The sequence below is a fragment of the Providencia sp. genome, assembly GCF_040396775.1.
Lineage (GTDB): Bacteria > Pseudomonadota > Gammaproteobacteria > Enterobacterales > Enterobacteriaceae > Providencia.
On record NZ_JBEBNT010000004.1, the window covers coordinates 173,014 to 230,684 of the forward strand.

Sequence of the window (57,671 nt, forward strand, 5' to 3'; positions counted from 1 at the left end):
CATCTGCAAAAAACTTCACTTGCTCCTCTTCCCACACGGCATCAAGGGCTTGAGGCGTGTCATCCCGCGCTTCTGATGCCACTTTTTCGCTAAGCTGCTCAGTGGCAATTTCGCTATTGGATAGCTCGAGTAATATTTCAAACAAGCTCGCAAAGCGGCTTTCACGCTGTTTTAATCGCTCCCCTAATAATGCTAAGATTGGCGCGATATCGTGCAAGCCCCCCACGGTTTCTTGTTGTGGTAAAACAGTGAGATACTCCAAGTAAATGGGCAAATGGTCGGGCAGCTCTTTGCAATCAATTTGCAGGCCATGTTGCTGGTATTGCCCCATTAAATCGACCATCGCTTGGCCGCGGTCGCGCGATTCCCCATGAACATGTTCGAATAACAGTAACGATGTCGCGCGTCCTCTATCAAATAGCTCACAATATTGCGCCTGCATATCCAGCAAGTTTTCATTGAGATATTCACGCACAAACATCATCAGTTGAACCGCGCGAGTCACGGGTAATTCATCCGCCTGCTCTAACGCTTCGATTAACTCATCACGGTGCTGCCAAAGTGTCTCTGAAGGGTACTCTAACAGCCGAGAAATCACTCTTAACGTCATCATAGTGTATTCTCCTGAGTCGTTTTTGGTGTCACATCAATGGCATCAATACGTCTGCTATTAAACAGGTTGGTTTTGCTATCGCTACCATGGCAGCCATCACCAAAACTAAAGCCACAGGCTTTGGCTTCAGGGAACGCTTCACGCGCTAATTCACGGTGGCTGGATGGGATTACAAAACGGTCTTCATAGTTAGCAATTGCCAAGTAACGGTACATTTCTTGGGCTTGCGCTTCCGTTAACCCCACTTGCTCTAACGCACTGGTATCACACTGGTTTTCTACAGTTTCAGCACGTTTATAATGGCGCATCGCTAGCATGCGTTTTAGCGCTAACAGCACAGGTTCCGTATCCCCAGCGGTTAATAAATTAGCGAGGTACTGCACTGGAATACGCAAGCTTTCCACATCAGGTAATACGCCATTGTTCGCCAATAAACCCGAATCAGCGACAGATTGAATTGGTGACAAAGGTGGCACATACCACACCATCGGTAATGTGCGATATTCAGGGTGCAGTGGCAGCGCTAGCTTCCACTCCATCGCCATTTTATACACTGGCGATTTCTGGGCAGCGTCGATCACACTTAATGGGATCCCCTGTTTTTGCGCTTCTTCAATCACTTTAGGGTCGTGTGGATCAAGGAATACATCGAGCTGGCTTTGGTACAGATCCGTCTCTTTTTCCACACTCGCCGCCGATTCAATTTTATCGGCATCATACAGCAACACACCTAAATAACGGATACGCCCAACACAGGTTTCCGAGCAAACTGTTGGCATGCCGGATTCAATACGTGGGTAACAGAAAATACATTTTTCTGACTTGCCGCTTTTCCAATTAAAGTAGATTTTTTTGTACGGGCACCCTGTTAAACACATGCGCCAGCCACGGCATTTATCTTGGTCAATCAGGACAATACCGTCTTCAGAGCGTTTGTAAATCGCACCACTTGGGCACGTTGCAACACACGCGGGGTTCAAACAATGTTCACACAGGCGAGGCAAATACATCATGAATGTATTTTCAAATTGCCCATACATCTCTTTTTGGATGTGCTCAAAGTTTTTATCTGCGGCACGCTTAGCAAATTCGCCACCGAGGTCATCTTCCCAGTTAGGCCCCATTTTCACGTTGCTCATCCGTTCGCCTGTGATCAACGACCGTGGACGCGCAGTTGGCACATGTTTGCCTTCTTTGGCATTTTTTAAATGGCCATAGTCATAATTAAATGGCTCATAATAATCATCCAAGGCAGGTACATCAGGGTTAGCAAAGATTTTAGACAGTACGCCGACTTTGTTCCCCATGCGTGGAACTAGCTTGCCTTTAATGGTGCGGATCCAACCGCCCTTCCATTTTTCCTGATCTTCCCAGTGATGGGGGTAGCCGATACCCGGTTTGGTTTCGACGTTATTAAACCATGCATATTCAACACCTTCGCGACTGGTCCAAACATTTTTACAGGTCACTGAACATGTGTGGCAACCAATACATTTATCGAGGTTTAACACCATGCCGACTTGAGAACGAATTTTCATTATGCTTTCTCCTTTCCGCTCAGGGTCTGCTGATAGGCATCGTTTTCCCCATCCAGCCAGTCGACCTGTTTCATTTTGCGAACAACCACAAACTCATCACGGTTAGAACCCACGGTTCCGTAGTAATTGAAGCTATAGGCCAGATGGGCATAGCCGCCAATCATATGGGTTGGTTTCGGGCAAACACGCGTTACTGAGTTATGGATCCCCCCTCGCTGCGCCGTAATTTCTGACCCTGGCAAATTGATCAACCGTTCTTGCGCGTGGTACATCATGATCATGCCATCAGGGATCCGTTGGCTGACGATCGCTTTTGCCGTCAATGCCCCATTACTGTTAAACGCTTCAACCCAATCGTTATCTTCAATACCTAACTCGCGGGCATCATCCTCACTTAACCAAACCACAGGGCCACCACGGCCGAGCGTCAACATCAATAAGTTGTCACTATAAGTGGAGTGAATACCCCATTTTTGGTGTGGCGTCAGGAAATTCAGCGCTTTTTCAGGGTAACCGTTGGATTTTTTACCCATTAATGGCTGAGCCGCACGCGTATCAATTGGCGGGCGATATACCACAAGGCTTTCACCGAAGGCACGCATCCATTCATGGTCTTGATATAACTGTTGACGCCCACTGAGCGTACGCCAAGGGATCATCTCGTGAACGTTGGTATAACAAGCGTTGTAAGAGACATGTTCATCTTCTAAACCTGACCACGTTGGGCTGGAAATGATCTTACGTGGTTGTGCCACAATATCGCGGAAGCGAATTTTCTCATCTTCTTTGTAGCGGGCTAAATGCGTATGGTCGCGCCCTGTGACTTTGCTTAGCGCATCCCACGCTTTCACTGCCACTTGCCCATTGGTTTCAGGGGCTAAGGTTAAAATCACCTCGGCAGCATCAATGGCAGTGTCAATTTTAGGGCGGCCTGCATTGGCACCCTCTGGCTGGGTTTTGTTCAGTTTTTTCAGGAAATCAACTTCATCTTGCGTATTCCAACTGATGCCTTTCCCGCCGTTCCCTAATTGGTCCATTAATGGGCCAAGGGAGGTAAAACGCGCGTAGGTATTGGGGTAGTCACGTTCAACACAAATAATATGTGGCGCCGTTTTTCCGGGGATCAGCTCACACTCGCCTTTTTTCCAATCTCTCACATCAAAAGGCTGTGCCATTTCCGCTTTACTATCATGCTGGATCGGCAGTGTGACGACATCAGTTTCTTTGCCGAGGTGACCGACACTGACAGCGGAGAAGGCTTTGGCAATACCTTTGTAGATTTCCCAATCACTTTTCGATTCCCAAGCAGGGTCAACCGCAGCGGATAACGGGTGAATAAACGGATGCATATCCGAGGTATTCATATCGTCTTTTTCATACCAAGTGGCGGTCGGTAAAATAACGTCCGAGAACAAGCAAGTGCTCGACATCCTGAAATCGAGAGTCACCACTAAGTCCACTTTCCCTTGTGCCTCTGTATCTTGCCATTCTACTTCTTCAGGTTTGACGCCACCTTGTTGGCCTAAGTCTTTGCCTTGAATACCATTTTCAGTACCCAATAGATATTTCAATAAATATTCATGGCCTTTCCCTGCGGAACCCAATAAGTTTGAACGCCAAATAAACAGGTTACGTGGGAAGTTTTGTGGATCATCTGGCTGTTCTGCCGCAAAACGAATATTGCCGTCTTTCAATTGCTTAACGGTGTAATCCACTGGGGAAAGCCCTGCATCTTGTGCTTGTTTAGCAATATTGATTGGGTTGACGCTTAACTGCGGTGCTGATGGTAACCAGCCCATTCTTTCTGCACGCACGTTCATGTCCACTAAACTGCCGCTGAATGCTTTTTTATCGGCTAAAGGTGAGAGTAACTCTTCCGTCCCGACCGTTTCATAACGCCATTGGCTTGAATGGTTATAGAAGAATGATGTGCTGTTCATATGGCGTGGTGGACGCTGCCAATCAAGACCAAAAGCCAGTGGTGTCCAGCCTGTTTGTGGGCGCAGTTTTTCTTGTCCAACATAGTGTGACCAGCCGCCGCCACTTTGACCCACACAGCCGCAGAAAATCAGCATGTTGATAATGGCGCGGTAAGTCATGTCCATATGGTACCAGTGGTTGATACCTGCCCCGACAATCACCATCGCACGGCCGTGGGTTTTCTCTGCGGTATCCGCAAATTCACGGGCGATACGAATGATATTTTGACGGCTTACCCCAGTGACTTTTTCAGCCCATGCAGGGGAATACGCTTTCATATCATCGTAATCAACAGCACAGTTTTCATCACCGAAACCACGGTCAATGCCGTAGTTAGCAAGCATCAAATCATACACGCTAGTAACCAGTGACTCGCTGCCATCGGCAAGCTGAATACGTTTCGCGGGTAATTTGTGCAGTAAGACGTCTTTCAGTTCAACGCTTTGGAAATGTTCGCTTTCTAAGCCGCCAAAGTATGGGAAGCCAACCTCAACAAATTCATCGTGCGTGTCTGCAAGGCTAAGTTGCATTTTGACCTCGTGCGCATCTTGCCCAGCACGCGGTTCTAAGTTCCACTTTTGGCTGTCATCCCAACGGAATCCCATCGAACCTTGAGGTGCACACAGTGCTCCGGTTTCTTCATCAATCGCGATAGTTTTCCATTCGGCATTTTTCTCTTCGCCTAAAGAATCAACGAGATCTGAAGCACGCAGCATACGCCCAGCAACATAACTGCCGTTTTCATGCTTATCGAGCATTACCAACATCGGCATATCGGTGTAGGTACGAACATATTCACGGAAATATTCTGCTTCACGTTTGACGTGGAACTCATTGAGGATGACATGCCCCATCGCCATCGCCATCGCACTGTCTGTCCCTTGTTTTGGGTTCAACCAATGGTCGCAGAATTTGGTGATTTCTGCGTAATCTGGCGTGACTGCAACCGTTTTTGTTCCTTTATAGCGGACTTCAGCAAAGAAGTGAGCATCTGGCGTACGGGTTTGCGGGACGTTCGAGCCCCAAGCAATAATGTAGGATGAGTTATACCAGTCCGCGGATTCAGGCACGTCCGTTTGCTCGCCCCACGTCATTGGGGATGCGGGTGGTAAGTCGCAGTACCAATCGTAGAAGCTCAGGCAAGCACCACCAATGAGGGATAAGTAACGGGCGCCTGATGCATAAGACACCATCGACATCGCTGGGATTGGTGAAAAGCCAACAATGCGGTCAGGGCCAAATTCTTTAATCGTCGCCACGTTAGCAGCTGCAATTAACTCGTTCACTTCCTGCCAACTGGAGCGCACAAAACCACCGCGACCACGGGCTTGTTTGTAACTCTGTGCTTTTTCTGGGTCACTAATGATGGATAACCACGCCGCGACAGGGTCTTGGTGCTCCGCTTTTGCATCGCGCCATAATTTCAGTAAACGCTTACGCATCATCGGGTATTTCACGCGATTTGCGCTGTATAAATACCATGAATAACTGGCACCACGCGGGCAGCCACGTGGTTCGTGGTCAGGTAAATCTGGGCGAGTGCGTGGGTAGTCTGTTTGTTGTGTTTCCCACGTCACAAGGCCATTTTTGACGTAGATTTTCCAGCTACATGAACCGGTACAGTTAACACCGTGAGTAGAACGCACGACTTTATCGTGCTGCCAGCGGCTGCGGTAACCATCTTCCCAATCACGGTTAACATTGAGCTCTTGCCCATGACCGCCTGCGAAGGTATCACCCAGTTGCTTAAAATAACGAAATCTGTCTAAAAACTTGCTCATTCGGATTGCCTCCAAAGAGACGGCGACCGCCGCCGTACATTGCTTAAAAAGGGTTTTTATTGCTTGTTATTATTTGTGAGTACGCCCGTAGACTAGCCACGTGATAAACACACAAGAGAGATAAAACACAAAGAATACTTTCATGGCATCAGCGGGCGAGCCCGTCAGGGTTAAAGACGTCCCAAAGGCTTTTGGAATAAAAAAGCCACCAATTGCACCAATGGCAGAGATAAACCCGAGTGCTGCCGCACTTTCTGTTACTGCTTCTTTTTGTGCTTCTTGCTCTGAAGCACCTCTTAATAAAGCTTTGTCCATGGTTAATTTACGAAAAACCACAGCGATCATCTGGAATGTGGAGCCACTGCCTAACCCTGCCGTTAAGAACAGCACCATAAACACGCCATAAAACGCGCCGAAGGAGCCGCCTTGGCCGTTTTCTGGCAAGGTGAAGAACAGCAAACCTGAAAAAATGGCCATGGCGATAAAGTTAAGGAACGTCACTTTGACGCCGCCAAAACGGTCAGACAGCATGCCACCGAGTGGGCGTGCTAATGCGCCAAGGAATGGGCCAAAGAAGGCAAATTTCAAGATGACAATATCGGGGAACTGGGTTTTCGACAGCATGGCAAAGCCCGCGGAAAAACCGATAAATGAACCAAATGTTGAGAGGTATAACAGGCTTAAAATCCACAAATGTCCACGTTTCAAAACAGGAAGCTGCTGTTTTAACGAGGCTTTATTTGCTGCCAAATCGTTCATGCCAAACCACGCCATCACCGTAAAGAACAGCAAGAATGGCACCCAAACCCACGCTGCATTTTCCAACCACAGCACTGAGCCATCAGGTTGAACTGCTCCTGTTCCCCCTGCAAAAGCAAACACACCTACGCCGACAATAAACGGTGCGACTAACTGCATTACGCTAACGCCTAGATTGCCTAAACCGCCATTTAAGCCCAGCGCGCCACCTTGACGAGCTTTCGGGAAAAAGAAACTGATATTCGCCATGCTCGACGCAAAGTTTGCTCCCGCAAAGCCACAAAGCAGGGAAATAATCACAAAGATTTGGTATGGCGTTGTTGGGTCTTGAATCGCATACCCCAGCCAAATACACGGAATAATCAAAAATACGGTGCTAATTGCCGTCCAACGACGACCACCAAAGATAGGAATAACAAAAGAATAAGGCACACGTAATAATGCGCCTGAAACAGAAGGCAGTGCGGTTAATAAAAATAATTGATCAGTGGTAAAATTAAAACCCACTTTATTTAAATTAACGGCAACCGCACTAAATAACATCCATACACAGAATGCGAGCAACAAACACGGAATCGAAATCCACAAATTGCGCTTAGCAATTCGCTGGCCTGTTTGCTGCCAAAATTGGCTTTCTTCAGGCCGCCAATCCTGAATAACGCCTTTTGGCTGTGCAGCAGTATGATTAACACTCTCTCGTTGAGACATAACTCACCCCGATAAATACGATTTTCTGAACGCAGTGTGTGGCGAATAAGCCGGCGTGAAGCTGATCTAAATCAAGGGAGATTTAAATCAAATTTGGCGCAAAAATCAGACTGCCCACCAGGGGGGTATTAGGGGTATTTTTATTTAAAATATTGAATATAAAGAAATAATATCATCTATTAAAAACATTTATTGGTAAGAATTTTAGCAAAAATACTCAGTGAGATATTAGGGAGTAATACCGAAGTGGCATATTCAATTTTGCCTAATAGAGGAACAATAATAGCGTTATAAAAAATATTGAATAATGATGCAATAGAATTAAGGATTATGTATGCCAACTGCGAACCGTCGATTTTCAATCATTAACCAAGTTATTGGCTTAATGTTATTGATTGCCGTACTCGGTATTATTGGCATGACAATTTCCAACCAAATGATTATTAGTGTGCAAGGGAACGCTCACGCAATAAATAAATCAGGGTCGCTAAGAATGCAAAGTTATCATTTGCTTTCATTAACACCACTCAATACCTATTCAGATGTTTATCTGAATGAACTTGAACGTGATTTATTAAGTCCTGAATTAACCCAAGTGGTCGAAATTGAAAATTTAACGAATCTATTTAGCGAGCTTCACCAATATTGGCTAAACGATTTAAGACCTGCGCTAGCAAAAGCGACTTCCCCCAATGATGCACGTTTTGAAGTTATCACTTTTGTTAATAAAATCGATGAGTTAGTAAAAAGTATCGACGAAAAAACAGAACGTAAAATGACCTATGTTGCCATGACACAAATGGTGTTTATCGGCCTCGTGTCTTTATTATTACTCTTCACCATTTGCCATTTTAGGAGAAAAATTTATTACCCTTGGCTAAAATTGTTAAATATGGTGAATGCGATCAGTCATCGGGATTTTAGCCAACGTTATCCGACGTATAAAAAACACGATGAGCTTAGCGCTCTTGGGCAAACATTAAACCAAATGTCTGACGAATTAGCGCAAAGTTATCACCAATTAGAATCTCGCGTCGAAGAAAAAACGGCAGACTTACAGAATAAAAACAAAGTATTGCTGTACCTGTATCAATCAAATCGCACCTTGCATTCCATCGACCCACTGGCGGTACGACTGGAAAAAGTCTTGGTGGAGCTGCAAAACCTAACCCCTCTTAAAAATATTAGCTTGCGGCTATATGAAGAAAATAACGATACCTATTTTCATGACATCCACTGTGGTGAATTTCCAGTCCCTGAAACCGTGGAACATCCAACAGTGTTATCGTGGGATATCTCTGATAATTTACACCGCTATGGGGTTATTCTAGCCGAGCTCCCAATAGATAGGCCTTTATCCGATGAGCAAAATAATTTAGTGCTAATGTTGGTCAAACAAATCACTGGCATGTTAGCAATGGCGCACCAATTAGAGCAACAACAACAATTGCTGATTATGGACGAGCGTTCGGCAATAGCCAGAGAACTCCATGACTCTATTGCCCAATCGTTATCATGTTTAAAAATGCAAATTAGCTACCTGCAAATGCAGCCAGAATCATTGCCCAATAAACAACAAGATTTACTCAATGAAATGCGCAATGAAATTAATTCGGCTTATAGCCAATTACGTGAATTATTAACCACCTTTAGGTTAAAACTCACTGAACCGGGTTTATTACCCTCTTTGGAAAGTACTATCAGTGAATTTAGCCAACGTGTTGGCTTTGAAATAAACTTAGATTACCAACTGCCAGCAAAAAGTATTTCGCCTCACCAAGCAATTCATATCATACAGATAATCCGAGAAGCCTTGAGCAATATTCTCAAGCACGCCAATGCAAATTGGTCGCAAGTTTCGTTATTCGAAAATTCAGGCGTTATCACCGTCACCATTGAAGATAATGGTGAAGGTATTCAACCTCAGCCCACAAAAAATAACCATTATGGGCTGATTATCATGAGGGAAAGGGCTCTGAGCTTAAACGGGGAGTACCAAATTGCACCTCGCATTCAGGGGGGAACGACAGTCAGTGTCACATTCCCTCTCGCTGTGGCTTAATTAAATTGGAGTTACTTGTTGATGGAAAGCAAAAATATCACGACTGGGCAATCCACTATTTTACTCATTGATGATCATCCGATGCTGCGTAACGGCGTTAAACAGCTGATCAGCTTAGAACCAACATTGCAGGTGATAGGGGAAGCTGATAATGGCGAAACAGGCATTAGACTCGCCGAAGAATATGACCCCGATTTAATCCTATTAGATTTAAATATGCCAGGAATGAATGGGTTTGAAGTTCTCAGTAATTTGCGCAGCCGCGAACTTTCTGGCCGCATTATTTTATTCACCGTCTCTAACTATGGTGAAGATTTAATTAATGCGCTAAAGCACGGTGCTGATGGCTATTTATTAAAGGATATGGAACCCGAAAAACTGATTGTTGCATTGAAAGAAGCCGCCAGTGGTAAAATGGTAGTCAGCCCAACGTTAGCCTCTGTTTTGGCCGAATCATTAAGAGATAACCGCGCATCGACGGATCATAATTTAACAGCACTCACTCCAAGAGAAACCCATATATTAGATTTAATCTCACAGGGTTTATCCAATAAGCAAATTGCTAATAAATTAACTATTACGGAAAGTACCGTTAAAGTACATGTGAAGCATTTACTGAAAAAACTCAATTTAAAATCGCGTGTTGAAGCTGCGATTTGGGTTTTACAGCAAAAGTAACCTACCGACTTATTAGGTTAATGCATCTAGCCATGGCTGCTGTTTTGGGTAACGTCGACGGTAGCCATGCATTGCCACGGACAATTGAATTAAATCAGTAAATTTTGTCGGGTCGAGCCCCGTTTGCTTTTTGATTTGTTGTAACCGATAACTTAGCGTGTTGCGGTGGATGCCAAGCTGCAAAGCGGTATTCCCTATTTCACCATTTTGCGATAAAAACAGCTCTAACGTTTCTAACAAGCTTTCCCCTGAGTCATGCAATAAAATCTTGTTGCAAATATCCAAAAAGAAATTAAATAAGTAACTGTTTTCTAACTCATTAAACAAACAAAATGAGGCCATTTCTTTAAATAAAAAAACCTGTTTCTCAGGGACGGTTTGGCGACCAACATCAATCACTGAGCGCGCAAAATGCACTGCATCACGCACATGTTCTTCGCTATCTGCTTGCACGCCAACACCAATATAATACTGGCTCAGTTGGCTATCTAAAATAAAATGTAAATTAGGGATAAACGATTCATTTTGATAATGTTTTGAGGGAAATAACATCAACACTTCACGACTATTGAGCAAGAGCACATCACTTTTTTCCATCGCCGATAATTCGGTAATAATGGTATCTAGAATTTCAGGGCGATATTGAATAGCTTCAATATTAATAATCACTGGAATAGTCGGTAGCGAAAACGAAAAACCAGAATTATGCAGCTTTAATAATGCACTTCGCCCCTGAATGGGCGTATCGCTTTCAATAAACTGTACAAATAACATATCCCGCAAACGGTGCTGCCAATTAATACTACGGCGTTCAATCTCTTGCTTAATCAATAGTTCTGCGGTGAGAATGGCGAGCTCTGCATAACGCTGAATAACCACAGGGTCGCCGCTAACACCAATCACTAACTCCACCTTGTCTGCCACAATAATCGGGTGGTTAATCCCCGGTGCAACATTGGAATATGCGCGCGCTTCATTTTCATTGTAGATGGTGATCCGTTTGCCGCAGCGGATCACCTCCACTGCGGCTTCATGAGTTTCACCAATACGTTTTTTTTCACCTGAGGCGATAATCACGCCCTGACTGTTAATCACATTGACGTTGTGATGGATTATCCCCATTGCACGCGTGACAATATCATTGGCTAATTTTTCAGTCAGTAGCATGTTACCGCCTCATCTTATTGTTTTACAAACTTTTTTTGGCTTGATAATACCGTTCTTAGCAAGTTTTCAGCGGTATCCGCCAAGTAGCGTTCTCCGTTAACCATCGCTTGCTCTAAAGAGACAGGGCCAGGGCATAGTGACCACATCGCGGTGATACCGTGTTGGTACAAGATTCGGCTATCTTCGCTGTATCCACCGCATAAGGCGATTGTAGGCACACCATAACGACTTGCCATGCGGGCAACACCGACAGGTGCTTTACCGTTAGCACTTTGACTGTCCATTCGCCCTTCACCAACCACCACTAAATCTGCTTGTTGTATATAAGCTTCTGCCCCCAATAACCCCAGCACAAGGTCGATACCTTTTTCGAGCTTAGCATTCACGAACCAACGCAGCCCAGCACCTAGCCCTCCAGCCGCCCCACTTCCCGCCTCAGCTGAGACGTCTTTCCCTAACGTGTTCGACATTAATTGGGCATAGTGCACCATACCCGCTTCCAACAGGTCGAGCATTGCACTATCAGCACCTTTTTGTGGGCCATAGATATACGTTGCCCCATTCTTACCCAGCAACGGATTTTCTACATCACAAGATACGTTAAATTCAACAGCCGCTGCACGAGGGTCAAACTTATCCAACCCAATTTTTGCGATATTAATGAGATCCTCACCATTTATTGGCGAGCTCATTAATTGATGATTTTTATCGTAAAATTGAGCACCTAGTGCTTGCGCAAAGCCCGCCCCGCCATCGTTTGTTGCACTTCCGCCAATACCAATAATAATGCGGTTGCACCCCAAATCGAGGGCGTATTTAACCATTTCCCCCAAGCCGTATGTTGAGGCTTTTTCGGCATGGCGAAATTCAGATTTGACGAGCTCTAAACCGCTGCATTGAGCCATTTCAATAAAGGCGGTTTTTCCTTCCAACACTAACAACCGCGCATCAACTTTGCTGCCATAGGGCCCAGTACACGTCAATATGTAAGGCGTTACACCAGATAAAATCGGACTATGCTCCAGTGACTCCAACAGGCCTTCTCCGCCATCAGATATCGGCAATAATGTCATATCCAAATCGGAGGATACACGCTTGAAACCCTCAGCAACTGCTTGGCATGCAAGCTGTGCTGAGCAACTTCCTTTAAAGGAATCAAGTGCGATAACAATTTTCATGTAGACTTTCCTATTGTAAATGCCAATGTTGGGTTATTTCGCTTGTACCGATGCTGGTGCGTCCACTTTCTCACTGTTGCTCATACCGTTGGTGTTCACCCGAGAAGCAATCAACGTCCCGATAACGAGTAAGCCAACACCAAACCATAATCCAGAGGTGGCTGTACCTGTATAATCTTCAAAGAACCCTAAAATAAATGGCCCCAAGAAACCGCCAAACAACCCTAAACAATTCAGTAATGCCAAACTTCCTGCCAGCATACTACCACTCATATAAGTCGGTGGGAGTGAGAAAATAATGGATTGCACCACGAAGAACATAAAGGCAGTTAAGCAAAAACCAATTAACCCAACCACTGGACCACCTAGAGCACCTATTACCAGACCGACAGCCATCACCGCATACCCTGAAACTAAGATACGGGATGAACGACGAGGCGTATTGGCTTTTCTTGCCACAAAAATACCGCCAATGGCCGCTGAAATCCAAGGAATTGCCGTTAATAAACCAATTTGAATTGGTGTTAATTTGCCGTATTCACCAATGATAGTCGGTAAGAAATAACTCAAGCCGTATACTGAGAATTGGTGAGTAAAATAAATCGCAACAATCATCATAAATGCTTTGTTTTTAAACGCTGCTTTTAATGAGAATTTGTTATTGCTGACGCTGATACTATTTTGGTCTTGTTCGTGCTTATATTTAATATAATTCCGATCGTCTTCATCTAACCATTTTGCGTCTTCGGGTTTATTTGGTAAAACAAACCAAACAACAAATGCAAGAATAACCGCAGGTAAGCCTTCAATCACAAACATCCACTGCCAACCATGGAAGCCTAATAAGCCATCCATACTTAACAATAAACCACTTAATGGCGCACCAATAATATTGGCGAGACACACACCCAATAAGAATAACCCCGTCGCTTTAGCCCGTTCCTCTTGGCTAAACCAGTAGGTCATATACAGGATCACCCCTGGATATAAACCCGCTTCTGCCGCCCCTAATAATAAGCGCAGTACATAAAAAGACGTTGGCCCTGTGACGAATGCCATCGCGGCCGATAAAAGCCCCCACGTGATCATGATCCGTGTGATCCAAAAACGCGCACCGACTTTTTCCATGATCAGGTTACTTGGGATCTCAAGAATTGAATAAGTCAGGAAAAATAACCCCGCACCAATCCCGAATGCGGTTGCAGATAATCCGAGGTCAATCGACATCGCATTTTTTGCCATACCAATATTGGTACGGTCAATAAAGCTAATAATATAAGCCAAAATCAATAACGGCATCAGGTTGCGATATATCTTTGCGTTGGTCTTTTTACCCTGTGCCGCATAATCTAACTTTGCATTTGTAGAAAACATAGATAAGATCCTCATGTTGCAGTGAAACAGGTTCGGTGCTTCATAACGTTACCAATACCTGTTGTTATTACCTCAGCAACAGCCCGACGCCCCACGTCGGGCTTTTTGCTTGCAGTATTTCTTATTCTCTTTCGAACAACATTGATATCCCTTGACCACCGCCGATACACATCGTCACTAACCCTGTAGCAACCTGACGGCGTTCCATTTCGTACATTAACTTAACCGGTAGAATTGCCCCACTAGCCCCAACTGGGTGACCCAATGCAATCGCACCGCCATTCACATTGACCCGTGAGCTGTCTAATGACAAATCATTCATAACAGCTATCGCTTGAGCAGCAAAAGCTTCATTTAACTCAATCAAGTCAATGTCTTTGACATCCATCTTCAATTTTTCCATCAAGCGGCGTGTCGCGGGTGCAGGACCAAACCCCATAATCGCAGCTTCACAGCCTGCTACCGCCCAATCCACCACTTTCATTCGTGGTTTCAGCCCACGTTTTTCGGCCTCTTCGCGGCGCATCATCACCAATGCCGCTGCACCATCATTGATCCCTGACGAGTTCGCTGCGGTAATCACACCATCGGCTTTAAATGCAGGGCGCAATTTCGCGAGTTTTTCTCTTGGTGTGTCCCGAGGGTGTTCATCCGTATCAAAAATACGCGTCCCTTTGCGCCCTTCTTGAATTTCAATCGGCAGAATTTCATTTTTAAAATAACCCGCTTCGATAGCTTTCAATGCTTTTTGCTGGCTATCCCATGCAAAGTCATCCATTTCTTCGCGGGAAATATTAAATTGCTCCGCAACATTTTCCGCCGTCATCCCGTTGTGATACGGGCCTTCAGGCCAAGTTAAAATCGATGTCAGCCCATCTTCTAAAACATCATTGCCCATACGGTAGCCATAACGCGCTTTACGCAAGTAGTACGGCAACATGGTCATATTTTCGGTTCCACATGCCACAACCACATCCGACTGCCCTGTTTGCAGCAGCATCATGCCATCTGCCAGCGCTTGTAGCCCCGAGCCACATTGGCGGTTAACGGAGTAAGCCGTTGTTTCTTTTGGTAAACCTGCACGTAATTGACAGATCCGTGCAATAAAACCGCTTTCTGCTATTTGCCCCACGTTTCCGACGATCACTTCGTCCACATCTTCTGGCGCGATCCCTGCACGTTTTACGGCTTCGCGGATCACTTCAGCCCCTAAATCGTGTTGGTGCGTGTTCGCAAAACTGCCACCCATGGTACCAATCGCCGTTCTTACACCGCTAACAATCACAATATCATTTGCGTTTTTCATTCTGTTCTCCTACAGCACCATGCCGCCGCCAACGTTAATCACTTCGCCATTGATATAGCGCGCTTTGTCTGACGCCAAGAACGCCACACATTGCCCAACGTCTCGTGGATCACCTGCAAAACCTGCTGGGATTTTGCTGATCATGATGTCCCACACTTTTTCAGGCACACCACGGGTCATATCAGTATCAATAAACCCAGGGCAGATAGCATTGACGGTGACGCCTTTACGCGCCAATTCGCGACAAGCCGTTTTCGTTAAGCCGATAACCCCTGCTTTTGAGGCCGCATAGTTAGCTTGTCCCACATTCCCTAACCAGCTCGCTGAAGAGATATTCACAATACGGCCGCTGCCTTGCTCGCGCATCAGTTTGGCTGCTTCTTGCATGCAGTTAAACGTACCTTTCAAGTTAATGTCGATAACCTTATCCCAGTCATCGTCACTGAGTTTATGTAACATGCCATCACGGTTGATCCCTGCGTTATTCACAATCACATCAATGCCGCCAAAGTGTTCTTTGGCTTGGGCAAACAACGCGTTGACTTGTTCGCGTTTGGAAATATCACACGGGATAAACACGGCTTCAAAACCTTGGTCCTGTAACTGTTTTGCGCTTTCTTCGCCAGAGGACATGGAGAGGTCAGAAATCACGACTTTGGCACCTTCTTCTGCCAGCACTTGTGCGATAGCAAAACCAATACCTCTTGCAGAACCTGTGACGATGGCAACTTTGTCTTTGACTAACATAAATAAATCCTTCTTTAATATTGAAACTATAAATACGAAACCAGACCAAAAGGGGCTTCTTCAAATAATGAAGACGACATCACTTTCAAATCAGGGGAGATTTCTGGTACGAAATCCATATGGGCAAGAATGTCACGCTCAAGGTCAATACCCGGGGCGATTTCAACCAACACAGGCACTTTTCCACCCAAGGTAAATACCGCGCGTTCCGTGACAAAATGCATGGTTTGGTTAATCTGGCGTGCCACATCTGCGTTCCAAGAAATCTGCCTAACGTTGTCCACCAACTTGCGGATATCTCCTTCACGGATAATCTTTAACTGCCCATTTTCACAGCGAATATCTAACCCTTTAGCGGTAAATGTTGAGCAAAAAACCACGTGACGCGCATTCTGTGTGATATCAATAAACCCACCTGCTCCCGGGCAGATATTGCCAAGTAAAGTGGCATTCACATGGCCGCTGGTATCCATTTCCCCTGCGCCCATATAGGTGATATCTACCCCCGCCCCGTTGTAGTACAGCATTTGGTCTTGGTGGCTGATCATCGCGGACAGGTTGCGGCCAATACCGAAATCAATCCCACCCGCTTGTACACCGCCCCAAATACCCGACTCCACTGTGATATCAACGCGTTTGGTGGCCTCTTCTTCTTGAATAATTGAACCGATGACATCATTCGGGATCCCTGTCCCTAAATTAATCACACAGTTTTCAGTGAGGTAACGACAAGCGATACGCCCAATCAACTTGCGAATATCGAGCGGTAATGGTGTGGTTTGCTGTACAGGCGTGCGAATGTCACCACACAGTGTTGGGTCAAAGAACCAACTTGAAGACTGGCGGTGGTCTTCTTCTGGGTTATCGCAAATCACAATGTGGTCAATAAAACTGGCAGGAACAGTAACGCGTTTCGGGTGCAAAGTGCCTTCTTCCACGCAATATTTCACCTGAGCAATGACTTTCCCACCAAAGCGTTTTGCCGCTAAAACCGCATGCAACACTTCCAACGACATGGCCTCTTCATCGGTGGTCAAATTGCCTTTGCTGTCTGCATGCGTTCCGCGGATCACCACAACATCCAGTGGAATTTCGGGGTACCACAGCCAGTCTTCCCCTTTGAAATTCACTTTTTCGACTAACGGTGGCAGCGCTAGCGTTTTCGCATTCATACGACCGCCTTCGAGGTCAGGGTCAATAAATGTCCCTAAACCGACTTTGGATAAACGACCGGGAAGGCCCGCCGCCATCGCACCATATAAATGCACCATTTGGCCTTGTGGTAAGCAGTAAGCTTCAACCTCATTGTCATTAATCATTTGCATCCAGCGCGGGGCTAACCCCCAATGAGAGCCAATAATGCGTTTCACCATACCTTGGTGAGCAAAATGTTGATTACCGCGAATACGGTTACATTGCCCCGCGGCATGCACTAGCGTTAATTGTTTCGGTGAACCTTCAGATAAAAAACGCTGTTCAATGGCAGACAAAATAGATTCTGCTGCGCTGGTTAATGTCATTCCCACAGTACAAATTGTATCGCCATCATTAATTAATTCAGCGGCTTTTTGTTTAGAGATAAACTTATTATTCATGATAAAACCTACCTAAAGGCTAATATTTCATAGCCCTTTATTTGATGAATTAAAAACGAATTAGCTGTTAGCTATTTAAAGAGTAATATCGTTGTTTTAAATCTTTCTTACTTATTTTTCCATTCCATGTTCTTGGAAAATTACGGGTAAACATAATTTTCACAGGAACTTTATAATTCGGCACACGTTCTTTTAGCCATTCCATAATTTCTTTACTGGTTAAGCAAACTTGGCTTTCTGGAATAATAAATGCGATAGGTTCTTCACCATAAATCGGGCTTTCGATTGGGATCACTGCGACTTCATTCACACCGGGGTAATTAGAAATTAGATCTTCCACCTCAATGGAATAAATTTTTTCACCACCTCGGTTAATCATATCTTTAATTCTGTCTTGAATATAAAGAAAGCCATCGTCATCCAGATAACCGATATCCCCAGTAAAAAACCATCCATCCTGAAATGAAGTCGCATTCGCAGGGCTATCAGGCCAATAATGCTGGATCACAACATCCCCTTTGACCCAGATATTGCCCGTTTTATTGGCTGGTTTTTCTTCACCTTTTTCGCTTCTAATCGCTACTTTTAGCCCCGGAATTGGTGTCCCTGAACTGGCTTTTTTGGGACTATTTCGAATATCGTCTAAATATACCGTTGCAGGGGATGATGTTTCTGTTAAACCATATATCGAATGAATAGATGTTTTAGAAAAAATATATGAGAGCTCTTTAATGGTTCCTTCATTTAAATGCCCCGCACCACAAGCAATCATTTTTAATGAATTAAATCTTTCTAGATTAATGCTTTTATTTTCTTTTATTTTTTGGATTAATAAAATAAAGACTGTTGGTGAACCATGTAAAAAAGTAATTTTTTCTTTTGCTATAGTAGAAATCATTTCTTTAGCATTAAATTTTTTATGCAGGAAAATCGTTCCACCAATATGAATAAATAAGGCCAAAATAGCAGATAGCCCAGTAATATGGTAAATCGGAACCGCTAATATTGTTTTATCATTTTCAGTCAGTTTTAACGTTTGTTGGTAGGCGCTAATGGCTGACAATATATTTTTATGCGTAATGACCGCGCCTTTTGGTGCACCCGTTGTACCTGAGGTGAAAATAATGACGGCAGGGTCCTCTTCACTAACCTGATTAACAAACATCATTTCATCTGCCAGTGCTAATGCTTTCCACTGGGAAAGGCTCACCCCTTTCGCACTTAATGCGCCCAACCACGGCTGGTAGCTATCATCCCAAAAAATGGCATCGGCATTAATTCGTGCAAGGTGTTCTTTACCTTCAAACTCCTTCATTTTGGTGCTTAACGGAATAACCTGAATACCCAGCCCCACCGCTGCATAAAATAGCTGGCAGAATTCAATGGTATTTCCCCACCCCAAAATAATACGGTCACCTTTTTGTAGTTGCAGGGTCGATGTTAGCCAAAACATCGTTTGGTTGACCTTCACCAATAACTGGTGATAACTCCAATTTTGCTCTTCAAAAACAATGGCCACAGCATCAGGCTGTGTGTTTGCCCTGTTTAGTAGGCTTTGATAAATATTTGAATTTGACGCAAGCATGGGCACACTCCAACCAACGGGTATCTCTTATTGGTATTCAATGTATAAAATGCCCCTTATGAAATTAGTGCCAATGTTCACATATTGTTCACATCCTTTTTTGAATTGAGTTAGTTATTTGCACAACCCATTTGTTAAATATTTTTTGCTTAAGTGTCATATAAACGTGCTATTTTGATTTCAACGATAAATATTTACCTTTAGTTACCAACTTAATGTTTAAGATATAGATACCTAAGGACAATTCTTTAATTAATGATTGTGCGTATTAACAACCCTCCCATAGCCTCTCCAATTGGATTTTATGCAAAGATAACCCCAACTCTGTTTAAGTGTGTATTTCATCCACTCTGTGCCGTTCAGATCTTGAACAGATCAAAAACCGATAAAAAAGGTGGCGAATTGACGGCGAATTGCTACAGTGGAAGCGTTAATAATGGGATTATTGAAGCAGATCCTTCAACACGATTAAGGAGATAATCAATGGCAGATACACCGTATATTCCACCCAAAGTATGGCAATGGCAGCAAGGTAATGGCGGCAAGTTTGCCAATATCAACCGCCCCGTTTCTGGTGCAACACACGAAAAAGAACTCCCGATTGGTAAGCACCCACTACAGCTTTATTCACTGGGCACCCCTAACGGCCAAAAAGTGACGATTATGCTTGAGGAGCTGTTAGCGCTGGGTATTAAAGAAGCGGAATATGATGCTTGGTTGATTAATATTGGCGAAGGTGACCAGTTTGGGTCTGGCTTTGTGGGTATCAACCCGAACTCGAAAATCCCAGCATTGGTCGACAGAAGCGGTAAAGACCCCATTCGCGTGTTCGAGTCAGGTTCGATTCTCACTTATTTAGCAGAAAAATTTTCTGCCTTTTTACCAACTACCCAGCCTGAACGCGCTGAAACGTTATCTTGGCTGTTTTGGCAAATGGGCTCAGCCCCTTTTGCGGGAGGCGGCTTCGGGCATTTTTACGCCTATGCCCCTGAAAAATACGAATACCCAATCAACCGATTTGCCATGGAAACCAAGCGCCAGCTTGATGTGTTGGACAAACGCTTAGCAGACAATAAATACGTGGCAGGTGATAATTACACCATCGCCGATATGGCCATTTGGCCGTGGTATGGTGCTTTAGTCAAAGGCTGGCTGTATGACGCCGCTGAGTTTTTATCAGTGCATGAGTACAAAAATGTCATTCGCTGGGCGGATGAAGTGTATGCACGCCCTGCGGTACAACGCGGTCGCCGCGTCAATCGCTTACAAGGCGACCCCGCACAACAAGTGCGCGAACGCCACGACGCGAGTGATATAAGCTAGTCGGTATCATCAAGGTGGCATAATGCCACCTTGAATTCTTTGACACTATTCTCTGCTATAACGCCCCTGCACCCATTGTGCGCACAGCATCAAGCTTAAACTGATCAACACGGCAATGCAGGCCATCGCCATACCACTGCCGATGGAGCCTTGCTCAAACTGCCGCCAGACAAAGATAGATACCGTCTGCATTCCTGCGGGGGCGAGCAACAGTGACGAAACAAGCTCCCTCGATGCCACGGCAAACACTAGCATCATCGCTGCCAGTAAACTGGGTAAAACCAATGGGAACAGCACCAAACGTAATGTCGTTATTGCAGATGCGCCGTGTACTCGCGCGGCATCCGCTAAACTACCACCAATTTGAGTGAGCGCTGCGTTGCAATAGCGAACAGGGTATGGCAACAATAAACAACTGTAAGCAAGCAGTAAAATGCCCCAAGTATGGTATGGCGTAACAGGCCAAAATGGCTGGTTCCACGCTAAAATCATCCCTACCGCAATCACGATCCCCGGAATGGAAATAGGTAATAAAGACAAGGCATCAATGATAACGGCCCCACGAATACGTTGAGAAACTACCAGCCACGCAGATAAAAAGCCTAAAACGCCCGTCAATACCGCTGTTGCACTCGCTAATGACACGCTGGTTAATAATGCCCCTAGCGCTTCTGCTTGGGAGTCTACCAAGCCAGAAAAATGCCTTAGCGTTAAATTATCCCATGCTAAACCGCCTGAAACCGTCGATGAAAATGCCGTACCAAACATGGCCAATAGCGGCATCCCGACAGCTAAAAAGCTCACCACCGCAAATACCCCGACAACAGGCCAACGCCATACCCCTAGGGAACGCGTCACCAACGCCGCGGCTTTCCCTGTCGTCGTTGCCACATTTTTCCCCGAAACAATCGAGCGTTGTAAGGTATAAGCAAAAATTGCCACACTCGCCAAAATCAGTGATAACGACGCTGCACCGGGCAAATCAATCGGCCAATCCGCTAAACGCTGTTCAATATCGGTTGTGAGTACGCGGATCCCATTCGGTGCACCGATGGCAGCGGGAATACCATATTCTTCAATCGCTAAGGTAAACACGAGCAATAAACCAGCCGCTATGGAGGGCAATGATAACGGAAGGGTCACACGGAAAAAGGCCTGCCAAGGTGGCGCCCCATGCACCCTCGCCACATCAGCAAGGCGGTTACCATTCGCTGCCATACTGCGTGAGACCGCAAAATATAGCACTGGAAATAAATTCAGCGCCATAATTCCCATCATTCCCCCTAAGGAAAATATTACGCTTCCAGGGCTAACCCCAAATAGCTGTTGGGAATACCCATTTGGCTGCAATGTCAGCATCCATGATAAGCCTGCAATATAAGGCGGGATCAAAAATGGGATCAGAAAAAGTAAGTCCCAAACCTTGGCAAATGGAAGGTTAAATAAGCCACGTAAAGCCCCCAAAGGAATCGCTATCACTGCACTGATAAGTGCAACGCCGACGCCGAGCAATAACGTATTTTGTAATAACTCGGGTAGTTCTGGCTCATTGAAAAGATGAATAATCGGTTCAAACGGTTGGGAAAACAGCCCTTGCCCTAGTTGTGGAAACAGCGCCTGTAACACAATAAAACACAGTGGGATAACCACTAAAATAACTAGCGCAATCACCACTATTAAAGGGAGAAAACGAATTTTTATCATTAGAAACAACACTCCTGCTGGGTAAGAGGCCTACCCAGCGGTTTGCTAATTATTGCCGAGAAAACTAACGGAACAAGGCGCTTAAACGCGAGAGAACATCGCTACGCTCAGCGCTGTCTGTTGGCGCTTCTGGCAATAATGTGAGTGTTGAGAAATCAGGGCGTTTCCCCGCAATATCTGCACGGGCAGGCATCAGCCATGCATTGGCAACGATTTCCTGGCCTTCAGGTGATAATACATAGTCAATAAACGCTTTCGCTTCATCAGGCTGTTTACTGCTTTTTAAAATCATCATTGGGCGCGGAGCTATTGCGGTGCCACTACTTGGGAAAATGACCTCAATGGATTCACCATTGGCGATGCTACCATAAGCCACGTAATCCACCGCACCAAACACCGCGGCTTTAGCCCCTTGTAAGACTGGGGTTAACGCCTGCGCATTTGGCCCCGAAATCACCATACCATTGGCTTTTAAATCAGCAAAAAGCGCCCACGCTGCCTCTTTTTTTGCGTTCTGTAATCCTAAAACTAAATCCAACGATGCCCCTGATAATGCAGGGTCTGGCATCGTCACCTTATCTTTAAATGCAGGCTGCGCTAAATCTTGCCAATCCGTTGGTTTTGGCGTGCCACTTTTGCTGTTCCACACAATACCGAGGGCTGAAATCCCTTGGGCGACATAATAAGGCGTTTTAAAACGCGCGGGGACTTGCTGTACATTTGGGCTTTCATAAGGCAGCAGCCAGCCTTTTTGTTGTAAATCAACCGCGGTATCCCATGAAGCGGAAATCAACACATCCGCTCGTGGATTAGCTTGTTCAGCCTCAAGCCTTGCCATCACTTTACCCGTTGTGGCTTGGAATACATCCACTTTCGTGCCTGTTTGTTTTTCAAACCCTGCAGCCAGTTGCTTAGCCATCGCGCCAGGCCCTGCTGTATAGACGGTAATGGCTTGAGTTGAAACAGAAAACAATGCACAGGAAAGGCCAAGACTCATGGTAATACCCTTTAGTGAAAAAACGTGTTTTGCGGTTAACTTTTGCATGGAATTTTCTCTCTTCATAAGGTCGTCAAACGGTCAATTTTGCCATTTCGCATATGGGCGATTTGGTGTGCTAACGTATTGGCTTCAGCGGGATCGTGAGTGACATACACCGCAGTAATTTCCAGTGTTCTCAGTAATTGCGCCATTTCCTCACAAAGGGATTGGCGCAGTGCGATATCGAGGTTGGAAAGGGGTTCATCGAATAACAAAATTTCAGGTTCAGCGATAATGGCTCGAGCGAGTGCGACCCGCTGTTGCTGCCCACCGGATAAGTCCGCAGGTTTTCGTTTGGCAAAATCTATTAACCCAACACGCTCAAGTGCTTGAGTCACGCGAGCTTCAATCTGTTGCCCTGCAACGCCCCGCATTCTCAAGGGAAACGCGACATTCTGCGCAACGGTCATGTGCGGCCATAAGGCATAATCTTGAAATACCATGCCGAGGTTGCGTTTCTCTGGAGGAACGAGGTGATGGGCGCTTGCGACAATATTACCCGCAAATTGGATAGTGCCATCAGTGGGTTGTAATAAACCCGCCAGCAGCTTGAGCAAGGTACTTTTACCGCAGCCAGATGGCCCCAGCAGCGCTAAAACCGTGCCTTTTTCTACCGTTAAGTCGATGCCATTAAGGACATACTGTTGTGAAAAAGCCTGTGATAAATTTTGTATTGCGATCATGGGTAAGTCACCAGCCGTTTGCCTGAAAGGCGAAATAGCCGAGCACTCACTCGATGAAGAGAGAGCATGTTGCATCATCTTGGTATCCTCTTTGGGATTTAATCGTTGCCGATGATGCTACGGGGGGAATACGTCAGATTGATGAAGGTTTTATGAATGGAAAATGACAAGCGAATAAATTAACTTAATATTTAAATATTAATTTAACAAATATAAAACATTCAATTTGATTGAAATCACAGATTTAAACTTATTATTTAATAAAAAAATTAAATCTAAAATTTATTCCCTAAATATCATCTAAAAATAACATAAATTGACGCATTAACGATGCGTGCAATCACATAAAAGCACCTTTATTGAAAACAAATCAACAATCGACCACCCTATTGATGAATGCTTTTTAAATGGATTCTATTCTGTACTCACTGTTGCTATGCTTGCTACACCATAAAAACAAACCAAAAAAATCAATCAATTACAGGTTAATAAAATAATTTATTTGCCATGGGATTTATTTTCTTTTTTTAGCTAATTAATTCACATCCATAAAATTTAAATTATAAAAATTTTATTATTAATTTTTATAGGTACTCCAATTAATTTTAATTAAAATGAGGTTCACCTAATATGTCCAGTAAAGAAAAAGACAATATTTTATTAGATTCCGAATATGAACATGTTCCCGTCCCCCTCGAACACCGAAAAAGTTTTGCCTCAGTTTCTGCTGTTTGGTACAGCTTCCCTTTAGTATTAACCAGTGCGGTTATTGGTGGCGTTGTCACTGCTATGTTAGGGTTTAAAATGGGCGTTACCGCTATTTTAGTGGGTAACTTATTATTGTGTTTGGTGATTGGCTCATTGAGTTATTTAGCAGGGAAAACAGGGGAAAACTTCGCTATCTCCGCAAAAAGAACCTTTGGACAGCGCGGCTATATCGCGGTTTCAGGTTTGCTTGCCACCGTTGTTATCGGCTGGTTTGCATTAATGGTTGGCCTCACTGGTGATACGATGTTTCGCTCATTTGGGCAGGACTTATTACTCATGACTTTGTTAGGCGGAGTGCTGTATGTTGGCGCGACGTTTATTGGCATTAAAGCCCTCGCCATTTTGGGGTACATCGCAGCACCAATGTATTTGATTTTAGGGCTAATTGCCGTTTATATCGCCATGAAAAGCGGTTCATCAGATATTATTAACTACCAACCGCTGGCAGGGGCTGGGGCATTATCTTTTGGTGTCGCGGTTACCATGATTTTCTCCACTTTTACTGATTCTGGCACCATGACCGCTGACTTTACCCGTTGGGCAAAAAACGGTAAACAAGGCTTTCTCGCGGCATTTACCGCCTTCCCCATTTCCAAGTTTTTCGCAGAAGTGATCGGCGCAATTATTGTGGCAACAGGCGTGGTCATGCACCCTGAAGTGACGGGGGGTGATTTCATCACGATTTTGGCAAATTCAAGCCCGCTGCTTTCTGTGCTCGCGATTATTTTTGTGTTTGTTAACTTGGGCGTGGGTTGTACTCACTGTTTATACAATGGTGCAGTGGGTTGGTCTCATATTACCAAAGGTAAAATGAGAACCTTAACCATTATTCTGGGTGTCATTGGGATCATTGTTGCAGTGACTGGAATTTGGAATGCTTTCCAAACATGGTTGAATTTACTGGGTTTAATTGTGCCGCCAATCGCTGCCATTATTATCATGGATCAGTTAGTACTCAAGCGTAAACATGATAAAGAAAAAAATTGGCAACCCTTAGCATTCGTTTCTTGGATACTCGCCTCTGGCATTGCATTAATCGTGAATGCTTACGCACCTGAACTTTCTGTGGTGGTAGCTGGGTTAGTTTCTTCCTCTGTTATCTACTTTATTGGTCATCAATTTTCAAAATAATGTCTAATGTTTGGGGGGGTATTTGCTCCCTCAATTTCTTTTTTCATTTCAATTTCATTCCGTCTCCTCTTTCTAAGACGTCCTTCAAAAAACCATAACTACATGAATATTAATATCTTTTATTGATTAGATTGTTTTCATCTAACTCATCCCTATCTTTTATTTGACATTCATCACATTTCTAATTACTTTAGCGGTATAGACGTCTAGATATCCATTTTTGGATCTATGATATAACCAATTCATCCAAGGGGATCAGCGTGATAACACTCAAGAATGTCAGCAAGATCTACAGCCGCAATAAAAAACAGACCGTGGCGGTTGATAACATCAACCTCAATATTGCCGCTGGGGACATTTTTGGCATCATCGGTTATAGCGGGGCGGGCAAAAGTAGCCTCATCCGTTTGCTTAATCGGTTAGAAGACACCACCAGTGGTGAAGTGATTGTTGGGCAACATAATATTACCCACAGTGATGAGAAAGCAGTTTTGAAAATACGCCAATCTATTGGCATGATTTTTCAGCACTTTAATTTGCTGTGGTCACGTACAGTGCGGGAAAACATTGAGTTTCCATTACAGATTTCAGGGTTCGATAAAAAGAAACGTAAGGCACGTGTTGATGAATTAATGGCATTGGTTGAGCTAACAGATAAAGCTGATGAATACCCATCCATGCTCAGTGGTGGGCAAAAACAACGGGTGGGTATCGCACGCGCCCTTGCCAACAATCCCGATGTTTTATTATGTGATGAAGCAACGTCTGCGTTAGACCCAAAAACGACGCAAACTATTTTGCAATTATTAGCGCGTATTAACCGCGAGTTGAATATCACTATCGTATTAATTACTCACGAAATGCAGGTCGTCAAGAGTATCTGCAATAAAGTGGCGGTCATTGATAAAGGCCGTATTGTTGAGGAAGAGTTGGTCAGCCAAGTATTTCATAACCCACAACATGCAATTACACGGCAGTTTTTATCACAAAGTGAGATTGCGACAGATAACCAAGAGGATTTAAAAACAATATTGGCTGATGGCCCAATTATTCGCGTCGTTTTAGATGAAGAAAAGCAAAGTCACTATTTACTGTATGACCTAATTTCGCAATTTAATGAGCCGATTAAATTGGTAAAAGGTGCCTTTAACCAAGGCGCTGGCTTTTTATATCTGCAATTTTTACCTGAAACTGAAAAATTAACGGATGCCGTTGAGTATCTTAAAAATAAAAGAAATATCGTTGTTGAGGTGATTTAGTCATGGATGAAATACAGCGCTGGGTTAGTGGCTATTTACCCTATTTAAAATTACATGTTTTGGGCATTGAAACCCTCAACACGTTATATATGACATTAGTCTCTGGTGCGTTATCTGGCATCTTGGGGATTTTAATTGGTACCTTTTTATTTTTAACTGCGCAAGAAGGTAAAAAAGAAAATATTGCGGTTTACCGTACGCTTTCTTTTATTGTGAATATCTTCCGTGCTGTTCCGTTTATTATTTTAATCATTTTATTATTCCCTGTGACCAAATGGATCGTCGGCACTATTTTAGGGATTAATGCTGCGCTTCCCGCCTTGGTAATTTCAGCAAGCGCTTTCTATGCAAGGTTAGTTGAAATTGCCTTACGTGAGGTAGATAAAGGGGTTATCGAAGCCAGCCAATCCATGGGGGCAAAACTGCACACTTTGATTTTTAATGTGTTGATACCCGAATCGTCCCCTGCTTTGATCTCTGGTTTAACGGTCACGCTGATTTCATTAGTGGGTGGTACCGCTGTGGCGGGCGCGATAGGTGCAGGCGGGTTAGGAAATCTGGCCTATTTAGAAGGCTTCCAACGTAGTCATATGGATGTCGTTTGGGTCGCTACATTAGTGATTTTAGCCATTGTTTTATGTATTCAAGTTATAGGAGACACCCTAGTTCGGTGGATTGATAAACGTTAATAACATCAACCTAGGCCAACAAATTATTAATTTTATCTACACTCAGCTAATTAGGAATAACAATATGAAATTATCATTATTAACGCGTTTCGGGGCATTATTAATTACCAGTTTAGCACTCACTGCTTGCCAACCAGACCAACAAGAAAAAAGCAATAAATTAACGATTGGGGCATCTTCAACACCCCATGCGGAAATATTAGAATTCGTCAAACCGCAACTCGAAAAAGACGGGATTAATTTAGATATCCGTGTGTTTAATGATTACATTATTCCAAACCAAGCACTGGCAGACAAAGAACTGGATGCAAACTTTTTCCAGCATGTGCCATATTTAAATAAAACATTAGCAGACCACCCTGATTGGAAACTCGTGTCTGTTGGGGCTGTGCATATGCACCCATACCGTTTTTTCTCGCAAAAACACAAAAGCCTGCAAGACTTGCCTAATGGGGCAAAAGTACTGAGCAGCAATAATATTTCCCAACATGGTCATATTCTAAAACTGTACCAAGATGAAGGTTTAATTAAGTTACGCAGTGGTATTGACCCTGATGATGCAACCATTGACGATATTGTTGAAAACCCACGAAATTTACAATTTTTATTTACCTATGATGCGCCATTAATGCCGCAAATTTATAAAAATGGCGAGGCAGATGTCGCCTCAATTGATAGCCATTTTGCGATTAATGCAGGTTTGGATTTAACGAAAGACGTCATTTACAGTGAACCTGCGGCTAACAGCAAATTTGCTAACGTGGTGGTGACACGTGAAGATAACCAAAATGACCCGCGAATTACAAAACTGATGGCTGCACTGAAAAGTGATGAAACGAAGAAATTTATTTTAGATAATTATAAGGGTGAGGCAGTACCCGTTCCTTAATTCCCCTACTCTATTGATTAAGTTGAATGAAATCTTTTAGTTAAACTTCATTCAACTTAATCTTATTTATAAAGCATATCGATGATCACACTGCTCTTCATCACACCTTTTTCAATACTCTGAGCCTGAGCATAAGGCTTTGCATAAAAACTAATATCAAACTGATTATTATTATTCGCACTGAATCGGGTATTCGTCCCAGATAAATCAATAGGTGTTGCATCTAACCACGATAAATAAATACCAACACCTGATAAATTTGTTTTTAGTTCGCCGCCTATCCCATTATTAAGGGCACCTTGGCTACCTGGCCGAAACTTAATATCGATATGACTGGGTTTAAAACCACTTTTTTGGCAATCAACAATAAATTGTGTCTTTACCGCAGGTTGCTTTCCTGCCAATAAATCGCCTTCATTAATGACTTTAAAATCAACAACTTTGTTAAATCCCTTTCCATCATTAATGTCGCAGGTAATATTCACGATATCGAGTGAAATTTTTAATATTGTATCGGGTAATACCTCATCAGAAAAAACGTAATGTGAATAACCAATCAGAATAGTGGCAATTAAAGAGGCTGACATCTTTTTATTCATATTATTATCCACATTAAATATATTTAATCTTAATTGTAATATGTGTATTCCCACTGCCTAAATTAACAGACTGCCCACCAAGCGGTAATACAACAGGCTTTATCTTGATTTTTACCTTCATCAAAGACGCGCCTATTTTTTTAAAAAAGAGTTCTTGTCCCATAGGAACCCCCGAGCCAACGGTACCGACTTGGTCATCTTCCCATGAAACAAGATAACCCAGTGTCGTATTTTTTGAGCCAATATACCCCGAGGAAGCCATTGTTAAATGGGGGTTTGCCGGCTCAAACCGTATTGATATCCGCTGCGGCTTAATCGTTCCTGTGCAATCTAATGAAAGTATCGAATGCCCTTCAATTTCACCCGATAAGATCGTTGCAGCATCGAGAGATCCAAAACTCACATCATCTACAGTTGCAGGTAAACAAGTCGCTATTCTCACATTCATACTAAACTGCGATTGAATTGTTTCACCAACAATCGATGTTTGCTTTGGCTCTTCACCATAACTTGGTGGCGCACTGAGTATGAAGAAACCAGCAAGCAAAATAGACCTGAACATAGTTGCCCTTAACTAATTAAATGTCAGCTTAATATTCAAAGCCGTATTTGCTGCCCCCGGAGAAACAACATCGCCCAATGCGATAGGCTTTACTTTAATTGGCACACTGAAACTTGCCGCTGTGGGCTTAGTGGTTGGCGTAATCACAGTGCCATTAATCGCTAAAGCGGTATCGACTGGCTTAACCGTAGAACTTCCCCATTTTAATTGGTATCCAACCGTTGAATTCCCTTTTGTATTTATTATCCCATTAGCCACATCTTTCACGCCATCCGCTGCCGTAAACGCTAACGTATAATTTGCGAGCGTTGTATCGCAGGTCACTGTTAAGGTCATCACTTTATCTGCCACAGTTCCCTTTTTGATATCCCCCGCAGCTTGGTCACCAAAAGCCACATCCGCAACGCTTGCACTGCAAGACGCTTTTACGGTCATGCTTAAATTTGATGTGACGGTTCCACCAGTCACATTAGAGGCAAAACTGGTCGCGTTAGCAGAAACAGAAAATAGAAAGCCAAGAGAAATAAATAACGTTTCCTTTATCATGATTCACTCCTTTTAATTTAATTTCACATTAATCGTTAATGCGGTATTCGCTAGCCCGGGAATGGGCTGCGTTGATAAAGCAACAGGCTTTACCGTCACAGGGATCGTAAAGTTATTGGTTGTGGGTTTTGAATTAGGGGCAATTGCTGTGCCATTGATCACCACCGCACTATTAATAGGCTTCACCGTGTTATTTCCCCAGGTAAATTGATAACCAACCGAGCTATTATCTTTCACATTAATAATCCCAGTCGTTGCGTTGTTTACCCCGTCTCTACCTGAAAAACTTAAAGTGTATGCAGGGAGCACTGCATTACAGGTAAATGCAATATTGATTGTTTTAGCGGCAATCGAATTCGCTCTTACTGAGCTCGCTGTTTGCTCTCCAAAAGCTACATCATTGACAGAAACTGCACAGGAGGCATTGTTTATCAGTGTCATCGATGTCGGTGCGCTAAAAGCCACAGTTTCTTTTTGCAATGTCAGGCTATTTTCACCAATTCGCGAATAAAAATTTCGGGTTAACATATAGGTTGGGTTAACGGTTGTTTTTCCTGGAGGTGGCTTCTTTTGTAAATAGACAACACCAGAGTCTGTACTGCCACCAGGTCCCGATAAGTTGGTATAGCCTGTTCCGCTTGTTTTGTAATCAGCCAGTAATAACCAAACCGTATTCCCACAACTTCCCGTTGAACGAAACCTTAAATAACCATCCGCCGAGTTTTTATCTACCGTTCCCCGAGGGCAGGTATTTGGAGACGCACCAAATTTATCAACGATATAAATAAAGTTTCCTGTTGTATTTCCTGCCCCACTTGATGCCCGTAAACATTGCCCTGCAAACGTAATTGGCGCTCCAGGATTCCCAAAGGAATAGAGTTGGTCACCGACTTTTTTATTCGTGACATCAATTTGCGCTGGAAAGTTATATTTCAACGATAAGCTTCTACACCGTGCAGCAGAGGCATCGAGGGAAAAAAGAAAAACCATTAATGCGATGAAATAATAAGGGTTTTTATTCATGCTAACGTCCTTAGCGAAGCTCAATAACACGCCGAGCACCGTAATCATCAATAGCCTCAACAGTGACTTTCCCAGATAACGATTTCTGTAAATTCACTTCACTGAAAGGGGGGAATAAACTCATTGATTGCTCAATTTCTTTTGATAAAGCCAATGGACGACCATTCACGGATACTTGAGTCAGTGCAAAATAATAGGGTGTTGGGTTTTTCAACACAGAACCTGAATACGTAAGGTTTTTCTCTGCATCTTCACGGGCCTCAGCGAGTACTTTGGGGCGATAAATCAGTTTCACTTGTGTATTCAAAGCAACAGCAAGGACATTACCTTCATCAGCAGAAGCAACAGGGGGAATTTCCTGAACATTTAACCAAAACAAAGACTCTTTATCTTTGGGCAAAATATCATTCACATAAAGTAAGCGAATTAACTGTTTTTCTTCACCCGCAATTTTAAATAAATTAGGTGCAGGTATAAAAAAAACATCAGTGCCACTTAAATTATCAACCCAAACCTGACCACCATAGGTTTTATCGCTATTATTCTTTACTTCAATAGCAATATTTTTACGCCCTTCATCATAGATAAACCGCGTTCCATTCAGAGTAAATGCAGAATAAGCATTTACGCAGGTAAATAACGATATCAATATAATAAAATGTGATACCATTTTATTAATTACATTCGACTTCCATAATTTTATTTTCATTTGATTCTATATTTTCCAAATTTAATGTACATACCTCATTATCTGAGGAAGAAATAAAAATATTTTTCGGCTTGTTGAGTAAATTTAAAAGCAACACTCCACCATTAGAAACAAACCCGACATATTCATTGCTTTCTGTTCTCGCCGAACTGCCCGCTGAAACAAATTGACCGTCTGGTTTCTTCAGTCTTAAAATATATCTATAAATCGTGGAGAATTTAAACTCACGATAAATAATTGCCTTATCGGTTGGCACAAACCCCTGTACGGAATCCAACAACTCAATGTCATTAGGAACTTCTTCTGTATTGATTTTTAAGTTATTTTCAACATAAGGAGATATCCCAATGACTGTATTACCATTTCTATCCGTGGGGGGGGAATCATTAAAGGTAATATTTTTAATATTGCTAATATTCGCAATAGCAACTGTATCGCGACGAACATTACTCAATAACAATCCCGTTTGCTGAGTCGCAAGTAAACTTCCTGATGCATTTATTGAACCTGTTGTTTTATTCTCATTTTTCGAAATTGCGAAGCCCGTATTAACAATATCTTGATTAACCCCGAAATAAGCGGAGTTAGACCAACTTTCACGGTCTTTATTTGTATTTACACTATAGTTAATTTTCTCATTAATATTACCCGCAACACCGGAGTTAAAACTCGATTTATTTCTACGGTCATAAGTCACCGAGTTTGTCCAATAATGGTTTTTATCAAATAAACTAAATGGAATATTCACACCAACAGATAAAACATAGTTATCACGGTCATAATCATTTAACTTCTGGTAATCTGCCGATACAGATAAATCCACACCTTTCAAAGTTGTGTTGTAGGTAATATTCGCACCAACTTCATTATGTATTTGACTGCGGTATGTTTGAACCCAACCTGAAACACTGACAAAACTATTATCAAAGTTCTGCGATAAGATAGTTTCATAACGTTCTTTACGATTACTTCGATGATATAACGCGTTTGAGTTAAACTCATTAAAATCAACATAGTCTTTACCTGTATAACGGTAGGCTAATAACTGTAAATTTGTATTATTAGACAATGAATTAGCGTATTTAAGCATATAACTAATCCCAGACTGTCTAGATTCTGACATGGTTGGGGTTTGCTTTTGAAACGTGCTAACAGCTGTATTTAAGTTAAATGAAATCGCCCCAAATTGCCCTAAGTCTTTACTCGCGCCTAACCCTGCACTTTTATAATCGTTATGCAAAATACCTGCGGTATGAAAGGTAAAGTGAGTGAGTCCATAATCAAACGCACCAAGAAAAAACAAACGGTTTTCTCGCTTTCCCGTAACCTCTCTTTCTCCTACTGCGACGTTATAATTAATCTCATTGGCACGCAGTAAAGACGGAAGCGTTGCAACAGGGTAATAGCGAACTGTTTTTGTTCCGTTATTTTCTTCAACTGTTACCGTAATATCACCATTGCTCACTGGTGATATGTCTTTTAACTGATAGGCCCCCGCTGGAACCACTTGTGAGCTTAAAATATACCCATTTTGCGATATGGTAATTTTTGCATTCGAATTAACAACACCAGAAATAATAGGGGCATAGCCTCGCATCTCCCAAGGACGCATATCCCTTTCTGAGCGTAAAGACAGACCATAAAAAACAAAATTAGGCAAAATAGATAAAGACGTTAACGTCTTACCGACAATAAAACTGCCTTGTATTGGCTTAATTGCGGTGGATATTGTTGCTTCAGACGTTTCAGTACCTGAATCATTAAGATAACTACTGCGGACATAGGCCACCCACCGACCAACGTTAGAATATAAATCAAAATCACCATAAACTTGGGTTTTTGCAGAAGACGTTTTTGATATATATCCTGAATAATTCACCTTAATGCCTGGAATACCATAATCCCATTCTTGCTGGTTTTTAGTTTCATCCAAAGCGATTTGAGGCACACTAAAAGACAAGGTCTGCTTTGCGTTATCAAATACAACCTCGGCACCTGGGTACTGACTAATTTTGTAGCAGTTTCTAGCCGAATCAAAATTATTTGCAAGCAAAGTCAGGTTAATAGGTAATGATAACTCTGAGATCCATTCTGAGTTTAAGCATAAGACCTCTTTATCCTCTGGTAAAATAATGAGTTCTTTTCGATTAACAGAGCGGCGATTAAAAATGACTTCAACAATATAATGACCTGCGGGGTACTTAACACTTTCATCAAAAACGCTTGCAGCTTGCGGTTGAACTCCTCCATGTAAGAAGTCCATATTTAAATTTGCATCTGCGTAAAATGGACTTACTAACAGGGATAACATAAAAGCATTAATCGGTTTTAAACGCATTGATATTATCCATAGCTATTTGTAAGTTAAAATAAGGGTCAAAGACCCTTTTTATTTATTAATATTAATTACTTATATGCTACGGCATATGTTGCGCTTGAAATCACTGTACCTTCAGTCACAGTTTGGCCTGTCGTCGCTAACATTCTTGCTTTGAATTTCATGTTCCCAATAGCATCAGTACCATTACCAAAATCAACGGTTTGGCTGTTATACGTGACATCTTGGTTAGGCGTTGTCGAGTTGGTGGCTGTCAGTTGGATTGACACGCCATTCGCAGTCCCTTTCATGTTTGCAAGGCCTGAGTTAGTAAACCCTGCGCTCTGCCAACCCACTTGCCCACTGGTTTTTTTCAAGCATTCATCAGTACGTGGGACTAAATCAAACTCAACATAATCACCGTTTTTATCTGTTGTAGTCATTTGACCTAGATCGATGGTTGATTTAACTAATCCACCCACTTCTGTATCGATATCACAGGTTTCTGATGTCACTGCGCCAATGAACTGAACTTCACCGGTATTAGCAAAAGTATATCCACTGAATAGCACGCCACTTACCATTAATGGTAATAATAATTTTTTCATTAAATAACTCTCCATATTTGTACACATAATAATTTCTTAATTAACAGTCAAACTACGTAATCATATTTTAAATATTAGGCATTATCATTTAACTCATTAAATGATAAAAACTCTTCCCAAGATACATCCAGTATTTCCAATATGTCATTTAACATTGTAACGGTAATGTTTGTTATTCCATTCTCATACCGAGATACTTGCTGCTGACTTACATTTAACATAACGCCTAAGTCCTTCCCGGTTATGTCCATGCGTTTTCTTTTATTTCTAATAAAACATCCGATTTTTTTATTAAAAATATTTGGTCTTATAAAACTAGAGTGCTCATTCATTCCTACCCCCTATTTAATTATAAAATTCAAATATTCAACATAAGTAGGATTTCGCATAATATATTGGCACATGATATTAGAGTAAAAACGTTTGTGCCGATCGATAATATAACATTGATAGTTAACATCTATCACATTTGAATATTTGATCGGGAATACCGATCACAAACACAAGCAGAATACAAGCAACCGATTGATAATAAACAATTACTTTATTTCTTAACAATATATTTAATGTTATATTTTTAATTTTTTAATTACATAATTTAACATATAAATTGATGTTTTAAATTAATTATGAAATATAATATTACATATGGTTACATTTATTTTTATATAGAAACAAGACAAAATAATAATATTTCAATAAAATAAAAACAGCATTAAACCCATATTATCCATTATAAAACAACAATATTTTCAAATAAGAAATTTAATAACAATAAGATATCCAACTAATAACTCATTTTATGGGTAATATTAAAACAAAAAAATTAACTTATTAAATGAGTATATTTGACTTAAGTAGAATGAGATAGTGATGTATTTATTCCATAATGAAAACAAATTAATTTATTACACGAAGATTAATATAATTAGTGATTACCATTTTATTAAATGATAATCACTAATAAAACTACAATTTACCCAATAAAATAACAGTACAGAAATCAAAATTTACAGATGTACCCCGACATACCGTTGATAACGTGTTGGTTTTAGTTTGGTTAAATCCACCAGCACCAAACCATCGATGCAATCATTGAATGATGGGTCTGTACCAAAATCCATAAATTGCACGCCACCGGGCTCACACAGCTCAGTGTATTGCTTATAAAGCGTCGGAATAGAACACCCGATGTTATTTAATAAACTTTTGAGTTTCACCAAGTCTTCTTGGTAATTATCACCGGCGAATTGCGCCAACACCTGCGGTAAAGAGGCTGGATAGGGTTTGTGGGATTGCACCATTGACTGTTCAGCAGAAAAATATAAGCGGTAAAATGTGATCAATAAATCACGCGCCGCAAGCGGCATCGCGCCCGAAATGGAGACGGGCCCAAATAAATAACGGTATTGGGGATATTTCGCTAAATAGGCCCCAATGCCTAACCACAGATAATCCAGCCCGCGTTTCCCCCAATATTTTGGTTGAATAAAACTGCGTCCTAGCTCAATACCTTGAGCAAGAATGGGAAGCATGCCTTCGTCATAGTGGAATAAACTAGAACTGTAAATCCCCGTTAACCCTTTGGTTTCAATTTGCTTTTCTGTGGGGATAAAGCGATAAGCGCCAACGATATCGAGCTCATCTTCATCCCATAACACCAAGTGATAATAATCGTCGTCATAGCTATCTAAATCGCGGCGTTTGCCAGAACCTTCCCCTACTGCACGAAACGAAATCTCACGCAATCGTCCTAATTCACGTAATATAGGCGAGCGAACTTCTTGATGGCGTTGATAAAGGTAAATGGCTTTGCCATCTGGTGATGTGCCCAAACGCTCGCAAGCCGCTAAGGCTTTTTTCAGTTCAAGTCGGTCTTCAGGTAAAGCAATTGCCGATTCACTGGTAAACAGGCCATCTTTGCCTTTTCCTAATAAATAAACATGACGACGAAAACGTTCAGCTAATTCGTGGGCTTTGGTATGGCCATCATACCAATGACTAAAAGGGATCCGCCCCCCAATACAGATTTTGAGTTTTTTGCCCCGCTGTTTGAACATTTCCCTGACCAACATCAACGTGGACAATGGCTTATAAACCAGTGAGGCAAAATAAAATAAATGGCTATTTCGCCCCTGAATATGGATTGGCACAATCGCAGCCCGTGCTTTTGCCGCTAGGCGTAAAAAACCCGTACGCCAGTGATTATCACGAATACCTTTACTACCGAGCCGCGAAACTTCCCCCGCAGGGAATACAATCAATGCCCCGCGCTTGTCCAAGTGCTGCTGCATTGCTTCCACTTGCTGGCGATTAGTGCGGTTGTTGATATTATCGACGGCAATAAACAGGCTTTTTAGTGGTTCAATATAGTTTAGAAACTGGTTTGCAACGATTTTCACATCAGGGCGTACAGTTGCCACGGTGCGTAATAACGCCAGCCCATCTAGTGAACCTATTGGGTGATTTGCTACCAAAACAACAGGGCCTTCTGCGGGGATATTTTCTAAATCACCATCAATTAATTCACAGCGAATATTGAAATGCTCAATAACTTGTTCGATAAGATCCAACCCTTTCAAATGGGGGTAATCTTGGGCAAATTGGCTAAATTCTTTTTCGAAAAGAAGGCGTTTTAATACATTGCGTTTCCATGCAGGTGGGGCTTGATGTGGGTATATATCGTGGAGTAAGGCATCGACACTAAACATCATGTTATCTCCATCCGAGCTGAGTTACTGCGAACTTAAGTCAGATGCGTGACAACATGATGGCGGTTTTATGACAAAATAATGAAGCGATAGAAAACTAAGCCTGCTGGCGAGTTGCCGCTAAAACAATTTCACGGATACACACCGATTGCGGCTGTTGATAGGCAAAACGGATGGTATTGGCGACATCCTCCGCTGACAACACAAGGCCCCCCATCTCTTTTTTCCACTCTTGATAGCCCGATTTAATCCCTTCATCCGTCGTGTGACTCAGCAGTGCAGTTTCAACCGCCCCTGGAGCAATAGTGATCACACGAACATTGTGCGGGGCAAGCTCTTCGCGTAAATTTTCAGAAATACCGTGAACAGCAAATTTAGTACCCACATACGCCACGTGGTTTGGAAAGGTTTTTCGCCCTGCAACTGAACTGATATTAATAATGGTGCCACTTTTACGCGCCACCATACCATCAGCAACCGCATAAACGCCATTCAACACACCTTTAATATTCACATCCACCATGGTATCCCATTGGTTAGGGTCTTGATTTGTGATGTCACCTAAAAGCATAACGCCCGCGTTATTTATTAGGCCATCAACCGGGCCAAACTGCGCCTCTGCTTCTTTAACGGCATTCACAAAGGCAGTTCTATCCGTAACATCTATAGACTTACATAACGTATTAGGTAAATTTAATGCCCACATTGGTTCAATGCGCCGTGCCAGTAATAAAAGAGCATGCCCTTCATTAGACAAAATTTTTGCCGTGGCAAGGCCAATGCCTGAACTCGCACCAGTAATCACCACTAATGATTTTACGTTTTGCATATTGCATCCCATATAAATTTAATTGATATCTAAAACCATGGACAGACTATATTTCATCCGAAAGTTACATTAAAATGGTTTATTCTTCTCACAGACATCAAAAAAATCTATGGATTATCGCCAACTTCACGCCTTTATCGCCGTTTTCGAGGAACGCAATATCACCACGGCTGCGCGGCGGTTATTCCTTACACAACCTGCTCTCTCAGCGACGATCAAAACGCTGGAAGATAGCTTAGGCACTCAGCTGTTTAAGCGCTTACCAAGAGGCGTTGATGTCACTGAAGATGCACGAATTTTATACCCGCATGCACAACGCATGGTGGCTGAGCTAGACACTCTGGCAAACAGCTTTAAACGTGAAAAACACCGTCAGCCTCTGCAAATTGGCATTGAAGAGGATATCGCTAATCAGCATATTTGTGCGTTTCTCAAACAGGTTCAAGACCCTGATTTTCATTTATTAATTGCCTTGGAGTCGGGTTGTAAAGGGGATATCCGTCTTGCTTGCGAAGAAATGCGTTGTGAGGATGAGCTGTTTATTCCACTGGTTAGTGAACCATTTGTTTTAGCGATGTCACCAGAGCACTCACTCGCCAGTAAAAAGGCCATGACATCCGCTGATTTACACGGGTTGTGTTGGGTTATGTGCCCTGAACTTACTTGGCATCAGCGCTTTTTACCGATTTACGGCGCGACGGCAAACTCCCCTTCCGCCCATGCCAGCACCTTTTCCCTCGCGCTTGGCCTTGTCGCGCTCAATTTAGGTGTGGCGATCGTACCGCAGTCCCTCGCCAGTGAACACGCAAATATCGTTTCCTGCCCTTTGCCTGCCCATGCACTGTCACGGCGTATCGGCGTGTGTTATGCCATCCAGTCATTATCCTCCCCTGCGGTAGAGCAGCTTATCAACCATTTAACTCGTCAATAGCCGTCGACACTTTTGACGATCACGCTGTTCGCTAAACAGTACAACACGGCGCTAAATACATCAAAAACAATAAATTCAATCAGTTAGATATCGATAAATTTACCTTAAAAATTGGCATAAACCCTGCATTAGCTTAGGTGTTAAGGCGGCAATGACCGCTACATAAAAACACAGGAGCAATGTTGATGGAAAAAGTCATCACCGTCTGCCCGTATTGCGCCTCAGGCTGTAAAATATACCTGAAGGTGGAGAACGGGAAGATCATCGGCGCAGAGGGCGCAAATGGTCACACCAATGAAGGGGAGCTCTGCCTAAAAGGCTATTATGGCTGGGACTTCATTCACGATACGAAAATCTTAACGCCTCGCTTAAAAAACCCGATGATCCGTCGTGAACGTGGTGGCAAGCTCGAAGTGGTTTCATGGGAAGAAGCAATTGAGTTTGCCAGTTCTCGGTTACTGGCAATTAAAGAAAAATATGGCCCTAAAGCCATCATGACGACCGGCTCATCCCGTGGCCCGGGTAATGAAGCCAACTTTGTGATGCAAAAATTTGTTCGTGCAGCGGTCGGTAGCAATAATATCGACTGTTGCGCGCGTGTCTGACACGGCCCTTCGGTTGCAGGTCTGCAGCGTTCGGTCGGTAATGGCGCCATGAGCAACTCAATTGTCGAAATTGAGGATACCAAATGCATTTTTGTCTTCGGTTACAATGCCGCAGACTCACACCCTATTGTCGCTCGCCGAATTTTAAAAGCGAAAGAAAAAGGGGCTCAAATTATTGTTTGCGATCCGCGTTATATTGAAACCGCGCGCATTGCAGATATTCACTTACCTTTGAAAAATGGGTCAAACATTGCGTTACTGAATGCGTTTGCCCACGTGATCATCGAAGAAAACTTGTATGACAAAGCGTTTATTGATGCACATACTGAAAAATTCGAGGAATATCGCACCTTAGTCGCCCCTTATACCCCTGAATCAGTCGAAGAAACCACGGGTATCAAAGCAGAAGACATTCGCAAAACGGCCCGCATGTATGCCAAAGCAGAAAGCGCGACGATTTTGTGGGGCATGGGCGTCACCCAGTTCTATCAAGGTGTTGAAACCGTTCAATCCCTCACTAGCCTTGCGCTACTCACGGGGAATTTAGGTAAACCGCATGTTGGCGTTGGCCCTGTTCGGGGTCAAAACAACGTACAAGGCGCCTGTGATATGGGTGCACTGCCAAATACCCTGCCGGGCTACCAATATGTGTCGGATACCGCTGCACTGGAAAAATTCGCTCAATTCTGGGGCATTGAAAGCATGCCCACAGAGAACGGTATACCCCTGAGCGAAGTGCCTCACTTTATTGATGAAGGTGTGTTAAAAGCTCACTATGTGATGGGGGAAGACCCACTACAAACAGAGCCTGACCTTGCCACTATCCGCCGTACTTTCGATAAGCTCGAGCTGTTGATTGTCCAAGATATCTTTATGACCAAAACCGCGTCCATTGCCGACGTGATTTTCCCGGCCACGTCTTGGGGGGAACATGAAGGGGTGTATACCGCCGCTGACCGTGGTTTCCAACGCTTCTATAAAGCAGTTGAGCCTGTCGGTGACGTGAAAACAGACTGGGAAATCATTAGCTTAATGTCAACGGCCATGGGTTACCCAATGCACTACAACAACACCAAAGAAATTTGGGATGAATTACGTGAATTGTGCCCGATTTACTATGGCGCGACCTATGAAAAAATGGCGGACTTAGCCTATATTCAATGGCCGTGTAAGACATTAGACAGCCCCGGCACGGAATATTTGTACGAAGGTGGTCAATTCGACACGCCAAATGGCAAAGGGCAATTCTTTACCTGTGATTGGCGCCCACCGATTGACCAAGTTAGTGCAGAGTACCCGATGGTATTAGCGACTGTGCGTGAAGTGGGTCACTACTCTTGCCGCTCAATGACGGGTAACTGCAAAGCCTTGGCAGCATTAGCGGATGAACCTGGTTTTGTGCAAATCAATACCGCAGATGCAAAAGCGTTGGGGATTAAAGACCAAGAGCTGGTTTGGGTGGCATCACGGCAAGGTAAAGTCATTACTCGAGCCAATATCAGTGACCGACCTAATAAAGGCGCGGTATATATGACTTATCAGTGGTGGATTGGTGCCTGTAATGAGCTCGTGGCAGAAAACCTCAGTCCAATCACCAAAACCCCTGAATATAAGTACTGTGCGGTACGCGTTGAGCCTATTGCGGACCAACAAAAAGCCGAGTATTTCGTTGTTCAGGAATACACGGGGATTAAACGCCGGCTACGCGAGGCAGCAGAAGGCCTTTAATTTGCGTTAAATAATCAATTAAGCCAATGGTCTTCATCAAACCATTGGCTTTTTTATTTGGTTAACTAATAATGTGTACATTAATAAAATATTGATAATTTGTTATTTAGTCTGATTTCAAAAAAATTAAATAATATTTGAATAAATTTAATCGCAGTAATGACCTTCAAATATAAATAATAATTAATTTCATTAAGGAAATTATTATTTATTTTCATGTTACTATCCATTGTATGAAAATAACGATAATCAGCCTGATAAATATAATCAAAAAAATAAAGAATTAGAATAAATCCTGAACTGAGATCCCCAACCGCTGCATGCGTGATAACAATGTGGTGCGTTTTAACCCTAAGCGAGTTGCAGCCCCTCTTGCCCCAGCGACCACGCCGTTTGTCGCCCGTAGCGCCGCAATAATGCGATCCCGTTCTTCATCATCACTTTCAGGGGCAGCGGTTTGCATACGTTTTTCTATGGCGCTGGGCTTTTCAAAAGCATTTTTAAGGCGTGAAGGCTTTGGGATATTCAGTTCATGCAGCTGTAAATTCAAGGTATTTCCACGGGTTAAAATCACCGCTCGCTCAATCACATTTTCCAACTCACGGACATTACCCGGCCATGGGTACAATGATAGCTGCGCCAGCGCCTCACGGGGAATACACTCAATTTTACGGTTCATACGCTGCGCAATTTTTTGCGTAAAATGGGTGGCAAGTAGCGGAATATCTTCAGGCCTTTCACGTAGCGGCGGGATAATAATCGGGAACACATTCAGCCGATAATACAGATCTTCACGGAACTCACGCTCATCCGTCATACCCTTTAAGTCACGGTTCGTTGCCGCAATCAGCCGTACATCCACAGGAATAACTTTGTTGCCACCAATACGTTCTATTTCACGCTCTTGCAGCACACGAAGTAATTTTGGTTGTAATTCCAAAGGCATATCGCCGATTTCATCTAAAAATAGCGTGCTTTTATCCGCCATTTCAAAGCGGCCAATGTGCGTGGTGGTTGCTCCCGTAAACGCGCCTTTATCGTGACCAAATAAGTCACTTTCCAACAAACCAGACGGAATAGCTGCACAGTTCATTTTAATAATTGCACGGCGATGTCGGTCACTTAACCGATGAATAGCGCGGGCGATTAGCTCTTTACCTGTTCCTGTTTCCCCTAAAATCAATACGGTACTGTCGCTACGCGCCACCAAATCCACTTGGTCGAGCACATTACGCATGGCGGCACTTTGAAAAATGATTTCACTAAAACTTTCGTTGCCATGAATTTGTTCATTTAGCCAAAGATTTTCATTTTTCAAACTGTCTTTTAGGCGAGTAATTTCGCCATATGCCGCCGCGTTATCCACCGCAATAGCAAAACGCGCCGCAATCTGTTTGAGTAAATTGCAGTTATCATCAGTGAAAATGCGAGTATCTTCATGGGATAAAACTAAAACACCAAGGGGTTTATGGTTAAATGCCAACGGTAATAAAAACGTCTCTGTCATTCCTTGGGCACATAGGTGCTGGTACAGTGGGTCTTCGGTTGATTGGTCAAGGGCCAAGCGCATAGACTGATTACTTTCAAGCACTTGTGTTAAATCAGGGTGTAATTCATTTAAGTGGTATTGGCTCTTTTCGACAGGTTTTCCGCGGCGGTGATGGCTTGAATAACAAAGATATATTGCCGAGCTATCATTATCACACAGAGCGATACTAATTTGGCTAATACCAAAAAAGCGGTAAATTTCCCGGGAAACTTCGGCAACTAATCCATCCATTTCTAAATGTGATAAAACGGAATTAGTAATATCTACCAGTATTCGATATTGGTCGCGTTCATGGCGTATACGTTCATTGCTTTCAGTGATCCCCACAAATACCCCATTCTTTTTAATCATTTCCTTGAGATGTTATAAACACTCAAACTAATGGCCATTGATATAATTAAACATCAATACGACACCAAATAAGATTATTGTAATGACTCTAAAGAAAAATAATATCATTGTCTGATTTAACTTTGATCCAATCCCCTATTTTTACCCGGTAAATTAAATTTCAATATATACAATTATATAACGAATCAATATTAAGCTTCGTCATTATTGTCGAAAGCGTGTCGAATATATTTATTCTCTACAAATGTAGCGCCTAATTATTTATTAATATATTGATTTAACTAAATTTAATTATTCCATCAATTTGGCACGATCCATGCTTATACCTGAGTATCTAAATTGAAAACAAGTACATCGGAATGTTGAATGTATTGTCATCATCTATTATTCAGGAGAGTAGGATGAACCGTTTCATCATTGCAGATCCCAAAAAATGCATTGGCTGCCATACTTGCGAAGTCGCGTGTGTGGTGTCCCACCAAGAACAAGAAACGGGGATCGCTACTGTCGTCAAAGATGAATTTTTCCCGCGTATTCATGTATTAAAAGGCTATACCGTCAGTACGGCGGTGGTATGCCGCCAATGTGAAGATGCCCCGTGTGCCAATGTGTGTCCGAATGGCGCAATCAGCCGTAAGGACGATTTTGTCTATGTTAACCAATCAAAATGTATTGGCTGTAAAACCTGTGTCATCGCCTGCCCTTACGGCACCATGGAAGTGATTAGCCGCCAAGTCGACCAACAAGTGACCGCCCTCAGTACCATCCCACAATACCGCGCTGAAGCCCATAAGTGCGATTTATGCCATACCCGAGAAGGCGGCCCTGCTTGTGTGGAAGTGTGCCCAACCGAGGCGTTGATGGTTGTCGATAGAAACCGTATGGATGAAATCGTTAAAGAACGCCGACGCCGTGCTGCCTTTGAAATCCCGCCGGATATCCTGCTGTAAGGAGCGTGCCATGCATGAGGTTGCATTATGCCAAAATGCCTTTGAAATCATAGAGCAACACGCCAAGCAAAACCATGCCCAGCGCGTCACAGGGGTGTGGCTCGAATTAAATGCGGTCTCCTGCGTCGAAGAGTCAGCGGTGCATTTTTGCTTCGACATTATTTGCCGCAATACCCTTGCGCAAGGCGCTACGCTCCATGTGTCTACCGTACCTGCGCAGGCACAATGCCGCGATTGCCAACGTACCGTGCAAATCACCCAATTTGAAGCGGGCTGCCCACACTGTGGCAGCCGAAACTTACACGTGGACAGCAGCAGTAGCATGCAGGTCAAACAAATTGAAGTTGAATAATATTCTATGTAGGAGTTTGTTATGTGTTTAGGCATCCCCGGAAAAGTGGTCAGCGTAGGCGAATCCCCGATGGATACCGCCCAAGTTGAAGTTTGCGGCGTCAAACGCGATGTGAATATTGCGCTGGTATGTGAAGGGGAAACTGCGGCAATGATGGGCAAATGGGTGCTTGTCCACGTGGGCTTTGCGATGAGCATTATTGATGAGCAAGAAGCGCACGATACCCTTGCCGCACTCATGGCGATGGAAGAAGTCGAGGAAGATGTAGGCTACTTTTTACGGGGCAATGCTTAAACCGAGGACAAATCGCAGCGCCTCACCGCACTGCGATCCGCCCTTAGGGACAGAGGCTCTTGCCTAAAATGGCTTTAATTCGAATAAAAATCAACCATAAAAGATAAACAGCCCCTAGGCGTTTATTCTCCCTCAAACAGGGTAAAACCGCCTAACCCTTGCCACTGAGGTAACGCGGCATACACTTGCTGCACTGCCGAAATCACCCTCTCATTCATTGGCATATAAAAACCCACTAAGTCCGGCTGAATACCCAAGAAAATAATCTCTTCGATATCCTCTTTTAATTGGTCGATTAAAAAATTTAAAGGCAAATTATGAGTACTCATGATAAACATTTCAGCGATATCATCGGGGTCAATAATTCGTATTTCACCCGGTGCTAAGCCAATATCGGCGGCATCCACAATCAACAAGCGCTGGGGTTTTAATGCACGCACTTGGTGAGACACACTTTCAGGGCTGCTCCCGCCGTTAATCGCCTGCCAGCCATCAATCGGGTTGGCTTCCATTAAATCGAATAACATCGGCCCTGCACCGTCATCCCCCATCATGCTATTCCCAACAGCCAACATCAGGTTTTGTACAGAGGGTTGGTTTGATTCGGCTAATACCTTGTTTTCAGCAAATTCATCACCTAATGATGGGGAACCTTGTCGAGTGGTATGCCCCACGCCCTGCCGTTTCACAATCAAATAAATCGCGGGTTCCCGCTCAATTTCGCCGAGAAGCTGAATGAGCGTTTCGCTCCACGCTTGGTAAGGGGACTGCGGGTCTTTAGCAAAACCATCTAATGCCAGCGCCAACATATTGGTGTGGGTCGAGTCGATATTAATTTCACCAAAGGTGATTAAGCCTTGTAACTTACGACGAGCCTCCCCCTCAGGTAAGGCTTGAACCCAAGACTGATAGCCCGCTAGCGAGCAGACTAGCTCGGTTTTTAGGCAATCAATCATCCCAACGTGGTGACCTATCGCCAACGAGTAATACATCACTTGCTGGGCATCTTCTGGAATGTCATCGTCACTGTCGACAAACTTTTGGCGCAAAGACCAAAAAAAGACTTCGCCTTCCGTTGGCGAAGGGCTAGCCGAAGCTGGACTAGTCATGAATGCCTCCTTGCTTCAACACAGCGACTAAACGGTTAACAATGTCACGCAAACGGGGGTCTTGATCTTCGTTGAGCCACGTTTGTAATGTGCTTTGAACTTGGGCTGGGCTCGCGCCATCTAATAAGGATAAAAACCGGTCGCTAATTTCACGGCCTTGGTAATAACCCGCTTGGCGGCGCGCTTCACGTTCGATCATCACCCGAGTAGCGAGCGGAATTGATGGCAATATCAGCTCAACACGCTCATCCTCGGCTTCATGGTGGTCTTGCGCTGACAATTTTTGCTTCAGCAACCCCAGAGCCACGGCAAAGCCATAAATGGTCGCCGCAGGGGTTGGCGGGCAGCCAGGGATCCACACATCGATAGGCACGATGTGCTCGCTACCGCCCCACACGCAATACAGATCATGAAAAATACCGCCACCACAACCGCACGCCCCATAGGAGATACAAATTTTTGGGTCGGGTGCGGACTCATAAGCCCGTAATGCAGGCATGCGCATGGCGCGAGTGACCGCCCCAGTGAACAGCAAAATATCTGCGTGGCGAGGGGAGGCAACCACTTTGATACCGAAGCGTTCTGCGTCAAAAACGGGGGTAATTGCTGAGAAAATTTCGATTTCGCAGCCATTACAGCCGCCGCAGTCAACACGGTACACATAGGCGGAGCGCTTGATGTCTTTGAGCAGAGTACTTTTCAGCTTAGCCACTTGCTCATCCAATTGGATAGGCTGGCTAACGTGATGATTAATAGGAATATCTGGCAGACTCATTATTTACCTCCCTCAATGTGCAGGCGGAAATTTTGGCGGCCATTGTTCAGCAAATTATTTTTTTGTTTACAGGATGGGCAGGTTTCATACATCGGGCGTAGCGCTTCAATACCGCGTTCTTCAATACCTGACGCCACCATTAACGCCATCGCGTAATCCACCGATTTTTTAGGGGCGAATGCTTCGCCACATTGGCGGCAATGTTGTAAGCGAAACGTGCCTTTCATATACAAATCAGCCTTGTTCATGACTGCCGTTTCGAATTCTTCCGTTAAATGGATGGCGCGAGTTGGGCACACTTCTTCACAACGGGCGCAGTAGATGCAGCGACCAAGAAATAGCTGCCAACGACGCTCACCGCTTGCTAAGTCAGTTTCCATGGTTAACGCATTAGCAGGGCACGCGGAAATACAGGCGCCGCAGGCAATGCATTGCTTCGGGTCATATTCAGGCTTACCGCGAAATCCGTGAGCCACTTCGAGGGGCTTGAACGGGTATTTCACCGTCGCCGTTCCTGCATGTTGAAGGGTTTTAAACAGTTTAAACATAATATGCCCTCCGCCTATTTCATTATCGACGTTTTACGGTCGATGCTGTGCTGCTCAAGTTCTTTGTATGCCACGGTTTTGGCTTTGCGTTTTTTCACGTCCACCAGCGTCACACGGTCAGTACAAGAGTAACAAGGGTCAAGGCTACCAATAATCAGCGGCGCATCGGAAACTGTATTGCCTTGCAACATATAGCGCAGCACTGGCCAGTTGGCATAGGTCGCCGCACGGCAGCGCCAGCGGTACAGTTTTTGGTTATCCCCTAACATGCTCCAGTGGACATCCTCCCCGCGCGGCGCTTCCGTATAACCCAATGCAAATTTATGGGGCTGATAGGTAAAGCCTTCTGTAAGGATTGGCCCTTCTGGCATGTTATCCAGCGCGTATTCAATCATCGACAAGGAATCCAGTGTTTCTTTAATGCGTACCATCACCCTTGAATACACATCACAGCCATCAAGGCTGAATAAGGTTTTTGGTAAGTTGCCATAATCGGCAAATGGATGATCAAAGCGTACATCGCGTTTAAAACCGCTCGCGCGGATCATCGGCCCCACAGGGCTGTAATCACGGGCAATTTGTGGCTCTAAACGCCCTACGCCGACAGTACGTTGTTCCATATTTGGCGTGCTCAGTAACATATCCACCAATTGGGTCACATCACGGCGCATCTCCTGCACCAACTGAATGGTTTTCACACGCTGTTCTTTGAGGAAATCACGGCGAACGCCGCCAATCAGGTTAGTCCCATACGTTTTACGTGCGCCAGTTAGCAATTCCGCCATGGTCATGGATTTTTCACGCACGCGAAAAAACTGCATAAACCCCGTGTCGAAACCGGTAAAGTGGCTCGCTAAACCAATATTCAATAAGTGACTGTGAAGACGCTCGACTTCTAAAAGCACGCTGCGAATGGTGTGCGCACGTTGCGGCACATAAATACCAAGGGCATTTTCCACCGAAGAGGTATATGCCACGCTATGGGTAAAACCACAAATGCCGCAGACACGGTCAGATAAAAACGTGACTTCGTTATAGCCCATACGGGTTTCTGCCAGTTTTTCCATCCCACGGTGGACATAGAACATACGGTAATCCGCATCGACAATACGCTCGCCATCAACGAATAAGCGGAAGTGCCCAGGTTCATCGGAGGTAATATGCAGCGGACCAATGGGCACAACGCGGCTTTGGGTTTTGCTGTCGTTAATAAACTCGTAGGTTTCGGTATCTGTGGTTGGCGCTGGGCGTTGGCGATAATCCATGGTGTCTTTACGAAGCGGGTATAAATCCTCTGGCCAATCATCAGGCAGTACTAAGCGACGTTCATCAGGTAAGCCAACGGGGCGCAGCCCGTACATATCGCGAATTTCGCGCTCCCCCCAGACGGCCGCAGGGACACGCGGCGTCACAGAGGGGAATTCTTGGGTTATTGGGCTAACAAAGGCTTTCACCGTCACCCAACATTTCTCCCCTTCTTCCATGGAAAGCGCGTAATACACGGCAAATTGGCCATTGAGTGGGCGTTCATCATTGCCCCATAAAACTGGTAACCAACCGCCACAGCCGTAGTAAAGAAACTCCACCACCTCAGGTAGTATATCCGTTTTCACGGTAATGGTGAGCTGATTAGCGGTCTGCCACTCTTCATCCAGCACCGCATGGGGAAATTTCTCGCGCACTTGTTCCAGATAGCCAACGCCTTTGCGAACGCCTTGAAGGGTATCTGTATAGTTCTGATAGCTCACGTTATTTCTCCTGCACTGATGCGGTAGAGGTGCTAACACCCCACGGCCATTGGTAATGTAATTGAGTTGATTCTGTTGAGGCTGCCGCGCTATCGGTTAATACAATGGTGGCGGCATTTTCGAGTAAGCGGCTAACCGATTGTGGAATGTGGGTTCCCATCACTAACATCAATACGATGAGAATTGCCATTGGCAAGGTAGTTAAAATACCCAACTCACCACGAGACACACAGTCGGGTTGCTCACCAAATAAGGTTTTCGAAATCATGCGCACCAATCCGCCTAACACGATAGTGATCAACACTAAAACCAGCAGGGTTAACCAGAAATGGTTAGCGGCGATCCCCGCCACCACTATCATGAATTCGCTGAGAAAAATATTGAATGGCGGCATACCGCCCAAAGCCAATGCGCCGCCGGCAAACACCACTGCCGTAAATGGCATGGTACGCAGTAAGCCTTTCACCACGGTGATATCCCGCGTGCCATATTTCAATAAAACGTTCCCTGAACCGCAGAACAGCAAGGTTTTGCCCAAGCTATGGTTCAAGGTATGCAGCAAGGCCGCTAACACCCCTAATGGGCCACCAATCCCTAGTGCCACCGCAATTAGCCCCATATTTTCCACACTGGAATAGGCCAGCAGGCGTTTCATGTCTTTTTGCACTAAGATGAAAAACGCGGCAACGGCCACAGAGAGCAAACCAAACACCAGCAACAACGTTTGAGTGAATTCGCCACCAATCGCGGAGGTCACGATAATGTAGTAGCGAATGATGATCAGCAGCGCGCAGTTAAGCAGTACCGCAGAAAGTAACGCAGAGGTTGGGCTTGGCGCTTCACTGTGCGCATCGGGTAACCAAGCGTGCATTGGGAACAGACCCGTTTTGGTACCAAAACCAATCAGCACAAAGACAAATGCTAAGTGCATCAAAGTTGGGTCGAGCAATTCCGTGTATTTCAGCACTTCGGTCCAGAAAATGGCGAGCTCTGGGTTTGGCATCACATTGACCGCATTGGCGTACACTAAAATTGTCCCGAACAGGCCAAATGCCACGCCCACGCTACAAATAATGATGTATTTCCACGCTGCTTCCAGTGACGAACGCTGCCCATAAATACCCACTAAGAACGCCGAGCTCAGTGTGGTTGCCTCCACTGCCGCCCACATTAAAATCAGGTTATTACTGGTGATCACCAACAGCATGGTAAATAAGAACAGGTGGAAGAAACCATAGTAATTACATAGGGTTCCTACACTGATCTCCCCATCAGCCACTTCATGATTCATATAGCCAATGGAATACAAACCCGTTAAGAAGCCGACAATACCTAAGATGGCGAGAAATAACCCAGCTAGGCTATCGAGGTGGATCCAGTTCCCCGCCATCAGCAAATCACCGACCTCGCTGATGGTATTGACCATCCACAGTGACAAAACCAACAGCGCCACAATGCCGACGGTATGCACCAGTGTAACGGCAGGTTTTGCACCGCTGCCCAGCAATTGGCACGCAAAAGCCAAAAGTGAAATCACCAGTGGCGTTGCCATTAATAACGTTAACAACATACTTTGACTCATCTCATCACCCCTTCAGCGCGGTCAGTTGATCCACGTTCAGTGTGTTGAGCGTGCGATAGATTTTACGCGCCAGTACCGCCATGATAATCACGGCGAAAATCGCATCGGTGGCGATACCAATTTCCACCAGCTCAGGCGCTTTATAAGCCAGTAGAGCCAAGGTCAAGTGAGAGCCGTTTTCCATCAAGCAGTAACCAAACGCCTGTTTGAGGATATTGCGCTGCGTGACGATGCACAGTAGACCTAACATAAAGTGACCGAGGGAAACCGCCAACGCAGGTTTTAGCTCCGTGGCAATCGGTAATTTGATAGGCTCGACCACAAACCAGCACAACACCACAATCACTGCCGCGGCTAACATCAACCATGCAGGGCTGATCACCCCGCCATTGGCTGACGGGTCTGACAGCTTACGAAATGCATAACCTAAAATCACAGGGACTAAAATCACCTTGGTGATAAATGCCGACCCCGCCCACATCGCAAGTTCAGGGGCATGGAGGGTCTGGGACAAGGTGCCAAAAATCGCCACTAACACCAGCGATTGCAAGGCATAGAACCAGCATGAGGTCACAGGGCGCTTCGCCCCGATAACCAACAGCGAGGTGATCATCATCAATCCCGCTAAATTATTCACAATCATGGAACCAGTCATACTTTCTCTCCCTTAATTGAGCCAGATGACGGCTATCACGCTCGAACCGAAGGACATCACGATCAGCAAACCAATCACCCACTGCATTGCCCATGGCACAGCACTGCCGTTTGCCACGTCTTCACTTGGCTCACCGGGCACCACTTTGCCGAACCAGTACAGTAGCCATGCAAAGCTAGCGACCGATTCAATCAATACCAGCACCATAATTGGCGTTAAGATCCAGAAGTGTTCAGAAAGGGCGAAGCCTGCCGCGAAGATAGGGAATTTGCTGAAGAAACCGTTAAGCGGTGGTACCCCAGCAATTGCCAGTGCGGCAACACAAAAACCAACACCCAACAGTGGGTAACGTTTTGCTAAGCCGCGTAAACGTGGCAGCATCCGTGTTCCGCAGCTATAGCTCAGCGCACCTGCAACGAGGAAGAACAAGCTTTTGGCGAATGCGTGGTTGAAGATATAGGCGATACCGCCTTGGAAAGCTTCTTTCGACCCAAAAACAGATAACGACAGGGCAAGGAAGATGTAAGCCAGTTGAGTGATGGTTGACCATGCCAGCAGGCGTTTCATGTCTTTTTGTGGCAGGTACATCATAAAACCATACACCAGCGTGATAACTGCCATCACCACACCCACCCAGCCAATGATTTCAGGCACATGATCCGAGGACATCAAGCTACGGGCGAAGATATACACCCCGACTTTCACCATCGATGCCGCATGTAAGTAAGCACTCACTGGGGTAGGTGCTTCCATGGCATCAGGCAGCCACGCTTGCAGAGGCAGTTGGGCTGATTTCCCCCACGCAGCGAATAAAATCCCACCAAACACAATCAAACTTGCAGACTCATTGAGCTGACCAATGGCGTTCAGTGCAAATGTCCCTGTGTTGATAAATAAAGTGGCCGCGGCTAAATACAGCCCTAACGAACCAATATGGGTGATCAACAGCGCTTTCATCGCACTGCGTTGGGATTTTTCAGTTTGGTAATAACCAATCAGTGCCCAAGAGCATCCACCCGTAATTTCGAAGAAGACTAACTGGCCTAAAATGGTGGACGATAGCACTACACCAGCCATTGCCCCGATAAATATCAGCAAGAATGCGTAATAACGACGAGTCGGCCCATGGGCGTGCTCCCTGTTCCCCTCAGTTAAATAACCCGTTGAATACAAACAGATTAAAAAACCTAAGAACACGACTGCAAAGGCAATCAACGTGCTAACGCCGTCAATGGTAAAGCCGAATAGCGCGACATCGCCTGCTTGGATCAGGGTCAGCGTAGTGGCAACTTTACCACCGGATAAATATAGCCAGCCGAGTATCCCCGTACCGATTGAAGCAATCAGTGCAACAACGGTGCTCAGCCACGGTGCCATACGAGTGGGTAAGCTACTCACCAGTAATGCGCCAATAAAGGGAATAAGTAGCGTGGCGAGTGCAATATTTTCTAACATGCTGTGTCGCTCCTTATAGGCCAGTGAGGTAAAAAACGAATCCAAGTGCCGCAACACCGAACCCTAACCACGTCACATGGTGCGTCAGTAAAAAACGCCCACGCGCCAGACTGTTTTCCACCAGCGACGCCAGCACAAAAATCACCAGTAATTTCACCAGCAACAGCACTAACGCAATCAGCAAGCTGCCCACCGTCAACACACTGGCATTACCAAATGGGAAGAAGATGGATAAAAACAGTACCGCCACAATCACTTGTTTGAGGCCAATGCCCCATTTCACCAATGCTAAACCTGAACCTGAGTACTCCGTTAATGGCCCTTCTTGGAGCTCTTGCTCTGCTTCTGCCACATCAAACGGGATTTTCCCCATTTCAATAAAGGTGGCAAAACCACACGCTAACAAGGCTAAAAAAGTGGCGGTGGGCGAAATCCAGCCTTCATTCATCACCGAGCTAATAGTGCCGATATTGGTTGAGCCGGCAATCAGCGCCACCACCAATAGGCCAAGGAATAAAATCGGTTCGACTAACACCCCAAGCGTGAGCTCACGGCTTGCCCCAATTCCTGCGAACGGGCTACCCGTGTCCAAACCTGAGAGTGAAAAGAAAAAACGGAACAGCGCAAAAATGTACAGCACGATAATTAAGTCACCCGCCCCGCTAAACAGTGAGTTCAACGTGAAAACGGGCAAAGCCATCGCCAACAGCAGCATGCTGCCAAGCAGCACATAGGGCATGATGCGAAAAATAGCTCCTGAGTCACGTGGCGCAACAGATTGACGTTTTAGCAGCTTGGTAATATCGCGATAATCCTGCCAAATACCGGGGCCTTGGCGCGAGTGCATTTTGGCGCGAATTTGCCGTGAAATACCGGTGAATAACGGAGTTAACAGCAGCAAAATAACGGCTTGAATTACGGCAAAGAGCCCCATCATCAATGTCGGTGTTTCTTGAATTGTCATGGTTTCTCCCCTTACGCCGCTATCACGACGAGCAGCACCACTAACGCAGCAACGACATACAGGCAATACAACCTGAAGTCCCCGCCTTGTAAGCACTGCATGCGCTTCGCAATTCGATTAATACAACGGACGAACGGATAAATAATTTTTTCATCCCAGAAAGGCTCAACTTTCCCCGCCCCTGCTTTCGTGACTTCTAAGGTTTGCGCCAACCGTGCCGATGGGTCGAGTTGCTCACGCATACGGTATAGTGGCGCAAACATAGAACGCAGCGGTTGAGTAAAGCCCCCCGCAGACACTGACATGTCTTTTTCCCACGCGTAGCCACATGCCCACGCATCGCCTTTGCGGCGAAAGCCCATTTGTTTGCCTTTGAATGCCAAGTAAATAATGAACGGAATAAGCGGTAAGGTGAGCAACAGAACGAAGGTCATCGCTGGGGAGATCATCGCTTGTGCCGCGCTATCTGGCATGAGCATTGCCCCTTGAGCAACAGTAATATCCGTGGCGCTAGTTAATGACATCGCCACATTCGCCAATACAGGGGCTATCACACTGGCACCCACACCTAAAACCACACAGATAGCCGCTAAAATCAGCATCGCCGCAGTCATTGTCCAAGGCACTTCCCGCGCTTTGGTAGCTTGTTCGCTACGCGCGCCGCCACAGAAACTGACCCCGTACACTTTCACAAAACACATCGCCGCCAATGCTCCTGTGATGGCTAACATCACAATAGCGATAGGGCCACTGATACGCATGATGAATGTGCCTTCGTGGCTCATTGAGAAAAGAGATTGATAGGTGTACCACTCACTGACAAAACCGTTTAAAGGCGGTAATGCTGAAATCGCCATACAGCCGATTAAAAAGGCGGTTGCCGTCAATGGCATTAGTTTCGCTAACCCGCCCATTTTCTCCATATCACGGGTATGAATACGGTAAATCACCGCTCCAGCCCCAAGGAATAGCAACCCTTTAAATACCGCGTGGTTGAGCAAGTGGTAAACCGCACCGAGCAGGCCAATAGTCGCCAGTACTGGCATGTTATTTGCCATACCGACCATGCCAACACCGACGCCCATCAAGATGATCCCGATGTTTTCAACGGTATGCCAAGCCAGTAAGCGCTTGATATCGTGCTCTGCCAGCGCGTACATGACTCCAAGGACAGAAGACACCGCACCAAAGGCCAAGACCACTATGCCCCACCAGCTTTGGGTTGCGCCTAACAGGTCGATACCCACTTTGATGATCCCAAAGATACCGATTTTCACCATCACCCCTGACATCAAGGCAGAGGCATGTGACGGTGCTGCGGGGTGAGCTTGCGGTAACCAACTATGTAATGGGAGCATCCCTGCCTTGGCGCCAAAGCCAAAAAATCCCAATAAGAACACGACCGATGCCATGGTTGGTGAAAGCGTGAGTTGACGGAAGGAATCAAAATCTAAGCTGCCACTTTGCCGCCACATTAAGAAGAAGGCTATCATGATAAGAATCGACCCTGCGTGGGCAATAAAGAAATACAGCAGGCCAGCGCGAATCGATTTGTCGTCTTGGTCAGCAATAACCAGGAACCAAGACGCGAGTGACATCATTTCGAATAAGATAATGAAATAAAACGCATTATCCATTACCACCAAGGCCACCATCGAGGCGATAAACAGATTGAGAAAGAAGCCCATGCTCCACGCACCACGTCCATAATATTCTTGAACATAATTCAGCGAATACAGGGCGCTGACGGTGACCAACAACGAAATCACCATCACCATAAAGGCGGCTAAGCTATCCATTCGCACCACAAAATGGGCAAAGGGGAATGGCCCTTGTGCCATATACGTCAGCACTTCGCTGTTCATTAAAACGGGAATGGCACTGCATAACCCCAATAAACCACCGATAATCGCCGAAATCCCCGCCACATAAATGGCAATTTTTTCTTGGCGCTTAAACAGCAGCGAGGCAAACCCGCCGACGGTATATAAGGCAATTGACCACAAAAGTAATTGAAGCGCTGTCATGTTAGAGGTTCTCCTGCCGTGAGACAAAAATGTCGAACTCTGGCGGCATCGCATCGACAGACGCATTGCGGCGTTTCGCACTTTCGTTTTCCAATTGGTTTTCCTCAACCAGATGGAGGGCATCGGTTGGGCAAACCTTCACACATGCAGGGCCATCTTCGCTAAAATCACATAAATCACATTTCACGGCGATATTGCGAATACCCGCATTCCACGCTAAGAATGGGTTCATGGTCGGCAAGCTGTCTGGCACATCGAGCAGCATTTCTTTTGGCACATATTGCTCAAAGAAATCAGGCATATCGACAGGTTTACTGCCCGAAGGCGTAATCGCCCCAAACGGACATACTAGGCCGCAAAGCTTACAGCCAATGCACAGACTTTCATTCAACACGATCATGTCATTTTCATGTGTAATCGCATTCACTGGGCACACCCGCGCACACGGTGCATCATCACACTGACGGCACAGCATCGGGGCGGTTAGCTCTCCTACTTTCACCACACTTAGTCTCGGATGTGATTGTAATCCCTGTGCTTTATGTGTTTCTGAGCATGCAGCCATACAGGTATTACATCCGATACAGAGTTGCGGGTCGGCAATCACAAAGCGATTCATTCGCCTTACCCTCCAATCAAATTGGTCGAATTATTCATATTGATGGAGTTGTATTAGCATATTTCATGCCAGAAATAATATTGTTATTAATCAAATTGTTATATTTTACGTCATACCTTTTCGACAGTAATGACGATAAGGTGGAAACAAGGCAGGAAACTTAATATAAGGAGGGTAATAATAACTATTTGAAATATTATCACATAAAAACCAGTCTGATTTTTTCAATTTAAATGTAAAAAAACAAAATATAAACCTGTAAAAATACTTATATTTTCATTTTTTAAAACTAATCGCTAAAACTGAGGAAAATGGAGTGACAAATAATAAATGTGATCTAATTCTAATAAAATACTATTGGATTTATTATTCAGTTATTTATAAATCTATATATATTTATTTTAATCATTATTAACGTAAAATACGGATAATTAAAACTGATTAATGGAATAAAAAATGACTGACAAGATAGAAATTTTCTTAGACCTGTCCTCTTCACTAAACAATCAATTTATCGACATTGAGAGCCATCAAAATCTACAGATTGACAGTTTTAAACAGATTGATAATTTATTGACTTCATTTAAGGAGTTTGCATCTAAAGAAAACATAATAAATAACGTTTATGATAGCCTTTATCTAAAAAGAAAGAATAATACCATTTTTATCCATGGTGAAAGAGGAGCGGGTAAAACAACGTTTCTTCATTCTATTTTAGCTAAATACAAATCTGAAAATAAAAAGTTCATCTCTTTACCCTTAATTGACCCTACTCTCGTTGAAACTCACCAACATATATTAATCGATATTGTCACCAAACTCACTAACCTAGTTAACAACTCTCTAACCTGCTGTAAAGACGAGAATAATCATCATAAATTTAGAGAAAGCCTTGAAAAAATGGCTAATGGGTTAAAGCTTTTATCATCTCCAGACGATAAAATTCGATACGATGCAGCTAGCTTTTTA

The 57,671-nt window shown here is 44.2% G+C and carries 48 protein-coding genes and 1 pseudogene (2 of these 49 only partly in view); 13 read left to right on the forward strand and 36 right to left on the reverse strand.

The features are described 5' to 3' along the window. From narJ to ABWP91_RS07305, 4 genes are all read right to left on the reverse strand, one after another. Positions 1 to 613, reverse strand: partial view of a nitrate reductase molybdenum cofactor assembly chaperone gene (gene narJ, locus ABWP91_RS07290; RefSeq protein ID WP_353242703.1) — the 5' portion only. The gene continues 110 nt to the left of window position 1, outside the view; the window shows 613 of its 723 coding nt (coding positions 1-613); its start codon is at positions 611 to 613; its stop codon lies off the left edge, out of view. Next, complete coding sequence (gene narH / locus ABWP91_RS07295; RefSeq protein ID WP_219244763.1) at positions 610 to 2,151, reverse strand: nitrate reductase subunit beta; 1,542 nt, start codon at positions 2,149 to 2,151, stop codon at positions 610 to 612. Before narH ends, narJ begins: the two co-directional genes overlap by 4 nt. Continuing rightward, complete coding sequence (locus tag ABWP91_RS07300; protein WP_353242704.1) at positions 2,151 to 5,912, reverse strand: nitrate reductase subunit alpha; 3,762 nt, start codon at positions 5,910 to 5,912, stop codon at positions 2,151 to 2,153. The genes narH and ABWP91_RS07300 overlap by 1 nt, the downstream gene beginning before the upstream one ends. 69 nt (positions 5,913 to 5,981) lie before the next feature. Next, complete coding sequence (locus tag ABWP91_RS07305; protein ID WP_353242705.1) at positions 5,982 to 7,379, reverse strand: NarK family nitrate/nitrite MFS transporter; 1,398 nt, start codon at positions 7,377 to 7,379, stop codon at positions 5,982 to 5,984. Between the two features lie 334 nt (positions 7,380 to 7,713). On the opposite strand from ABWP91_RS07305, the gene narX reads away from it, so the two are divergent. Together narX and narL are read left to right on the forward strand one after the other, a co-directional pair. Further along, on the forward strand, positions 7,714 to 9,441 hold the full coding sequence (gene narX / locus ABWP91_RS07310) for a nitrate/nitrite two-component system sensor histidine kinase NarX (RefSeq protein WP_353242706.1): 1,728 nt from the start codon (positions 7,714 to 7,716) through the stop codon (positions 9,439 to 9,441). Between the two features lie 21 nt (positions 9,442 to 9,462). After that, complete coding sequence (gene narL / locus ABWP91_RS07315) at positions 9,463 to 10,119, forward strand: two-component system response regulator NarL (RefSeq protein ID WP_353242707.1); 657 nt, start codon at positions 9,463 to 9,465, stop codon at positions 10,117 to 10,119. A gap of 12 nt (positions 10,120 to 10,131) precedes the next feature. On the opposite strand, the gene ABWP91_RS07320 is transcribed toward narL, so the two are convergent. The 7 genes from ABWP91_RS07320 to ABWP91_RS07350 form a co-directional block, all read right to left on the reverse strand. Further along, positions 10,132 to 11,286 carry a CdaR family transcriptional regulator gene (locus tag ABWP91_RS07320; protein WP_353242708.1) on the reverse strand — a complete coding sequence of 385 codons (1,155 nt, stop codon included), beginning with the start codon at positions 11,284 to 11,286 and terminating at the stop codon, positions 10,132 to 10,134. Between the two features lie 14 nt (positions 11,287 to 11,300). After that, a complete protein-coding gene (locus ABWP91_RS07325; RefSeq protein ID WP_353242709.1) occupies positions 11,301 to 12,464 on the reverse strand; it encodes a glycerate kinase in 1,164 nt (387 codons plus the stop codon). Between the two features lie 33 nt (positions 12,465 to 12,497). Continuing rightward, positions 12,498 to 13,838 (reverse strand): MFS transporter, encoded by a 1,341-nt coding sequence (locus tag ABWP91_RS07330; protein WP_353242710.1) that lies wholly within the window; start codon positions 13,836 to 13,838, stop codon positions 12,498 to 12,500. Between the two features lie 121 nt (positions 13,839 to 13,959). After that, entirely contained in the window at positions 13,960 to 15,144 is a 1,185-nt protein-coding gene (locus ABWP91_RS07335) for a thiolase family protein (RefSeq protein ID WP_353242711.1), read from the reverse strand. Positions 15,145 to 15,153: 9 nt separating this feature from the next. Then, complete coding sequence (fabG, locus tag ABWP91_RS07340; RefSeq protein ID WP_353242712.1) at positions 15,154 to 15,891, reverse strand: 3-oxoacyl-ACP reductase FabG; 738 nt, start codon at positions 15,889 to 15,891, stop codon at positions 15,154 to 15,156. Positions 15,892 to 15,917: 26 nt separating this feature from the next. Further along, positions 15,918 to 17,486: an acyl CoA:acetate/3-ketoacid CoA transferase gene (locus tag ABWP91_RS07345; RefSeq protein ID WP_353242713.1), complete on the reverse strand. Its 1,569-nt coding sequence runs from the start codon at positions 17,484 to 17,486 to the stop codon at positions 15,918 to 15,920. A 67-nt stretch (positions 17,487 to 17,553) separates the two neighbouring features. Further along, positions 17,554 to 19,071 carry a class I adenylate-forming enzyme family protein gene (locus ABWP91_RS07350; protein ID WP_353242714.1) on the reverse strand — a complete coding sequence of 506 codons (1,518 nt, stop codon included), beginning with the start codon at positions 19,069 to 19,071 and terminating at the stop codon, positions 17,554 to 17,556. A 483-nt stretch (positions 19,072 to 19,554) separates the two neighbouring features. On the opposite strand from ABWP91_RS07350, the gene yghU reads away from it, so the two are divergent. Then, positions 19,555 to 20,394: a glutathione-dependent disulfide-bond oxidoreductase gene (gene yghU, locus ABWP91_RS07355; protein WP_353242715.1), complete on the forward strand. Its 840-nt coding sequence runs from the start codon at positions 19,555 to 19,557 to the stop codon at positions 20,392 to 20,394. 45 nt (positions 20,395 to 20,439) lie between these two features. Here the strand turns inward: yghU and ABWP91_RS07360 are convergent, their stop codons facing one another. From ABWP91_RS07360 to ABWP91_RS07370, 3 genes are all read right to left on the reverse strand, one after another. After that, the gene (locus tag ABWP91_RS07360; protein WP_353242716.1) at positions 20,440 to 22,098 is read right to left on the reverse strand and encodes an ABC transporter permease; all 1,659 of its coding nucleotides are present in this window, start codon (positions 22,096 to 22,098) and stop codon (positions 20,440 to 20,442) included. A 64-nt stretch (positions 22,099 to 22,162) separates the two neighbouring features. After that, positions 22,163 to 23,095 carry an ABC transporter substrate-binding protein gene (locus ABWP91_RS07365; RefSeq protein WP_502935795.1) on the reverse strand — a complete coding sequence of 311 codons (933 nt, stop codon included), beginning with the start codon at positions 23,093 to 23,095 and terminating at the stop codon, positions 22,163 to 22,165. Between the two features lie 62 nt (positions 23,096 to 23,157). Further along, entirely contained in the window at positions 23,158 to 23,820 is a 663-nt protein-coding gene (locus tag ABWP91_RS07370) for an ABC transporter ATP-binding protein (RefSeq protein ID WP_353242769.1), read from the reverse strand. Between the two features lie 630 nt (positions 23,821 to 24,450). Here ABWP91_RS07370 and ABWP91_RS07375 point away from each other — a divergent pair. The 4 genes from ABWP91_RS07375 to ABWP91_RS07390 all read left to right on the forward strand — a co-directional run bounded on the left by ABWP91_RS07375 (position 24,451) and on the right by ABWP91_RS07390 (position 28,556). Next, positions 24,451 to 25,719 carry a cytosine permease gene (locus tag ABWP91_RS07375; RefSeq protein ID WP_353242718.1) on the forward strand — a complete coding sequence of 423 codons (1,269 nt, stop codon included), beginning with the start codon at positions 24,451 to 24,453 and terminating at the stop codon, positions 25,717 to 25,719. Positions 25,720 to 25,979: 260 nt separating this feature from the next. After that, positions 25,980 to 26,978: a methionine ABC transporter ATP-binding protein gene (locus ABWP91_RS07380; RefSeq protein ID WP_353242719.1), complete on the forward strand. Its 999-nt coding sequence runs from the start codon at positions 25,980 to 25,982 to the stop codon at positions 26,976 to 26,978. A gap of 2 nt (positions 26,979 to 26,980) precedes the next feature. Continuing rightward, complete coding sequence (locus ABWP91_RS07385; protein ID WP_353242720.1) at positions 26,981 to 27,667, forward strand: methionine ABC transporter permease; 687 nt, start codon at positions 26,981 to 26,983, stop codon at positions 27,665 to 27,667. A gap of 64 nt (positions 27,668 to 27,731) precedes the next feature. Beyond that, on the forward strand, positions 27,732 to 28,556 hold the full coding sequence (locus ABWP91_RS07390; protein ID WP_353242721.1) for a MetQ/NlpA family ABC transporter substrate-binding protein: 825 nt from the start codon (positions 27,732 to 27,734) through the stop codon (positions 28,554 to 28,556). Positions 28,557 to 28,618: 62 nt separating this feature from the next. On the opposite strand, the gene ABWP91_RS07395 is transcribed toward ABWP91_RS07390, so the two are convergent. From ABWP91_RS07395 to ABWP91_RS07440, 10 genes are all read right to left on the reverse strand, one after another. Continuing rightward, positions 28,619 to 29,155: a fimbrial protein gene (locus ABWP91_RS07395; protein WP_353242722.1), complete on the reverse strand. Its 537-nt coding sequence runs from the start codon at positions 29,153 to 29,155 to the stop codon at positions 28,619 to 28,621. 13 nt (positions 29,156 to 29,168) lie between these two features. Beyond that, on the reverse strand, positions 29,169 to 29,717 hold the full coding sequence (locus ABWP91_RS07400) for a fimbrial protein (RefSeq protein WP_353242723.1): 549 nt from the start codon (positions 29,715 to 29,717) through the stop codon (positions 29,169 to 29,171). 12 nt (positions 29,718 to 29,729) lie between these two features. Then, positions 29,730 to 30,263, reverse strand: a complete 534-nt coding sequence (locus ABWP91_RS07405; protein WP_353242724.1) for a spore coat protein U domain-containing protein — start codon at positions 30,261 to 30,263, stop codon at positions 29,730 to 29,732. Positions 30,264 to 30,275: 12 nt separating this feature from the next. Continuing rightward, positions 30,276 to 31,286, reverse strand: coding sequence for a fimbrial protein (locus ABWP91_RS07410; RefSeq protein WP_353242725.1), 1,011 nt, complete (start codon positions 31,284 to 31,286; stop codon positions 30,276 to 30,278). A gap of 10 nt (positions 31,287 to 31,296) precedes the next feature. Further along, positions 31,297 to 31,956: a fimbrial chaperone gene (locus ABWP91_RS07415; RefSeq protein ID WP_502935796.1), complete on the reverse strand. Its 660-nt coding sequence runs from the start codon at positions 31,954 to 31,956 to the stop codon at positions 31,297 to 31,299. Positions 31,957 to 31,960: 4 nt separating this feature from the next. Beyond that, a complete protein-coding gene (pefC, locus tag ABWP91_RS07420; RefSeq protein WP_353242726.1) occupies positions 31,961 to 34,333 on the reverse strand; it encodes a PefC/AfrB family outer membrane usher protein in 2,373 nt (790 codons plus the stop codon). A gap of 68 nt (positions 34,334 to 34,401) precedes the next feature. Further along, the gene (locus ABWP91_RS07425) at positions 34,402 to 34,920 is read right to left on the reverse strand and encodes a fimbrial protein (protein ID WP_219244785.1); all 519 of its coding nucleotides are present in this window, start codon (positions 34,918 to 34,920) and stop codon (positions 34,402 to 34,404) included. 74 nt (positions 34,921 to 34,994) lie between these two features. Beyond that, positions 34,995 to 35,252, reverse strand: a complete 258-nt coding sequence (locus ABWP91_RS07430) for a helix-turn-helix domain-containing protein (protein ID WP_273826806.1) — start codon at positions 35,250 to 35,252, stop codon at positions 34,995 to 34,997. Between the two features lie 678 nt (positions 35,253 to 35,930). After that, a complete protein-coding gene (gene olsF / locus ABWP91_RS07435; RefSeq protein ID WP_353242771.1) occupies positions 35,931 to 37,631 on the reverse strand; it encodes a bifunctional ornithine lipid synthase OlsF in 1,701 nt (566 codons plus the stop codon). Between the two features lie 97 nt (positions 37,632 to 37,728). Beyond that, entirely contained in the window at positions 37,729 to 38,460 is a 732-nt protein-coding gene (locus tag ABWP91_RS07440) for an SDR family oxidoreductase (protein WP_353242727.1), read from the reverse strand. Positions 38,461 to 38,569: 109 nt separating this feature from the next. Between ABWP91_RS07440 and ABWP91_RS07445 the strand changes: the two genes are divergently transcribed. Both ABWP91_RS07445 and fdhF read left to right on the forward strand, forming a co-directional pair. After that, positions 38,570 to 39,391 (forward strand): LysR family transcriptional regulator, encoded by an 822-nt coding sequence (locus ABWP91_RS07445; protein ID WP_353242728.1) that lies wholly within the window; start codon positions 38,570 to 38,572, stop codon positions 39,389 to 39,391. A gap of 185 nt (positions 39,392 to 39,576) precedes the next feature. Next, positions 39,577 to 41,724, forward strand: a complete 2,148-nt coding sequence (gene fdhF, locus ABWP91_RS07450) for a formate dehydrogenase subunit alpha (RefSeq protein WP_353242729.1) — start codon at positions 39,577 to 39,579, stop codon at positions 41,722 to 41,724. A 283-nt stretch (positions 41,725 to 42,007) separates the two neighbouring features. Here fdhF and ABWP91_RS07455 read toward each other — a convergent pair whose 3' ends face one another. Then, positions 42,008 to 43,624 carry a sigma 54-interacting transcriptional regulator gene (locus ABWP91_RS07455; RefSeq protein ID WP_353242730.1) on the reverse strand — a complete coding sequence of 539 codons (1,617 nt, stop codon included), beginning with the start codon at positions 43,622 to 43,624 and terminating at the stop codon, positions 42,008 to 42,010. Between the two features lie 401 nt (positions 43,625 to 44,025). Here ABWP91_RS07455 and hydN point away from each other — a divergent pair, with 401 nt between their 5' ends. The 3 genes from hydN to hybG are packed head-to-tail and all read left to right on the forward strand — an operon-like array spanning position 44,026 to position 45,220. Next, entirely contained in the window at positions 44,026 to 44,574 is a 549-nt protein-coding gene (gene hydN, locus ABWP91_RS07460; protein ID WP_353242731.1) for an electron transport protein HydN, read from the forward strand. A 10-nt stretch (positions 44,575 to 44,584) separates the two neighbouring features. Next, positions 44,585 to 44,926, forward strand: coding sequence for a hydrogenase maturation nickel metallochaperone HypA (gene hypA, locus ABWP91_RS07465; RefSeq protein ID WP_353242732.1), 342 nt, complete (start codon positions 44,585 to 44,587; stop codon positions 44,924 to 44,926). 21 nt (positions 44,927 to 44,947) lie between these two features. Beyond that, positions 44,948 to 45,220, forward strand: coding sequence for a hydrogenase maturation factor HybG (gene hybG, locus ABWP91_RS07470; RefSeq protein WP_353242733.1), 273 nt, complete (start codon positions 44,948 to 44,950; stop codon positions 45,218 to 45,220). Between the two features lie 122 nt (positions 45,221 to 45,342). Here hybG and hycI read toward each other — a convergent pair whose 3' ends face one another. The 11 genes and pseudogenes from hycI to ABWP91_RS07525 form a co-directional block, all read right to left on the reverse strand. After that, positions 45,343 to 45,795, reverse strand: coding sequence for a hydrogenase maturation peptidase HycI (gene hycI / locus ABWP91_RS07475; protein ID WP_353242772.1), 453 nt, complete (start codon positions 45,793 to 45,795; stop codon positions 45,343 to 45,345). A 114-nt stretch (positions 45,796 to 45,909) separates the two neighbouring features. Then, positions 45,910 to 46,329, reverse strand: a pseudogene (locus tag ABWP91_RS07480) (formate hydrogenlyase maturation HycH family protein); the annotation flags it as partial. Then, complete coding sequence (locus tag ABWP91_RS07485) at positions 46,322 to 47,104, reverse strand: NADH-quinone oxidoreductase subunit B family protein (protein ID WP_353242734.1); 783 nt, start codon at positions 47,102 to 47,104, stop codon at positions 46,322 to 46,324. The pseudogene ABWP91_RS07480 and the gene ABWP91_RS07485, both read right to left, overlap by 8 nt. Beyond that, on the reverse strand, positions 47,104 to 47,652 hold the full coding sequence (gene hyfH, locus ABWP91_RS07490) for a hydrogenase 4 subunit H (RefSeq protein WP_353242735.1): 549 nt from the start codon (positions 47,650 to 47,652) through the stop codon (positions 47,104 to 47,106). The genes ABWP91_RS07485 and hyfH overlap by 1 nt, the downstream gene beginning before the upstream one ends. A 14-nt stretch (positions 47,653 to 47,666) precedes the next feature. After that, entirely contained in the window at positions 47,667 to 49,400 is a 1,734-nt protein-coding gene (locus ABWP91_RS07495) for a hydrogenase large subunit (RefSeq protein WP_353242736.1), read from the reverse strand. A gap of 1 nt (position 49,401) precedes the next feature. Continuing rightward, positions 49,402 to 50,982: a hydrogenase 4 subunit F gene (locus ABWP91_RS07500; protein WP_353242737.1), complete on the reverse strand. Its 1,581-nt coding sequence runs from the start codon at positions 50,980 to 50,982 to the stop codon at positions 49,402 to 49,404. Between the two features lie 4 nt (positions 50,983 to 50,986). Then, positions 50,987 to 51,637: a hydrogenase 4 membrane subunit gene (gene hyfE / locus ABWP91_RS07505; protein ID WP_273803478.1), complete on the reverse strand. Its 651-nt coding sequence runs from the start codon at positions 51,635 to 51,637 to the stop codon at positions 50,987 to 50,989. Between the two features lie 12 nt (positions 51,638 to 51,649). Further along, positions 51,650 to 53,092, reverse strand: coding sequence for a hydrogenase 4 subunit D (locus ABWP91_RS07510; protein ID WP_353242738.1), 1,443 nt, complete (start codon positions 53,090 to 53,092; stop codon positions 51,650 to 51,652). 13 nt (positions 53,093 to 53,105) lie between these two features. Continuing rightward, a complete protein-coding gene (locus ABWP91_RS07515) occupies positions 53,106 to 54,056 on the reverse strand; it encodes a respiratory chain complex I subunit 1 family protein (RefSeq protein ID WP_353242739.1) in 951 nt (316 codons plus the stop codon). A gap of 11 nt (positions 54,057 to 54,067) precedes the next feature. Next, positions 54,068 to 56,083, reverse strand: coding sequence for a hydrogenase 4 subunit B (hyfB, locus tag ABWP91_RS07520; protein ID WP_353242740.1), 2,016 nt, complete (start codon positions 56,081 to 56,083; stop codon positions 54,068 to 54,070). A gap of 1 nt (position 56,084) precedes the next feature. After that, entirely contained in the window at positions 56,085 to 56,702 is a 618-nt protein-coding gene (locus ABWP91_RS07525; protein ID WP_219244801.1) for a 4Fe-4S dicluster domain-containing protein, read from the reverse strand. Between the two features lie 456 nt (positions 56,703 to 57,158). Between ABWP91_RS07525 and ABWP91_RS07530 the strand changes: the two genes are divergently transcribed. Beyond that, positions 57,159 to 57,671 carry the beginning of a P-loop NTPase fold protein gene (locus ABWP91_RS07530; protein ID WP_353242741.1) on the forward strand. 2,190 nt of this gene lie beyond the right edge of the window, so only the first 513 of its 2,703 coding nucleotides appear in the window; its start codon is at positions 57,159 to 57,161; the stop codon falls past the right edge of the window.

What these genes read in the sequence shown, in the direction of transcription:
- narH (WP_219244763.1), bottom strand. Translation starts at nt 2,151, where the DNA reads ATGAAAATTCGTTCTCAAGTCGGCATGGTGTTAAACCTCGATAAATGT.
- ABWP91_RS07300 (WP_353242704.1), bottom strand. Translation starts at nt 5,912, where the DNA reads ATGAGCAAGTTTTTAGACAGATTTCGTTATTTTAAGCAACTGGGTGAT.
- ABWP91_RS07305 (WP_353242705.1), bottom strand. Translation starts at nt 7,379, where the DNA reads ATGTCTCAACGAGAGAGTGTTAATCATACTGCTGCACAGCCAAAAGGC.
- narX (WP_353242706.1), top strand. Translation starts at nt 7,714, where the DNA reads ATGCCAACTGCGAACCGTCGATTTTCAATCATTAACCAAGTTATTGGC.
- narL (WP_353242707.1), top strand. Translation starts at nt 9,463, where the DNA reads ATGGAAAGCAAAAATATCACGACTGGGCAATCCACTATTTTACTCATT.
- ABWP91_RS07320 (WP_353242708.1), bottom strand. Translation starts at nt 11,286, where the DNA reads ATGCTACTGACTGAAAAATTAGCCAATGATATTGTCACGCGTGCAATG.
- ABWP91_RS07325 (WP_353242709.1), bottom strand. Translation starts at nt 12,464, where the DNA reads ATGAAAATTGTTATCGCACTTGATTCCTTTAAAGGAAGTTGCTCAGCA.
- ABWP91_RS07330 (WP_353242710.1), bottom strand. Translation starts at nt 13,838, where the DNA reads ATGTTTTCTACAAATGCAAAGTTAGATTATGCGGCACAGGGTAAAAAG.
- ABWP91_RS07335 (WP_353242711.1), bottom strand. Translation starts at nt 15,144, where the DNA reads ATGAAAAACGCAAATGATATTGTGATTGTTAGCGGTGTAAGAACGGCG.
- fabG (WP_353242712.1), bottom strand. Translation starts at nt 15,891, where the DNA reads ATGTTAGTCAAAGACAAAGTTGCCATCGTCACAGGTTCTGCAAGAGGT.
- ABWP91_RS07345 (WP_353242713.1), bottom strand. Translation starts at nt 17,486, where the DNA reads ATGAATAATAAGTTTATCTCTAAACAAAAAGCCGCTGAATTAATTAAT.
- ABWP91_RS07350 (WP_353242714.1), bottom strand. Translation starts at nt 19,071, where the DNA reads ATGCTTGCGTCAAATTCAAATATTTATCAAAGCCTACTAAACAGGGCA.
- yghU (WP_353242715.1), top strand. Translation starts at nt 19,555, where the DNA reads ATGGCAGATACACCGTATATTCCACCCAAAGTATGGCAATGGCAGCAA.
- ABWP91_RS07360 (WP_353242716.1), bottom strand. Translation starts at nt 22,098, where the DNA reads ATGATAAAAATTCGTTTTCTCCCTTTAATAGTGGTGATTGCGCTAGTT.
- ABWP91_RS07365 (WP_502935795.1), bottom strand. Translation starts at nt 23,095, where the DNA reads ATGAGTCTTGGCCTTTCCTGTGCATTGTTTTCTGTTTCAACTCAAGCC.
- ABWP91_RS07370 (WP_353242769.1), bottom strand. Translation starts at nt 23,820, where the DNA reads ATGATCGCAATACAAAATTTATCACAGGCTTTTTCACAACAGTATGTC.
- ABWP91_RS07375 (WP_353242718.1), top strand. Translation starts at nt 24,451, where the DNA reads ATGTCCAGTAAAGAAAAAGACAATATTTTATTAGATTCCGAATATGAA.
- ABWP91_RS07385 (WP_353242720.1), top strand. Translation starts at nt 26,981, where the DNA reads ATGGATGAAATACAGCGCTGGGTTAGTGGCTATTTACCCTATTTAAAA.
- ABWP91_RS07390 (WP_353242721.1), top strand. Translation starts at nt 27,732, where the DNA reads ATGAAATTATCATTATTAACGCGTTTCGGGGCATTATTAATTACCAGT.
- ABWP91_RS07395 (WP_353242722.1), bottom strand. Translation starts at nt 29,155, where the DNA reads ATGAATAAAAAGATGTCAGCCTCTTTAATTGCCACTATTCTGATTGGT.
- ABWP91_RS07400 (WP_353242723.1), bottom strand. Translation starts at nt 29,717, where the DNA reads ATGTTCAGGTCTATTTTGCTTGCTGGTTTCTTCATACTCAGTGCGCCA.
- ABWP91_RS07405 (WP_353242724.1), bottom strand. Translation starts at nt 30,263, where the DNA reads ATGATAAAGGAAACGTTATTTATTTCTCTTGGCTTTCTATTTTCTGTT.
- ABWP91_RS07410 (WP_353242725.1), bottom strand. Translation starts at nt 31,286, where the DNA reads ATGAATAAAAACCCTTATTATTTCATCGCATTAATGGTTTTTCTTTTT.
- ABWP91_RS07415 (WP_502935796.1), bottom strand. Translation starts at nt 31,956, where the DNA reads ATGGTATCACATTTTATTATATTGATATCGTTATTTACCTGCGTAAAT.
- pefC (WP_353242726.1), bottom strand. Translation starts at nt 34,333, where the DNA reads ATGCGTTTAAAACCGATTAATGCTTTTATGTTATCCCTGTTAGTAAGT.
- ABWP91_RS07425 (WP_219244785.1), bottom strand. Translation starts at nt 34,920, where the DNA reads ATGAAAAAATTATTATTACCATTAATGGTAAGTGGCGTGCTATTCAGT.
- ABWP91_RS07430 (WP_273826806.1), bottom strand. Translation starts at nt 35,252, where the DNA reads ATGAATGAGCACTCTAGTTTTATAAGACCAAATATTTTTAATAAAAAA.
- olsF (WP_353242771.1), bottom strand. Translation starts at nt 37,631, where the DNA reads ATGTTTAGTGTCGATGCCTTACTCCACGATATATACCCACATCAAGCC.
- ABWP91_RS07440 (WP_353242727.1), bottom strand. Translation starts at nt 38,460, where the DNA reads ATGCAAAACGTAAAATCATTAGTGGTGATTACTGGTGCGAGTTCAGGC.
- ABWP91_RS07445 (WP_353242728.1), top strand. Translation starts at nt 38,570, where the DNA reads ATGGATTATCGCCAACTTCACGCCTTTATCGCCGTTTTCGAGGAACGC.
- ABWP91_RS07455 (WP_353242730.1), bottom strand. Translation starts at nt 43,624, where the DNA reads ATGATTAAAAAGAATGGGGTATTTGTGGGGATCACTGAAAGCAATGAA.
- hydN (WP_353242731.1), top strand. Translation starts at nt 44,026, where the DNA reads ATGAACCGTTTCATCATTGCAGATCCCAAAAAATGCATTGGCTGCCAT.
- hypA (WP_353242732.1), top strand. Translation starts at nt 44,585, where the DNA reads ATGCATGAGGTTGCATTATGCCAAAATGCCTTTGAAATCATAGAGCAA.
- hybG (WP_353242733.1), top strand. Translation starts at nt 44,948, where the DNA reads ATGTGTTTAGGCATCCCCGGAAAAGTGGTCAGCGTAGGCGAATCCCCG.
- hycI (WP_353242772.1), bottom strand. Translation starts at nt 45,795, where the DNA reads ATGTTGGCTGTTGGGAATAGCATGATGGGGGATGACGGTGCAGGGCCG.
- ABWP91_RS07485 (WP_353242734.1), bottom strand. Translation starts at nt 47,104, where the DNA reads ATGAGTCTGCCAGATATTCCTATTAATCATCACGTTAGCCAGCCTATC.
- hyfH (WP_353242735.1), bottom strand. Translation starts at nt 47,652, where the DNA reads ATGTTTAAACTGTTTAAAACCCTTCAACATGCAGGAACGGCGACGGTG.
- ABWP91_RS07500 (WP_353242737.1), bottom strand. Translation starts at nt 50,982, where the DNA reads ATGAGTCAAAGTATGTTGTTAACGTTATTAATGGCAACGCCACTGGTG.
- hyfE (WP_273803478.1), bottom strand. Translation starts at nt 51,637, where the DNA reads ATGACTGGTTCCATGATTGTGAATAATTTAGCGGGATTGATGATGATC.
- ABWP91_RS07510 (WP_353242738.1), bottom strand. Translation starts at nt 53,092, where the DNA reads ATGTTAGAAAATATTGCACTCGCCACGCTACTTATTCCCTTTATTGGC.
- ABWP91_RS07515 (WP_353242739.1), bottom strand. Translation starts at nt 54,056, where the DNA reads ATGACAATTCAAGAAACACCGACATTGATGATGGGGCTCTTTGCCGTA.
- hyfB (WP_353242740.1), bottom strand. Translation starts at nt 56,083, where the DNA reads ATGACAGCGCTTCAATTACTTTTGTGGTCAATTGCCTTATATACCGTC.
- ABWP91_RS07525 (WP_219244801.1), bottom strand. Translation starts at nt 56,702, where the DNA reads ATGAATCGCTTTGTGATTGCCGACCCGCAACTCTGTATCGGATGTAAT.